Source organism: Vibrio sp. JC009 (genome assembly GCF_029016485.1).
In the GTDB taxonomy this organism is placed as follows: Bacteria; Pseudomonadota; Gammaproteobacteria; order Enterobacterales; family Vibrionaceae; genus Vibrio.
This window is the reverse complement of the sequence record NZ_CP092106.1, coordinates 2072065-2129001: the sequence shown is the minus strand read 5'-3', so window position 1 is coordinate 2129001 and position 56937 is coordinate 2072065. Positions and strand designations below refer to the sequence as shown.

General features: G+C 45.6%; 55 protein-coding genes and 1 other RNA gene (2 of these 56 cut by a window edge). 39 read left to right on the top strand and 17 right to left on the bottom strand.

What is annotated here, in order from left to right:
• The 4 genes from norR to L3Q72_RS09435 all read left to right on the top strand — a co-directional run.
• On the top strand, positions 1–1504 hold the 3' portion of the coding sequence (norR, locus tag L3Q72_RS09450) for a nitric oxide reductase transcriptional regulator NorR (protein ID WP_275129701.1). 35 nt of this gene lie to the left of the window's left edge; 1504 of the gene's 1539 nt are visible here — the last part of the coding sequence; its start codon lies beyond the left edge, outside the window; the stop codon is at positions 1502–1504.
• A 178-nt stretch (positions 1505–1682) separates the two neighbouring features.
• On the top strand, positions 1683–3344 hold the full coding sequence (hcp, locus tag L3Q72_RS09445) for a hydroxylamine reductase (protein WP_275129700.1): 1662 nt from the start codon (positions 1683–1685) through the stop codon (positions 3342–3344).
• A gap of 75 nt (positions 3345–3419) precedes the next feature.
• Positions 3420–4451: a hybrid-cluster NAD(P)-dependent oxidoreductase gene (locus L3Q72_RS09440; RefSeq protein WP_275129699.1), complete on the top strand. Its 1032-nt coding sequence runs from the start codon at positions 3420–3422 to the stop codon at positions 4449–4451.
• 684 nt (positions 4452–5135) lie between these two features.
• Positions 5136–6884 (top strand): methyl-accepting chemotaxis protein, encoded by a 1749-nt coding sequence (locus L3Q72_RS09435; protein WP_275129698.1) that lies wholly within the window; start codon positions 5136–5138, stop codon positions 6882–6884.
• 14 nt (positions 6885–6898) lie between these two features.
• On the opposite strand, the gene L3Q72_RS09430 is transcribed toward L3Q72_RS09435, so the two are convergent.
• The 3 genes from L3Q72_RS09430 to L3Q72_RS09420 are packed head-to-tail and all read right to left on the bottom strand — an operon-like array spanning position 6899 to position 9127.
• Entirely contained in the window at positions 6899–8188 is a 1290-nt protein-coding gene (locus tag L3Q72_RS09430) for a transposase (RefSeq protein WP_275129697.1), read from the bottom strand.
• A 30-nt stretch (positions 8189–8218) separates the two neighbouring features.
• On the bottom strand, positions 8219–8779 hold the full coding sequence (locus L3Q72_RS09425; protein WP_275129696.1) for an IS607 family transposase: 561 nt from the start codon (positions 8777–8779) through the stop codon (positions 8219–8221).
• 36 nt (positions 8780–8815) lie between these two features.
• Complete coding sequence (locus L3Q72_RS09420; RefSeq protein WP_275129695.1) at positions 8816–9127, bottom strand: MGMT family protein; 312 nt, start codon at positions 9125–9127, stop codon at positions 8816–8818.
• A 170-nt stretch (positions 9128–9297) separates the two neighbouring features.
• Between L3Q72_RS09420 and L3Q72_RS09415 the strand changes: the two genes are divergently transcribed.
• The 4 genes from L3Q72_RS09415 to L3Q72_RS09400 all read left to right on the top strand — a co-directional run bounded on the left by L3Q72_RS09415 (position 9298) and on the right by L3Q72_RS09400 (position 11498).
• A complete protein-coding gene (locus L3Q72_RS09415) occupies positions 9298–10047 on the top strand; it encodes a hypothetical protein (RefSeq protein ID WP_275129694.1) in 750 nt (249 codons plus the stop codon).
• A gap of 116 nt (positions 10048–10163) precedes the next feature.
• Positions 10164–10260: signal recognition particle sRNA small type (gene ffs, locus L3Q72_RS09410), an RNA gene on the top strand.
• An 82-nt stretch (positions 10261–10342) separates the two neighbouring features.
• Positions 10343–10804 (top strand): exoribonuclease R, encoded by a 462-nt coding sequence (locus L3Q72_RS09405; protein ID WP_275129693.1) that lies wholly within the window; start codon positions 10343–10345, stop codon positions 10802–10804.
• Positions 10805–10868: 64 nt separating this feature from the next.
• Complete coding sequence (locus tag L3Q72_RS09400) at positions 10869–11498, top strand: HAD family phosphatase (RefSeq protein ID WP_275129692.1); 630 nt, start codon at positions 10869–10871, stop codon at positions 11496–11498.
• 38 nt (positions 11499–11536) lie between these two features.
• Here L3Q72_RS09400 and L3Q72_RS09395 read toward each other — a convergent pair whose 3' ends face one another.
• Entirely contained in the window at positions 11537–11956 is a 420-nt protein-coding gene (locus tag L3Q72_RS09395; RefSeq protein ID WP_275129691.1) for an Lrp/AsnC family transcriptional regulator, read from the bottom strand.
• Between the two features lie 182 nt (positions 11957–12138).
• Here L3Q72_RS09395 and lysA point away from each other — a divergent pair, with 182 nt between their 5' ends.
• The 6 genes from lysA to L3Q72_RS09365 all read left to right on the top strand — a co-directional run bounded on the left by lysA (position 12139) and on the right by L3Q72_RS09365 (position 20686).
• Entirely contained in the window at positions 12139–13410 is a 1272-nt protein-coding gene (gene lysA, locus L3Q72_RS09390) for a diaminopimelate decarboxylase (RefSeq protein ID WP_275129690.1), read from the top strand.
• Between the two features lie 87 nt (positions 13411–13497).
• On the top strand, positions 13498–13965 hold the full coding sequence (locus L3Q72_RS09385) for a DUF1016 N-terminal domain-containing protein (protein WP_275129689.1): 468 nt from the start codon (positions 13498–13500) through the stop codon (positions 13963–13965).
• A 182-nt stretch (positions 13966–14147) separates the two neighbouring features.
• Positions 14148–15614: a sigma-54 dependent transcriptional regulator gene (locus tag L3Q72_RS09380; protein ID WP_275129688.1), complete on the top strand. Its 1467-nt coding sequence runs from the start codon at positions 14148–14150 to the stop codon at positions 15612–15614.
• Positions 15614–17659: an ATP-binding protein gene (locus L3Q72_RS09375; protein WP_275129687.1), complete on the top strand. Its 2046-nt coding sequence runs from the start codon at positions 15614–15616 to the stop codon at positions 17657–17659. The genes L3Q72_RS09380 and L3Q72_RS09375 overlap by 1 nt, the downstream gene beginning before the upstream one ends.
• A gap of 83 nt (positions 17660–17742) precedes the next feature.
• Positions 17743–17898 carry a DUF2986 domain-containing protein gene (locus tag L3Q72_RS09370; RefSeq protein ID WP_275129686.1) on the top strand — a complete coding sequence of 52 codons (156 nt, stop codon included), beginning with the start codon at positions 17743–17745 and terminating at the stop codon, positions 17896–17898.
• Positions 17899–18019: 121 nt separating this feature from the next.
• The gene (locus L3Q72_RS09365; protein ID WP_275129685.1) at positions 18020–20686 is read left to right on the top strand and encodes a PAS domain S-box protein; all 2667 of its coding nucleotides are present in this window, start codon (positions 18020–18022) and stop codon (positions 20684–20686) included.
• A gap of 65 nt (positions 20687–20751) precedes the next feature.
• On the opposite strand, the gene L3Q72_RS09360 is transcribed toward L3Q72_RS09365, so the two are convergent.
• Positions 20752–20892, bottom strand: a complete 141-nt coding sequence (locus L3Q72_RS09360) for a hypothetical protein (RefSeq protein WP_275129684.1) — start codon at positions 20890–20892, stop codon at positions 20752–20754.
• Between the two features lie 162 nt (positions 20893–21054).
• Positions 21055–21285, bottom strand: a complete 231-nt coding sequence (locus L3Q72_RS09355; RefSeq protein WP_275129683.1) for a hypothetical protein — start codon at positions 21283–21285, stop codon at positions 21055–21057.
• A gap of 227 nt (positions 21286–21512) precedes the next feature.
• Between L3Q72_RS09355 and L3Q72_RS09350 the strand changes: the two genes are divergently transcribed.
• Positions 21513–21689, top strand: coding sequence for a hypothetical protein (locus L3Q72_RS09350; RefSeq protein WP_275129682.1), 177 nt, complete (start codon positions 21513–21515; stop codon positions 21687–21689).
• Between the two features lie 140 nt (positions 21690–21829).
• Positions 21830–22480: an isoprenoid biosynthesis glyoxalase ElbB gene (gene elbB / locus L3Q72_RS09345; protein ID WP_275129681.1), complete on the top strand. Its 651-nt coding sequence runs from the start codon at positions 21830–21832 to the stop codon at positions 22478–22480.
• 134 nt (positions 22481–22614) lie between these two features.
• Here elbB and L3Q72_RS09340 read toward each other — a convergent pair whose 3' ends face one another.
• A complete protein-coding gene (locus L3Q72_RS09340) occupies positions 22615–22758 on the bottom strand; it encodes a hypothetical protein (protein WP_275129680.1) in 144 nt (47 codons plus the stop codon).
• 239 nt (positions 22759–22997) lie between these two features.
• On the opposite strand from L3Q72_RS09340, the gene yddG reads away from it, so the two are divergent.
• The 5 genes from yddG (at position 22998) to L3Q72_RS09315 (ending at position 29124) form a co-directional block, all read left to right on the top strand.
• The gene (gene yddG / locus L3Q72_RS09335) at positions 22998–23876 is read left to right on the top strand and encodes an aromatic amino acid DMT transporter YddG (RefSeq protein ID WP_275129679.1); all 879 of its coding nucleotides are present in this window, start codon (positions 22998–23000) and stop codon (positions 23874–23876) included.
• A gap of 134 nt (positions 23877–24010) precedes the next feature.
• A complete protein-coding gene (locus tag L3Q72_RS09330; RefSeq protein WP_275129678.1) occupies positions 24011–26011 on the top strand; it encodes an EAL domain-containing protein in 2001 nt (666 codons plus the stop codon).
• Between the two features lie 215 nt (positions 26012–26226).
• The gene (locus L3Q72_RS09325) at positions 26227–27630 is read left to right on the top strand and encodes an alkaline phosphatase (protein WP_275129677.1); all 1404 of its coding nucleotides are present in this window, start codon (positions 26227–26229) and stop codon (positions 27628–27630) included.
• A gap of 91 nt (positions 27631–27721) precedes the next feature.
• Positions 27722–28813 (top strand): YibE/F family protein, encoded by a 1092-nt coding sequence (locus L3Q72_RS09320; protein WP_275129676.1) that lies wholly within the window; start codon positions 27722–27724, stop codon positions 28811–28813.
• A gap of 101 nt (positions 28814–28914) precedes the next feature.
• Positions 28915–29124 carry a hypothetical protein gene (locus L3Q72_RS09315; protein WP_275129675.1) on the top strand — a complete coding sequence of 70 codons (210 nt, stop codon included), beginning with the start codon at positions 28915–28917 and terminating at the stop codon, positions 29122–29124.
• Positions 29125–29319: 195 nt separating this feature from the next.
• Here L3Q72_RS09315 and L3Q72_RS09310 read toward each other — a convergent pair whose 3' ends face one another.
• Positions 29320–29925 carry a TetR/AcrR family transcriptional regulator gene (locus L3Q72_RS09310; protein WP_275129674.1) on the bottom strand — a complete coding sequence of 202 codons (606 nt, stop codon included), beginning with the start codon at positions 29923–29925 and terminating at the stop codon, positions 29320–29322.
• Positions 29926–30079: 154 nt separating this feature from the next.
• Here L3Q72_RS09310 and L3Q72_RS09305 point away from each other — a divergent pair, with 154 nt between their 5' ends.
• Positions 30080–31135 (top strand): MBL fold metallo-hydrolase, encoded by a 1056-nt coding sequence (locus L3Q72_RS09305; RefSeq protein ID WP_275129673.1) that lies wholly within the window; start codon positions 30080–30082, stop codon positions 31133–31135.
• Between the two features lie 203 nt (positions 31136–31338).
• On the opposite strand, the gene L3Q72_RS09300 is transcribed toward L3Q72_RS09305, so the two are convergent.
• Complete coding sequence (locus L3Q72_RS09300; protein ID WP_275129672.1) at positions 31339–32310, bottom strand: SLAC1 anion channel family protein; 972 nt, start codon at positions 32308–32310, stop codon at positions 31339–31341.
• Positions 32311–32423: 113 nt separating this feature from the next.
• Positions 32424–33227: a transporter substrate-binding domain-containing protein gene (locus L3Q72_RS09295; protein WP_275129671.1), complete on the bottom strand. Its 804-nt coding sequence runs from the start codon at positions 33225–33227 to the stop codon at positions 32424–32426.
• 160 nt (positions 33228–33387) lie between these two features.
• Between L3Q72_RS09295 and L3Q72_RS09290 the strand changes: the two genes are divergently transcribed.
• From L3Q72_RS09290 to udp, 8 genes are all read left to right on the top strand, one after another.
• Positions 33388–33564, top strand: a complete 177-nt coding sequence (locus L3Q72_RS09290; RefSeq protein WP_275129670.1) for a hypothetical protein — start codon at positions 33388–33390, stop codon at positions 33562–33564.
• Between the two features lie 400 nt (positions 33565–33964).
• Complete coding sequence (locus L3Q72_RS09285) at positions 33965–34384, top strand: CBS domain-containing protein (RefSeq protein ID WP_275129669.1); 420 nt, start codon at positions 33965–33967, stop codon at positions 34382–34384.
• 226 nt (positions 34385–34610) lie between these two features.
• Positions 34611–36071, top strand: coding sequence for an MATE family efflux transporter (locus tag L3Q72_RS09280; protein WP_275129668.1), 1461 nt, complete (start codon positions 34611–34613; stop codon positions 36069–36071).
• Between the two features lie 175 nt (positions 36072–36246).
• Positions 36247–37665 (top strand): SLC13 family permease, encoded by a 1419-nt coding sequence (locus L3Q72_RS09275; protein ID WP_275129667.1) that lies wholly within the window; start codon positions 36247–36249, stop codon positions 37663–37665.
• Positions 37666–37668: 3 nt separating this feature from the next.
• A complete protein-coding gene (locus L3Q72_RS09270) occupies positions 37669–38994 on the top strand; it encodes an ATP-binding protein (RefSeq protein ID WP_275129666.1) in 1326 nt (441 codons plus the stop codon).
• Between the two features lies 1 nt (position 38995).
• Entirely contained in the window at positions 38996–39469 is a 474-nt protein-coding gene (locus L3Q72_RS09265; RefSeq protein WP_275129665.1) for a response regulator, read from the top strand.
• A 131-nt stretch (positions 39470–39600) separates the two neighbouring features.
• Entirely contained in the window at positions 39601–41913 is a 2313-nt protein-coding gene (locus L3Q72_RS09260; protein WP_275129664.1) for a zinc/cadmium/mercury/lead-transporting ATPase, read from the top strand.
• 235 nt (positions 41914–42148) lie between these two features.
• Positions 42149–42907: a uridine phosphorylase gene (gene udp / locus L3Q72_RS09255; RefSeq protein ID WP_275129663.1), complete on the top strand. Its 759-nt coding sequence runs from the start codon at positions 42149–42151 to the stop codon at positions 42905–42907.
• Positions 42908–43070: 163 nt separating this feature from the next.
• On the opposite strand, the gene L3Q72_RS09250 is transcribed toward udp, so the two are convergent.
• Positions 43071–44231 (bottom strand): DUF1887 family protein, encoded by a 1161-nt coding sequence (locus L3Q72_RS09250; RefSeq protein WP_275129662.1) that lies wholly within the window; start codon positions 44229–44231, stop codon positions 43071–43073.
• Positions 44232–44382: 151 nt separating this feature from the next.
• Positions 44383–46374: a methyl-accepting chemotaxis protein gene (locus L3Q72_RS09245; protein WP_275129661.1), complete on the bottom strand. Its 1992-nt coding sequence runs from the start codon at positions 46372–46374 to the stop codon at positions 44383–44385.
• 221 nt (positions 46375–46595) lie between these two features.
• Between L3Q72_RS09245 and L3Q72_RS09240 the strand changes: the two genes are divergently transcribed.
• From L3Q72_RS09240 to L3Q72_RS09210, 7 genes are all read left to right on the top strand, one after another.
• Positions 46596–46946: an HIT domain-containing protein gene (locus L3Q72_RS09240; protein WP_275129660.1), complete on the top strand. Its 351-nt coding sequence runs from the start codon at positions 46596–46598 to the stop codon at positions 46944–46946.
• A gap of 56 nt (positions 46947–47002) precedes the next feature.
• Positions 47003–48391, top strand: coding sequence for a hypothetical protein (locus tag L3Q72_RS09235; protein WP_275129659.1), 1389 nt, complete (start codon positions 47003–47005; stop codon positions 48389–48391).
• Entirely contained in the window at positions 48391–48777 is a 387-nt protein-coding gene (locus L3Q72_RS09230; protein WP_275132093.1) for a YcfL family protein, read from the top strand. Before L3Q72_RS09235 ends, L3Q72_RS09230 begins: the two co-directional genes overlap by 1 nt.
• Before the next feature lie 16 nt (positions 48778–48793).
• Complete coding sequence (lpoB, locus tag L3Q72_RS09225; protein ID WP_275129658.1) at positions 48794–49384, top strand: penicillin-binding protein activator LpoB; 591 nt, start codon at positions 48794–48796, stop codon at positions 49382–49384.
• 79 nt (positions 49385–49463) lie between these two features.
• Complete coding sequence (locus L3Q72_RS09220) at positions 49464–50318, top strand: phosphotransferase (RefSeq protein ID WP_275129657.1); 855 nt, start codon at positions 49464–49466, stop codon at positions 50316–50318.
• An 88-nt stretch (positions 50319–50406) separates the two neighbouring features.
• Complete coding sequence (ycfP, locus tag L3Q72_RS09215) at positions 50407–50949, top strand: alpha/beta hydrolase YcfP (RefSeq protein ID WP_275129656.1); 543 nt, start codon at positions 50407–50409, stop codon at positions 50947–50949.
• Positions 50950–51288: 339 nt separating this feature from the next.
• A complete protein-coding gene (locus L3Q72_RS09210) occupies positions 51289–52578 on the top strand; it encodes an NAD(P)/FAD-dependent oxidoreductase (protein ID WP_275129655.1) in 1290 nt (429 codons plus the stop codon).
• Between the two features lie 59 nt (positions 52579–52637).
• Here the strand turns inward: L3Q72_RS09210 and L3Q72_RS09205 are convergent, their stop codons facing one another.
• From L3Q72_RS09205 to L3Q72_RS09190, 4 genes are all read right to left on the bottom strand, one after another.
• Entirely contained in the window at positions 52638–53051 is a 414-nt protein-coding gene (locus L3Q72_RS09205) for a type II toxin-antitoxin system YafO family toxin (RefSeq protein ID WP_275129654.1), read from the bottom strand.
• Complete coding sequence (locus L3Q72_RS09200) at positions 53048–53341, bottom strand: hypothetical protein (protein ID WP_275129653.1); 294 nt, start codon at positions 53339–53341, stop codon at positions 53048–53050. Before L3Q72_RS09200 ends, L3Q72_RS09205 begins: the two co-directional genes overlap by 4 nt.
• Positions 53342–53504: 163 nt before the next feature.
• The gene (locus tag L3Q72_RS09195; RefSeq protein WP_275129652.1) at positions 53505–53864 is read right to left on the bottom strand and encodes an MmcQ/YjbR family DNA-binding protein; all 360 of its coding nucleotides are present in this window, start codon (positions 53862–53864) and stop codon (positions 53505–53507) included.
• Complete coding sequence (locus tag L3Q72_RS09190; RefSeq protein ID WP_275129651.1) at positions 53857–54420, bottom strand: TetR/AcrR family transcriptional regulator; 564 nt, start codon at positions 54418–54420, stop codon at positions 53857–53859. Before L3Q72_RS09190 ends, L3Q72_RS09195 begins: the two co-directional genes overlap by 8 nt.
• 131 nt (positions 54421–54551) lie before the next feature.
• Between L3Q72_RS09190 and L3Q72_RS09185 the strand changes: the two genes are divergently transcribed.
• Positions 54552–55445: a haloalkane dehalogenase gene (locus tag L3Q72_RS09185; RefSeq protein ID WP_275129650.1), complete on the top strand. Its 894-nt coding sequence runs from the start codon at positions 54552–54554 to the stop codon at positions 55443–55445.
• Between the two features lie 79 nt (positions 55446–55524).
• Here the strand turns inward: L3Q72_RS09185 and L3Q72_RS09180 are convergent, their stop codons facing one another.
• Positions 55525–56424: a LysR family transcriptional regulator gene (locus L3Q72_RS09180; RefSeq protein ID WP_275129649.1), complete on the bottom strand. Its 900-nt coding sequence runs from the start codon at positions 56422–56424 to the stop codon at positions 55525–55527.
• Positions 56425–56523: 99 nt separating this feature from the next.
• On the opposite strand from L3Q72_RS09180, the gene L3Q72_RS09175 reads away from it, so the two are divergent.
• On the top strand, positions 56524–56937 hold the start of the coding sequence (locus tag L3Q72_RS09175) for a hypothetical protein (protein ID WP_275129648.1). The gene runs 507 nt beyond the window's last position; only the first 414 of its 921 coding nucleotides appear in the window; the start codon lies at positions 56524–56526; the stop codon falls past the right edge of the window.

Sequence of the window (56937 nt, the reverse complement as noted above, 5' to 3'; positions counted from 1 at the left end):
AGCGCTCGATTTAAGCACGGATCTCTCCAAAGAGAATCACTATCAGAAGCTTATCGATTCGGTAAAACAGGTGCTTCCCTGTGATGCTACCGCTCTTTTTATTCTGGATGATGAAGGCTTTCTGATCCCGGTTGCGGTCAGCGGCCTCTCTTCGACCATTCTTGGTCAGCGGTTTTACCCGCAGAATCATCCCCGTCTTGAAGCCATAATCCGCTCAGCCAAACCTCTTCGTTTTGATGCGGACTCCGAGCTGCCCGATCCCTTTGACGGCTTGCTGGAAGGGGCGCCGGATGAAGAGATTGATGTGCATGACTGTATGGGCTGCAGCTTGTATGTGGAAGACAAGCTGGTGGGCATTCTTACTCTGGATGCGCTACAGGTAGGCGCATTTGACTGCATTGACTCCATTACGATTGAGACCTTCGCCGCACTGGCGGCAGCTACCCTAAGAAACAAAACTCTGTTTAATGCGCTTAAAGAGTCCAACCGTCATCAGGCAACCGTTAACCAGCTATTGATTGAGCAGGCCAGAGATAAAGAAGGCAAGCTGGTGGGAACCAGCCCGCAGATGAAGCATCTGCGAGAGAGCATTGCCACGGTTGCCGGCTCTAACTATGCCGTACTTATCAGCGGGGAAACTGGTTCGGGTAAAGAGCTGGTCGCCCATGAGTTGCACGATCACTCTACCCGCCGGGATCAGCCGATGGTTTATGTTAACTGTGCGGCTCTGCCTGAATCTATCGCTGAGAGTGAGCTGTTTGGGCATGTGAAGGGCGCATTTACCGGAGCCAATAATCACAGGGAAGGGAAGTTTGAACTTGCAGACAAAGGGACCATCTTCCTGGATGAAATTGGTGAGCTTCCCTTAGCCTTGCAGGCCAAACTGCTGCGTGTTATTCAACAGGGCGAAGTGCAGCGGGTGGGGGCTGACAGAAACAGCATTGTTGATGTCCGTATTATTGCAGCAACCAACCGGAATCTTGATCAGGAAGTCAGGGAAGGGAACTTCAGGGCCGACCTGTTCCACCGTCTGAATGTCTTTCCAATCTTTGTGCCTCCGCTAAGAGACAGGGAAGGCGATATTCCTGTGCTGACCGGCTACCTTCTGAACAAAATCCGCAGTCAGTTTAATATTTCTAATCTTCACCTGCATCCTGCCTGCCTGAAGTATCTGGAAAACCAGATTTGGCCGGGTAATGTCAGGGAGCTTGAGCATACACTGATGCGTGTGAGTCTGCGTGCTATTCAGCAGGGCGACCATATCATTAAACGCATTCATTTCGGCTCTGAGGCTGTTGATGCCAGCCGGGAAAACGGGAATGACTTCTTCCATATGGAGCCTAAGCCGATGCGGGAAAGTGTTGAAGAGTTTCAAAGACAGCTTATAGAGCATGCACTAAGCCAGTCCGGTGGTGTCTGGGCCCGTGCCGCAGAGTTTTTGCAGGTTGACAGAGGGAACCTGTACCGGATGGGTAAAAAATTAGGAATAGAAAACCAGAGGTGATGTGTTTTATACATCCGTGCGATGTTTATATCACATCGCTATGAAATGTGATTAATTGGAAAATTCAATAAAAACAACAAGATAGAAACTGGCACGCAATCTGCTATAGGGTCTCCGGATATAAAACGCTGTCGGCAACGAACAGACGGCACGGAAATAATTAACTGGAGTCCCAAATATGTTCTGTATTCAATGTGAACAAACAATTCAAACGCCTGTAGGCAAAGGCTGTTCATTCGCTCAAGGTATGTGTGGTAAAACGGCTGAAGTTTCTGATCTTCAGGACGTACTTGTTTATGCGCTTCAGGGCGTCTCTTTCTGGGCTGACTGCGGCCGTAAAGTGGGTGTTGTGGATGAGGAAATCGATCAGTGGGCTCCTAAAGCCTTTTTCGCAACCCTGACTAACGTTAACTTCGACCCTGAGCGTATTGTAGAATTTGCTATTCAGGCGCAGGCTTACAAGATGAAACTGGCTCAGCTGGTTAAAGCAGCAGCGGTTGTAGCAAACTACGAGCTTCCTGAGCTTTCTCCTGCAGCGCAGCTTGACCTTCCAACTGATGCTGAATCCATTCTGGCACTGGCTCCACAGGCAGCGGTAAACCGTGGTCACGATACTCAGCATGAAGATGTTATCGGTCTTCGTCTGCTGTGTCTGTACGGCCTGAAAGGCGCGGCAGCCTACCTTGAGCACGCTCGTGTGCTTTCTCAGACTGATGCAGAGGTTTACGCTGAGTACCATCAGATTATGGCATGGCTGGGTACAGACCCTGAAGACTTGCAGGAACTGCTACAGTGCTCAATGCAGATTGGTATGATGAACTATAAGATCATGGAAATGCTGGACAGAGGTGAGACAGAAACCTTTGGTCATCAGGAGCCAACTCAGGTGAACGTTAAGCCGGTTAAAGGCAAATGTATTCTTGTTTCCGGTCACGATTTCCACGATCTGGAAAAAATCCTTCAGCAGACCGAAGGCAAGGGCATCAACGTATACACCAATGGTGAAATGCTTCCGGCTCACGCTTACCCTGAGCTTAAGAAATACCCGCACCTGGTTGGTAACTACGGCAGCGCATGGCAGAACCAGCAGAAAGAGTTTGCTAACTTCCCTGGTGCTATTGTGATGACATCTAACTGTCTGCTTAACCCGAATGTGGGTCAGTATGCTGACCGTATCTTCACTTGCAGCATTGTAGGCTGGCCGGGTGTTGCGCATATCGAAGGTGATGATTTCAGCGCGGTAATCGACTGTGCTCTGGCTCAGGAAGGCTTTAAGCACGACGAAATCGAGCATATGATCACTGTTGGATTTGGCCGTAATGCACTGATGGCAGCGGCGCCTGCTGTTGTTGAGCAGGTAAAAGAGGGCAATATCAGCCACTTCTTCCTGGTTGGCGGTTGTGATGGTGACAAAGCAGAGCGTAGCTACTACACAGACTTTACTGCTCAGGCTCCAGAAGACAGCGTCATTCTGACTCTGGCGTGTGGTAAGTACCGCTTTAACAAGAACCAGTTTGGTGACATTAACGGTATCCCTCGTCTGCTTGATGTTGGCCAGTGTAACGACGCTTACTCTGCTATCCAGCTTGCTCTGGCACTTTCAAAAGAGTTTGACTGCAGCATCAACGAACTGCCTCTGACCCTTGTTCTTTCCTGGTTTGAGCAGAAAGCAATTGTTATTCTGCTAACCCTGTTTGCACTTGGCGTAAAAGGCATCTACACAGGCCCTACGGCTCCGGCATTCCTGACAGATAACCTGATTAAGATCATCCAGGACGAGTTCGATATGCGTTCTATCTCAACGGTTGAAGAAGATCTGAAAGCTATTCTGGCTGCTTAACCGCTTCGCTTAATCACCCGGCAGCTTCATCTCTGCCGGGTTTGTGTTTCTCAGGATTTGATAAAGGTAATAATTATGAATGCTTGGTTAGGTTCAGACTCAATAGAGCTTGTGTGTAAAGAGAAGTGGAGTGAAACACCAGATACGGTCAGCTTTTCTCTTGTGTCTGCAGATAAAGAAATGCAATTTGATTTTAAACCGGGTCAGTTTTGCTCGCTTGGCGTTGAACTGGGCGGTAAAACAGAATACAGAGCTTACTCTATCAGCTCGGTTCCCTCTGACAGTCAGCTTAGCTTTACGGTAAAGCGTGTTGAGGGTGGTCTGGTTTCAAATCATATTGTCGACAACCTAAAAGAAGGCGACAAAATTCAGGTGCTAAAGCCGGCCGGTCAGTTTAACAGTGTTGATTGTGAACCTACGGCTAAGGTCACCATGGTGAGTGCCGGCTGTGGTATCAGCCCGGTAATGTCTATGGTCCGCGAGTGGCTGAATAAAGGAATTAAGCTGGATATCGACTTTATTCATCAGGCCCGCAGCAAAGAAAACACCATCTACTTTGCTGAACTTGAACAGCTGGCAGATGAGTATGAAAATTTCCATCTGAAGCTGCTGCTGAAAGACAACAGTGAAACTGTGTACTCGCAGGGGCGTCTGGACAAAGAGTGGCTGGTGAACCTTTCTCCGGATATTCTGGAAAGAAGCGTTTATCTGTGCGGGCCGGTTGGCTTTATGCAGGATGGGGAGCGCTACCTTTCTGAGATCGGCTTTGATATGTCGCGTTTCTATGAAGAGAGCTTCACTCCGCTGGAGCAGTGCGCTTCAGATGAGCAGGAAGCGTCAGGTGCGGTAAAAATCGCGGTACCGGACTTCGGTATGGAGCAGGAAGCGGACGCAGGAAGTATGCTGATTGATGCTCTGGAAAGCGGTGGTCTTCCTATCATTGCAGCATGTCGCAGTGGGATCTGTGGCTCATGCCGGGTTAAAGTGAAAGAAGGTGAAGTAGAGCGAACCAGCACTGAAACCTTAACCGAAGCGGATATCGAGCAGGGCTATGCACTGGCTTGTTCATGTAAGGTGAATTCGGATGTGGAAGTCAGTCTGAACTAACGCACGCGTTAACAGACTCTTTACCTAAAATAGTAATGGCCTGATTTAACCTCTTTGTAGCTCGGACGCATTGAATCTGAGAGCTGAAAAAGAAAGTTAACTCAGGCCGTTTTTGTTTTTCCTAGGGCCAGGAACTGAAATTAACAGACATGGCATAGAAAACCAGGTTGTTATCTGCCTGATGTTTGGTGATGCAGTAAGGTGCTTATGGAGCAGCTTAATGAATGTAATCTATATGTTAAATTTAATCATAAGAAAGACAAATGAGAAAAATCATCATGGTTTGTGATGTCTGTTTGTTGGTATGTAAGGGTTGATTGGGAATTTAGGTGTCGTTTCAAAAGTGTCGTTAACACTGATTTTGAGTTGATTTGTGAAAATTGTGTGAGCCAAATGTAAACTTGTGTAACATCGATCACACCTTGGAATATTAACCATATTTTGACTATGGAAATTTGTTTCTGGCTTAAGTATAAATAGCTCACCGCCTCCGGTGAAGGAGTATTCAGGAGGCGTGGATGGAACAAATCAGAACAACTGGGAAACAAAGTTAGACTGTAAGTGAGCTGTATAGAGAATAACGATTGTAAGATTAAAGCAGAAGTTTGATGCTAAATAAGAATAAGGCTAGCCCAAAGTTCAATTGTTCGTAGTTTAATAGTTCGATGCTAACAAGGATTTGAGATGAGCTTAAAACGACTTTTGCTTACAGGTGCCTTTCTTACTTTTGGATCTCTGCTTATGGTTGGCGTGCTTATATATACAATCACGATCAAGCATGACTCTCTGTATGAGAGCCAGGTGGAGCGATACTCTTCTTATCTGCTGGCGGATGAACTCAGACAGAGTTCAGACGATCTGACCCGACTTGCCCGAACTTACGTGATGACCGGTGATGACAAGTACGAAAAAATGTACTGGGATATCCTGGCGATTCGTAATGGCGATAAGGCCAGACCGGTCAATATGGAAAGAATCTACTGGGATCTGGTTCTGAACTATGGCGATAAGCCACGTCAGGATGGTGCCACCGAATCTTTGCAGTCACTTATGCAAAAAGCCGGCTTTTCCGAGCAAGAGTTTAATAAGCTGACCGAAGCGCAGAATAACTCTGATGGCCTGGTGACCACTGAAACCATTGCGATGAATGCCGTGAAAGGTTTATACGATGACGGAAACGGTAACTATACACGTAAAGCCGAGCCGGACTGGGAGATGGCGCGCCGTATCATGCATAACGACCAGTACCATAAAGACAAAGCAAAAATCATGGCTCCGGTTAACGATTTTCTGAGCCTTCTGGATGAGCGTACTCAGGCAAAAGTATTGGTAAATAAGGAAGAGGTTTCGTTTTATCAGAACTTACTTATCACCTGCATGACTCTGACTTTCTTTGTCTTTGCTGCAGTCGCTTACTTTATCTATCTGGGAATTATGAAGCAGATTGGCGGTGAACCGAAAAAGGTGCTGGCGTCTATGGGGCGTATCGCTGACGGTGATTTGGCTTTCCACAAAGACAACAAGTGCAAACACAGGGACAGTCTTGCCAATGGCCTGTCTTCAATGAGTGCCACGCTACACGACACTATTGTTAGTGTTAAAGACGCGGCGAATGAAGTTGCTCAGGCAGCAGAAGAGCTGTCATCTATCAGCGAACAAACAAACAGTGGTATTGCGCAGCAGTTTAGCGAAGTGGAGCAAGTGGCTACGGCGATGACTCAGATGTCTTCAACTGTCGGTGAAGTTGCCAGAAATGCAGAAAACACTTCTGAGTCGGTTGATAATGCCAATGGTCAGGTAGAGAAAGTTAATGAAGTGGTGACCAACGTCATTAACAATGCCCGCGTACTATCCGAAGAGGTTAACTCTATTTCTGATGTGATTCAGGATCTTCAGGCCGAGTCAAATAACATAGGTTCAGTGCTTGGCGTGATTGGTGATATTGCTGACCAGACTAATCTTCTGGCTTTGAATGCTGCAATAGAAGCGGCCAGAGCAGGCGAGCAGGGACGTGGATTTGCGGTGGTGGCCGATGAAGTCAGAACGCTTGCCAGCAGAACCCAAACTTCAACCGCTGAGATTCAGGAGATAATCACCAGCCTGCAAAGTGGCACTGAGCGCGCAACTGTGGCTATGCAAAAAGGATTAGAGCGTGTTGCTGTTACTGTGTCTGATGTTGAATCTGCCGGTGAGAATATCAGTGAAATTGCATCTTCCGTTGCTGACATTAACAACAAGAGCCAGATGATTGCTACAGCTTCCAGCGAACAGCAATCGGTAGCAGAGGATATCGACCGTAACCTTGCCAGAATCAATCAGGTAGCTGATGAATCTGCGAAAGGTTCTACTCAAATCGCTGATGCAAGTATCAAGCTAAGAGAACTTGCGTTAGGTCTGCAGACTCAGGTTGCCAACTTCAAAACTGCAGGATAAGTAATCTGCGCACTTTACTTAAAGAAAAAAGCTCTTGTTACGCAAGAGCTTTTTTGTTTTCTGTCGTCTCTAAGATTCCGTTCTGAAATACCTACACAAACCTGATCATGGGGTTTGATGCTTTCTGACGCGTTCAACGATACTGGTTGCCCTTGCTGTCTTGCTGCAGGGACAGAGCCGTTATCTCCGGCGTCGTGAATTCCGGCTGAACGAGCCGTATATGATTCTAAATTGATGGCAGCATTGTGGTCCCGGCAGATTTCCAGGCCACACTCGCATCGATAAGCCCGGTCACTTAACGTCAGGTTCGGATTGTGTCTGCCACAGGACGAACATCGCTTACTGGAAGGATACCATCTGTCTGCCACGTTTAACCTGACCATAAAGTTCTGACATTTGTATTCAAGCTGCCTTCTAAACTCATAAAACCCCACGTCTGCAATATGTCTGGCTAACCTGCCATTGCTCAGCATACCTTTAACGTTTAAGTCCTCAATGGTGATGTCACTGAAGTTTTTCACCAGATAGCAAGTGAGTTGATGAAGTGTATTGCTACGGATATCAGCAATGCGTTTATGGAGTCTGGCGATTTTCATTCTGAGTTTTTTATAGCCATTTGAGCCTTTTACTTTTTTGGCCAACCGCCGTTGATAGCGGGCCAGTTTGCGAAGATTCTGTTGCAGTGGTTTGGGTGAAAACCAGTAACGGATTTCTCCGCGACTTAAAGTGGCCAGTGCCTTAATGCCTAAGTCCACTCCGACGTCTGCTTGGTTTTGACAGGGGAGCATTGAGACTTCGACATTAATAGAGAAGGAAACGTACCATTTGTCTGCTCTGCGGGATATCGTCATTGAGTTAATATGTCCGCCGTATTTAATTTGCTCGGCCATACGCACCCAGCCTAAATTGGGCACTTTGACAAACCGGCCCCGCACTTTTACCTGGTCTCCTCCTATATAAAAGGCATCACGGCATCGGCCTTTCTTTTTAAACTTAGGGCGGTTACGGTTTCCTTTGAAATACTCAGACCATGCCCGGCCAAGGTGGATAAAAGGTTGCTGGGAGGCGTACTTAGTAACCTCATAAACCCAGGGGTAGTCGGATTTCTTGATGGCATTGAATTCCTTCTTCAGGCTCATGCCATTCGGTTTATTATCCCGTTTACCTTCCTTAACCTGCTGATATTGCTCATTCCAGTTCGCCAGAGCCCAGTTCCAGACGAAACGAGCTGTGCCCGACGCCTTCGCCATGTAAGTCGCCTGCCGGTTATTGGTGAACAACTGAGTTTTGAAAGAAATCTGCATAGCTGAATTATGCTGGTTGCATACACAGTATCAAATAACTTTGGCCTTTTTGTTCGAGTGAGATCGCTTTCCGTAAAGTCTTGCGGAGAACACCGTCATCAGAGTGATGACATCCCTGCATAATTCTTGCTCAAAAGAAATTTCTTTCTCTTCCTTATGGATAATCACTTTTGTTCCAGACCATTGACACAATTGAAAGACAAGCTCGTGGCCAAAGCGCAGCAAACGATCCTTATGTGATAAATGCAGTTCGGACACCTGCTTTGCCAACAGCATAGCAATGAGCTTTCTCAAGCGTGGCTTCTTACAGTTCAGACCGGAGCCTAAGTCCTCTAAGACAAGATCGCAGAAGGGAGCGAGGAACTCGGCTTGCGTGATCGGGTCGGATTTCTGATCATGGCTGCTGACACGGGTATAACCCACTTTGATTTTATCCTGTTTATACAGATGATAACGTCGGTGGTTGCCTAAAGTCCGGCAATCAGATTTGAGCATGCCAGATTTATCCCATCGACGCATAGTTGGTACGGAAACCCCATAGTGTCGGGCCGCTTCACTGATACTGACTAAACTGAGGTCTATTATTTTCATAGGAATTACCTCCTATGATCAGGTTTAATCAACTATTCAGAAACTAGCAAAAGCCCACTTGTATAATTTAAGGCTGACCTTTCCGTTTGAATTGACACCAACGCCTTCGCTTTCCAGGCGCTCTTTCTGCCTGATAAATGAATCTCCCGTTAGTGAGATTTTTCCCTGACTATTGAGAACGCGATGCCAGGGCAGCATAGTATCTTCAGGCAGCTTGCCCAGCGCTTTGCCCACATGGCGTGCGTACCCCGGATATCCGGCTAAGCGGGCAATTTCACCATAGGAGGTGACCTTTCCGTAAGGGATCTGGTGAATTACGGCATATATTTGTGGCAAAAAATCTTCCATAGCGGCATACAATCATTTATTCGGCGGGCCAATTGGCCAGGGTGTGACCTGAGTTAAGCAGGTTTTAAATAACTAGTGACCTGACTCTATCTTTCATTTATTAGACTATCATATTATAAAGTTAAGGAAATGTTTCTTACAGTGTGGTTGTCTGTTAACGGAGGTGACTCATGTTGAGATCTGTAGTCCAGTTCATCATGACATTAATGCTCGTGGTGGTCTGCGCTCATGCATTAAACATGTCGGAAGGCGACATTCCTATTCTCGCCTTTATGATTCCTGTGGTCTGGATTATTCCGCAGAGCGGGCCTGCGGGAATTCTTCTTTTAGCCTCGATCTGTCTTTACGGCTTCACTTTGCCTTATCAGCCGGTTGCACTCTCAATCAGTACCTGGATTCTGATCCCGGTCCTTATGGTAGCCTTTTGTTCCAAGAGCAACCGATTTGTTCGCATATTATTGGCCTTATGTGTACTGGCAATGGAGTCCGGCATTATGCTTACTCAGGTTAACGGCAAGCTGGAAGGCAGCGCGGGAGCAACCCTTATTCAGCTTATCGCCGTTGCCATGATCTGGTACTCCACCATGAACTGGAAGCTGCCGACCAAGCATCAGCATAGCTGGTGGTCTTTGCTGTTTATCTTCCCTCTGTGGCTGGCCGGGTGGTGGGAAGCGGCATTGCTGGCAATTGGTGTCACCGGAATCATGGCTGCTACGGAATCTCTGAAAGAGATAAAATCTTTTAAATGGCACAGGTTGCTTTACTGGTCACTTCCCACCGTGGGCTTTTCCGCATTTATGATGCTACCCAACGCAGAAGTACCCTCACAAGTGCTGGCAGCCTGGCTGTTCTTATTAGGAACGGCATGGGCTACAGAGTATCTTTTATACTCAGAACCTTTGGATGAGGACAATTATTAAGCATTTAAACGCAAATCAGTGATTTTACGTGCCTGATAGCTTGCATTGAAGCGGGGGATGACAGATAATCCTTCGCACTCTCTGGTTCCAAGCCAGCGAAACAAAATCTATGGAGGCCCTGGTCCTCCCGCAACAATACTCTGTTTAATTGGTCAGGTCCGGAAGGAAGCAGCCAGGGCGGACGACTTGTGTGCCGGGATGTGGCTGGGGCTTCCACCCATTTGTCTCCCCGTAAAAATAAACCAACACCTTAAGCCTTACTGTCTCAAATTTTAACTAGCCAGAGTGATTTCTTATGCTTCGTGATTACACCTTTGAATGCCTCGTAACTATGCCTCGCCATGAGCTGGAAGAGTTTAGCGCCCGAATCATCAGCAAAATGGTGCCGGAAGACGTAATGAGTGAAATTTTTACCTTTGAGCAAGAAGAAGTAGACAGTGAAGAGCGCCTGCTATCAGCACGCTTTGATGCAATGTTGCGTATGACAGCCATTGCACTGAGTGAAGTTCAACAAGCTTTTGATGACTCAGAAAACGCAAAGCAAAATAGTGAGAGAATGACACGGTTAGTGTTATGGCACTTCTACGCAATATCATTTAACCTGGAACAGGCCATTTCCCTTGAAACTCATTGTGAGCATGTTGAGTCACTCCTTCGCAAGGCACCTGTGGATGTGTTCGGCTGGGTTAACACACTTACGGAGCTATTACACAGCTACGCCGACATAAGCGCAAAACAAAACTCAACACTAACATGATAAACCGAAGGTAAAGAGCGAAAAATTCCGCCTGGCCCTAAATATTATGTGAAAGGAGTTGTGTATGGGTTCTGCTAACATCAGGAATGTTGTTTTTGATATTGGTAATGTCGTGGTTCGTTGGGCTCCATTGGAGATTATCAGGCTTACATTTGGCGATAGTGAATCTGTTGAAGATCAAGCAAAGTCAATATTTCAGTCTGAAACCTGGTTAAGTTTGAATAAAGGGCTGATTTCTGAATATGAGGCCAAGGCTCAGTATCAGGAAACCCTTGGCTTAACTGAGTTAGAGTGTGAGCAGTTGTTTTACTATGTGAAGCAAACACAAATTCTGATATACGGCTCTGTTGATTTAATCAAACGTTGTAAATCCGCAGGTTACAGAGTCTATGCGTTAACCGACAATGTTCATGAAATCGTGTCTTATTTAAAACAGACCTACACATTTTGGCCATTGTTCGATGGTGCAACGGTTTCTGCAGAAGTTGGCTTACTGAAGCCTCAGGCTGAAATATACCAATCACTACTTTCTCAATATGATTTAAAGGCTTCAGAAACCGTGTTTATAGATGATATGCCGTACAATGTTAGGGGCGCAGAGTCAGTTGGTATTTCAGCAATTCAGTTTGCAAGTGCGTCCCAGTGTGAACAAGCTTTAACATCATTGGGAGTGCAGCTTAAAAAATCTCTGTAGACGACAAGAGGCTCACTATAAGGCGAGCCTTTTGTTCTTTATACCAACCGCTCCATCGCAGTGGATGTTACTATTTTTCCCAGGTTATCTAAGCCAGACAGTTGCTGACGTACCTGATTGAGCCGCTCCATGGAGCGGGCTTGAACAAACAGCAGAACATCGGTTGAACCACTGAGCGCATGTGCCTGACGTATTTCCGGAATTGTTTGCAGTTGTTGCATAACAGAAGTGGGCTCGAAGGGATGAAAGGTGAGTTCAAAATAGGCACAGATCGACTGCTCCTGAGATTCATGGCCCAGTTCTATCGTATATCTTCGTATTGTTCCTCTCTCTTCGAGTTTACGAATGCGTTCATTTACCGCTGTGCGGGATAAGCCAATAGCGTCTCCAATGGTGGCAACGGACTGGCGAGAGTTTTCGGTCAGTAGGTTAATAATGGCTTGATCAAACTTATCCATGGCGTTTTCGGGCAGTTGTAAAGTGTCATTCTGATGCTCATACAGGCATTTTCACTAAAATTCCGTCTTTATGACGGCAGCTTCAGTGGATCTGTCAGCAGTCAGCTCAAGTCGATTAACGTAAGCTCTTTTTCAGGGACAAACAAGAGGTTTTGTCCGCTTTAAATTGAAGGAGCTATACCGTGACACGACTAATCGAGCCAGTTTATTATCATCAGCGAGAGTTGCAAATGGAATCCTGTCAGATCCGTGCGCTTGCTGAAAAGGTGACAACACCTTTTTACTGCTATTCCACAGCCCGTTTACTGGACAATGTGCGTCGCTGCAAAGATGCTTTTGAGTCGCGGGGCATTCAGATTCACTACGCAATGAAGGCCAATAGCACCCTTCATATTCTGCAGTTGCTCGCTGAGCAGGGGCTGGGTGTCGACCTGGTTTCCGGAGGTGAGATGGAGCGAGCTTTAGCCACTGGTTTTGCCGCTCAGCGTATGATTTTATCGGGTGTGGGGAAAAGTACGGCTGAACTCAATGCAGCCATTGAAATAGGTGTGGGGCAGTTTAATGTGGAATCTGCCGAAGAGCTGGCACTGTTAGCCGAGTTGGCCGAACGGCAAAATGCTCAGGTCACTGTAGCATTGCGGGTGAACCCCGATGTAACGGTTAATACCCATAAAAATATTACTACGGGCCAAAAAGGTAATAAGTTTGGTATTGAGTTGGAGCGAGTGACAGAGCTGAGTCAGCAATACGCTGGTAATCGCCACCTGACTATCAAAGGCCTGGCGATGCACATAGGTTCGCAGCTTTGCGATGCTGAGCCTTATCGTATCGCGATTGGCAAAATGATGTCTTTGGTTGAACAGTTGGCACAAGAAGGCGTTGAAATTACCCGCCTGGATTTGGGTGGAGGTTTTGGCATTGACTACGGCCAAGGTTCTGCTCTGGACTTTGAAACCATCGCTGACGTAATCGCTACAGGAACCCGGCATTTTAAGGGCACAGTAATTGTTGAGCCCGGGCGTTCTTTGGTCGCTGATACCGGAGTTCTGGTATCGCGTATAAATTATGTGAAGAAGGCTGATCCCAAAACGTTTGTTATTCTCGATGCAGGAATGAATGACCTGATGCGTCCTGCGCTGTATCAAGCGGTTCATCCTATCGTGACCGTCGCTGAGCCAGTGGCAGATTCTACACAGGAATATGATATCGTCGGCCCTATTTGCGAAAGTACAGATACCTTTGTGCGTGATTATCCGCTAAGTGATGAATTGCAAGCGGGTGATCTAGTGGTATTCCCATACACGGGCGCTTACTGTTCGGTGATGAATTCAGCCTATAACAGCCGTACTATCATTCCTGAGATAATGGTAAATGGTGCTGAAGCCAAGATTATTCGCCAGCCGATAAGTCAGCAGGCACTGATGGCATTTGAACAAAATGTACAGGTGTTATAGTCATACCAAAAATCAGTCTAATAACCAGAAAATATCTTTTTCTATGTGATTAATAATACACAGCATTTAACCAAATAAAGTGCTGATATGACTGATAAAAAAACGCCTCAATCTAGCTTTGAAAATCAAGTGTCCGGACTTATTTATGCTATCAGGCAGCGTGCCGGGGTGGCAGAAGGTTCCGGACTAGCACAGGTTTACTGGCAAGTCGGAAGCTGTATCCGTAATGAGATAGTGAAGGGCGAACTCGCCGCGTTTGAAGAACAAATAGTTACGGTTCTTTCTGAACGGTTAACCGGCGAGTTTGGCAGTGACTGGAGTCAGGAACATTTACACTCTTGCATCAAATTTGCGCAAGTGTTTCCCCATACCGAGATTGTTAATGCGCTGTGTGATCAACTGAGCTGGGATCATCTGAAAGTTCTGATTTATGTCGATGACCCGGTAAAAAGGCAGTTTTATACCAATATGGCGATTCAGGAGCGCTGGCCAGTTTGTACTCTGGGTAAACGAATAGGTTCTGAACCTGCAGATAGCCCGGAAAAAGCGGAATAACCTTATTTGCGTATATACGTATGTTAATGATTAATAACTAAAAATTGGCCTATGCAATGTGTTGCTCAAAAAATGATAGGGTATGGCATAGTATTCTGATAGCATTGTAGATAATTAATAATAAATTTAGCCCCTCAATTTGTGGGGCTAATATAACAAATGAAAGATGTTTGCTATTTACAATGCCTAAACATACAAACACAGCTACGCAGCAAAATGAAAACTCCGTAATTAGGAAATACCAGGCGATATCCGTTCTTATCGTTGATGATGAAGAAGGAATGCAGTCTTTACTGACTAAAATTCTCGGGAAGTTCTTTGTCAACATTTCCTGTGCTTCCAGCATAGAAGAGGCAGAAGAGCTCAGATCCCGTCACTATTTCGATATCGTTATTCTCGATGTCAACCTTCCGGGACGCAGCGGAATCGAATGGAATGAACTATTCGATGACCCGAACGACAATGCCCGGGTCATTTTTATGACCGGATACGCCGATCTTGAGACGACTATTGCAGCCATTAAACTGGGTGCGTCTGACTTTATTCTTAAGCCGTTCAATATGGATCAGATGATCCAGTCTGTTACTCAATGTGCAAACAAGCTCCTGGCTGACCGCATGCACTATGCCGTGACGCGTGACTTTCAGCGCTTTGTGCCGGGAGAGATTATTGGCCAGTCAGAAAAGACCAAAAAACTGCTGGCAACCATAGAGCAGTATGCGCCTTCAATGGCAACTGTGTTGATTCAGGGCGAGTCCGGGACCGGTAAAGAACTGGTTGCGAGAGGGCTGCATGAGAAAAGCGGACGCTCGGGGCCATTTGTACCGGTCAATTGCGGTGCAATTTCTGAAGACTTACTGGAAAGTGAACTTTTCGGTCATGTAGCGAACTCAAGAAACGGATTTACCAGCGCCCGGGAAGGCATGTTCAAGGTGGCTAATTCCGGTACGCTGTTTTTAGATGCGGTGAATGAGATGCCCGATTCAGTTCAGCTCTCGCTGCTACGCGTGCTTGAAGAGCGTAAGATACGCGCGGTTGGTTCAGATCAGTCCATTAAGATTGATGTCAGAATCATTGCCGCTACCAATAAAAATCTTAAACAGGAAGTTGCAGAAGGGCGCTTTCGTAAAGATCTTTTTTACAGGCTGAATGTCTTGCAGATTGATATTGCTCCTTTGCGGGAGCGCAAAGCGGATCTGGGAGAGCTTGCTTCCTATTTCCAAAACAGCATATGTACAGAGAATGGCATTACTGCGCCGGTATGGAGTGACAAAGACTATTTCACCTTGCGTGAGTATGACTGGCCAGGCAATATTCGCGAGCTGAAAAATATGGTGGAGCGCTGCTTATTGCTTGGGAAGTCACCTTACCAATGCCGCTCAGAACTTAATCTGGATGTCGGAGCGCTGCAGAGTAAGATTCATCTTGCGTCGTCACATGACGGCTTCAGCGATCCATTTGCTGATTTCAGCACTGGCAAGTCGAATGGTTATCCCAGTGAGTGGACCCTGAAGGATGTGGAGAAGTCACATATTCAGCAGGTCTTTCATGAACATGACGGCAATAAATCCGCTGCAGCCAAGCAGTTGGGTGTATCCCGAAAGACGCTGGAGCGCAAGTTTAAAGACTGGGAAAGTCAGAGTGGCTGATGGACACAGCTAATCAAACCTCTGTAAAGTGTTCACTAAAAAAGTATTACACCTTAATTAAGACAAAGGTGCGCTATCGCCTGCTTGTTCTGACCACCGTACCTGTTCTTTTAACGATTGTTGTGCTGATAGGCATAGCCTTATATTGGGGCTTAGCGTATACGTGGAAAAATGCGTTAACGGATGTGGAAGAGAGGTTGTGGCATGCGGAGAACTTTGTAGAAACACTTAAACTGCGGCAGAGCGATCAGGTGAAGTCCATCGCAAACTCATCTGAATTGTATCGTCTGTTTCACTCTTCTGAGCCCGGTAAGAATCACCGGGAAAACGAAATAAATCGCTGGTTAGAAGACAAAGAGCAGCAAAGCAGCCTGGACTATTTAAGATGGCGCAGGGCGGACGACAGCTTCCTTAAAGAGCGGTTAGCAGAGTCAGAAAGTCAGGTGACTTTTCTGCAGGTCATGGATTCCTTCACGCTTAACTCAATTTCAACTGAGCTTCGAAGCCAGGCTCACCTGTCAGTTCTGTACTCCCAGGGTATTGAGTCCCGAGGGCTGGTGATCCGGACATTGGTACCTGTGTATATAGATGGCAAGCTTGCAGGTGGCATTGATGCAGGCACCTTAGTCAATAACAGCTGTAAGTTGGTTGATTCCATCCGGGATCATATCTACTTAATGGGTGAGGGTTATCTGGCTAAGGAAGGGACAGTCACCGTATTTTTGGATGACTTGCGTATTGCAACGAATGTTCCGGCAGAAAACCTGAACAGCAAAAACCGCGCATTAGGGACTTACGCTTCACAGGAAGTGACTGAGCGTGTAATTAAGAATGAAGAGAAGTATGTTGATAGTGCCTATGTGTATGATGACTGGTACATATCGTCATATCATGCGTTATACGACTATAAGGGTAATGTCGTGGGCATGCTTTATACCGGTTATAAAGTCTGGCCGCTGATAAATCAATATCTGAACAATCTGTTAGCAATAGCTTTGATGATTCTTGCCACTCTGGTCATTGGTGCATGGTTTGTATACCGGGAGTCGCAAGCGCTGTTTTATCCTATCGAGCGCATTTCAAATGTTGTTTCTTGTATACGAAAAGGAAAAGATAAGCGTATCGGCAATATTGGTCTGAACGATCAGCATGAGCTGAATGTGCTGGCTGAACAGTTTGACCGGATGCTGGATCTGCTGCAGGAAAGAAACCACAGAATTAAGAGTGATGCGGAATTACTGGAACAGAAGGTAGAAGAGCGCACGGAAAGTCTGGTAACGAAAACGATAGAGCTGCAGCATCATATTCAGCTACTTAACGACACCAGGGATAAGCTGGTGGTCAGTGAAAAATTGGCGGCACTGGGTAAGCTGACGGCGGGTATTGCTCACGAGATAAATAACCCGACCGCCGTGATTCTTGGAAATACCGAGCTGCTTAAGTATGAGTTCAGAGATGAACCTGAGCGGGGAAAAGAAGAGCTGGATATGATTTTAGATCAGCTCGACCGCATCAGAAAAATCACCAGAAGCCTGCTACAGTACAGTCGTAGCGATGATACCTGCAGTGAGTTGAGTCAGATGGATATCAATGCGTTGGTTAAAGAGAGCGCCATACTGGTAAAATCGGGTATTAAACCGAACAAGTTTACGATTGATACAGAGCTGAACGCGACTGAGTTTGCTGAGGTAAGCCGAAGCCAGCTCCTTCAGGTGTTGATTAACCTTCTGATGAATGCCATTCAGGCAACCGGGAGTGCGGGAAGCATAAAGGTTTCTACTGAAAACTGGGTAGATAAAGAAGCGTGTCTTGGTTGTGTTATCCGGGTTTGTGATAACGGAGCTGGCATAGCGCCTGATGATATAGCGCAGATTTTCGATCCGTTTTTTACTACCAAAAAAGAGGGTACAGGCTTAGGCCTTTCCGTATCTCAAAGCCTGCTTGAACAGGTGGGTGGAACGATTAAGGTACAATCCGAGCCGGGTAAAGGTTCTGAGTTTGCTATTTTCCTCCGCTCAAAAGCAGAATTTAGTGATGTATCTTAACCGCTATTCACGCTATTGAGCGTATTGCTAATTGTCTGTGAACTGGGTATCCTCCTCTGCGAGTTAATTAGCCTGAGCAAATTATGAACAGAAAGAAGCGAATCAATCAAATCCTGAAGAGCAAGCAAAAAAAGAAAAACGCCAAACTGCACAAGAGCAATAAGCCGAAGTACATCTCTAAAGCCGAACGTGCAAAGCTTGAAGCAGAGCAGCAGGATAATGAAACTAACCTGCCCTAATTTAGTGCCTAAAAGGTTTAAAATCAGTATCTGTTTAAAAAGTCGGGAATTTTCTTCCCGACTTTTTTTGTTTGTATCTATACTTGAGTATATCCAAACAGTTTCATTTAAAAAATAACATATGCTGACAACGTCAATAGGCAAACTGAAACTAGCGCTCTTAGTCTCCTTCCTTATTTTATGGGGAGGGATGTACGCCTATTTCAACAATAACTACAGTACAAAAAAGACGCTGCATCTGACCAAAGAAGTCTCTGTTATTACCACCATTTACAACAGTAGTATTGAATTATTCCGCCTTTCATCCAGACCTCTGGTAGAGGGGGTTATTCAGAATGAAAATGTGCTGAGAACAGTGGCGGCAGGAATCAACTCCAGTGGAGAGGAGCAGGAACAGGCTCGTCAAAAGCTGTACTCTCAGCTAAGGCCGGTTTATGAGCAATTGCGTGATCAGGGATTGGTGTTACTGCACTTTCATACGCCTGATTTAAAAAGTTTCCTCCGCTTTCATAAGCCGGATCTGCACGGAGATTCTCTGAGAGAGGTCAGACCCTCAGTAGAAATAGCAAACAGTTACAAGCGAATTGTAGAAGGGTTTGAGTTTGGCCGGATAAAGTCAGGTTACCGGAATATTTTTCCTCTGACCTATCAAAACCAGCATATTGGCAGCGTTGAGCTCAGTGTCTCCTTTGATGAAATCAGAGATAAAATGGATGAGATGGACAGCGCCAGGAGTTACCAGTTAATCATCAACCGTGATGTTGCCTTTGGAGTGCTGTTTGAGCAATGGAAAGACCAGTATCCCACCTCAATGATTAATACTGATTATGTGATAGATAAGTCTTTATCTGTGGGAAACCATGCAGCGAATGGTGCTCATAATAATGACAAGTTGCTTGTTGCGCTAAGTGAGTACCCTAAAGTTCAGACAGAAATGAAAACTAACAGGCCATTTTCTGTTGCTGTTGAGGCAGATGGCAGAGACTGGACCGTCACTTTTATACCGGTATGGGATATTAAACATCGTAAAGCAGGATACCTGGTCTCCTACGAAGAAAGTCTTTTTATGACCATGCTGGGAAAGAGTTTCCGCAATTCAGTTATCTTAGGTACTCTGTTTTTGCTGGTACTGTTTTTCGTAGCAAGGTTGCTTATTAGGTCTACAGATACGCTGATTTCCCAGAAAAACCATCTGGAAGTGATTAACGATACCATCGGCGATGGCCTCTATGTTATGGATGAACGAGGAGCAGTGACTCATGTCAATGCGACATTTACTGAAATTCTGGGGTATCGGCCGGAAGAGATAATCGGAAAAATCGGCCACGATATTTTCCATGCTCATCAGGGCGAGGAGGAAACGCAGCCTTTAAAGGAGTGCCCCATCTATAAGTCTTTGCAAAATGGCTGGATTTTTGAGGGGGAGGAGCTTTTCACACACAAGAACGGAAGCCTGGCCCTTGTGGAGATAACCAGTAAGTCATTCCGCCATATTTCAGGAAAGAAATATTCGGTATCCGCCTTCAGAGATATCACTGACAGAAAAGAGAAAGAACAGGCCATTGAGGCAGAGAAACTCAGGTTTAATTCACTTCTTGAGTCTACTCAGGATGGGTACTGGCTTATCAATGCTTATGGCGAAATATTAGATGTGAATGAATCCTACTGCCAGATGAGTGGTTATTCTGAACAGGAGTTAATAGGCAGAAAAATTGCCTTTGTTGAAATGGCACATAGCGATGAGATGATCCGCGACAATATCGCTATGGTTAAGCAACAGGGAAAAGCCAGCTTTGAGGCAAAACACAGACGCAAAAGTGGTGAAGAGTTTGACGTGGATGTTTCCGTCAGTTATGCCGACATTGAAGGTGGGCGGTTTTTTGCTTTGATTCGCGATATATCTCAGAGAAAGAAAAACTACGAAAAAATAGAGCAGCAGAAAAGAGAGCTTGAAGCGGTATTTAATTACTCTCAGTCGGGCATTGCTCTGGTTGATTTAGAGTTTAATGTTCTTGAGTTTAATGATGCCTTTTGCAAAGGGCTGGGATTCCACCGGGAAGAGCTTCTGAACATGTCACTGCTGGAGTTGCGCTTTGTCGAGGATGATGACGGTACAAGCATAGAAGATCAGATGAAGGCTCTGTTCTCTGGCGGGGCCGTTAACGATGTCACTAAAACCTGCCACCGGAAAGACGGTACGATTGTTCACACGATTCTGAGTGCGGTAATACTTCCGGATAACGAGAGAATCCTGCTGAATGTAAAAGATATTACCCTGATGAAGGAACTGGAAGAGCAGCTTCAGAAGCTGGCTGAAACTGACAGGCTTACCAATATCAGCAACCGGCAAAAGCTGGAATTTGAGCTTAAAAAGTACACTGAGCTGTCTAACCGTATGGGACTGCCACTTGGCTTAATTATGCTGGATCTGGATCACTTTAAAGCAGTAAATGATGAGTATGGGCACGATGTGGGTGATCAGGTATTAATCCTGGTTGCAGATTTGATTCAGCAGCATATCCGTGTATCAGATATTTTCGCAAGATGGGGTGGGGAAGAGTTTATGATTCTTTTGCCCGGAGTGGATGCGGAGCATGTTGATGAAGCCTCTGAAAAACTCAGAGTTTTAATTGAGCAGCAGGACTTTTCTCCGGTTGAGCAGCTAACTTCAAGTTTTGGAACAACAACTTACAAGGCAGAAGAGGATATTGCTGAGTTCTTAAAGCGGGTTGATATTGCGCTATATGAAGCAAAAAACGCGGGACGCAACAGAGTGTGCAGAAAGTAAGAAATATAAAGTGCTAAATGATAGAACCCCTGATAAACAGGGGCTTAGTTCTATACAGGGTTTTACTAGATAAGTGCAAGAACAGCAGAGATTGATACGATGATCAGACCTGAGATTCGAACCAATAGTGGTGCTTCACTAAACTCAGTGAGTTCGCGCTTGTTCCATGACTTTAGAGCTTTGTTTAAATCTTTGTTTACTGGCATATTGACCCCTTTATTGCAACTGACGACTGTCTAAACATTTCATATACATGGTATATACATTGTATTTCGAATGCAATCCCAAAGTGTATATGTATGTGTGATTTCTGTCAGAAAAGTGCAATATTACTGTCATATAACTGCAATAAAGATTTTTGTGCTGACTTAGTGCTGCATACCGACCGGGCTGACGCTGAAATTTGTCTCGTGATAGACATCCGCAAAACTTTTCTGTTTTGCTTTTTCTCTTTTCTTTACCTTTTGGGGAGTGTGGCTGCGGCTCTGTTCTTTGATTGCACTTTCATGAGCCTTTGCTGAGCGGATAAACTCGGGATCGGCTAGCGCTTTTTTTCGCAGTTCATTAATTTCATGAAGTTTTTCTGTAAGCGTTAACATAGAGACCTCCACATTCGTTACTGAAAAATCAACCAGACATCAGAGGGAATTTGATGCTGTGTTTATATACAGTATGTTCCTGAGTTTTGGTTATGTCAATAAAATACTGTTTATATAAACAGTGCTAAGTTTGAGGTGAAGCTCAAAATTGAAAGATCTGATCAGGCAAAGCGCAGATCCGGCGACTATATTTATAGTGGAGTTCTAGGTAAGTACAGGAGCGAGTAATGGAATTACGTAATAGCAAAGGTGAAACAACCAAATTGGCTGATAACCTGACTCTTAAAGAAGTGGTAGATATGGGTTTCTCTATTGATATTTGTGACAGAACCTTTGACCCAAATGAACATTGGCAAATCGAAGGTCAGGAAATGAAACAGAGAAAAGATTTTCCTGAAGATTGATACCGATAACCCTGATTTCTCAAGCCAGCTCCTGCTGGCTTGATTTATTTCGACTATGATTTAACCGAATATGCGATTTTAACCAGCAAGGATGAACAGATAATTGCTGGGATTGGTATAAATAACAAAAGGATACGGATATGCCTAAAACTGTTGCTGTTGTCCTGGCTGGGTGTGGAGTCTACGATGGCTCCGAGATTAATGAAGTGGTTCTGACTTTGTTGGCGCTGGAAGAAAGCTATCTGAAATATCAGTGCTTTGCTCCTGATATGGAGCAGGCACACGTTATCGACCATTTTAATGGTGGCGACAACGGCGAGAAACGAAATGTGTTGCATGAATCTGCTCGTATCGTCAGAGGAAATGTGAAGCCTCTGGATGAACTTGGCACAGAAGAATACTGCGCATTGATTGTTACGGGGGGATTTGGCGTGGCTAAGAATCTCTCAAGCTTTGCTTTTGATGGCAGGGAGTTTGAAGTATTGCCGTTACTGGCAGAAAAAATGAAAGCCTTCTCTGAAGCAGGTAAGCCTTCCGGATATTTATGTATCGCTCCGGTGATGCTTCCTAAAGTGTTTGACGGGATTGAATGCACGATAGGCACAGACTCAGAGACAGCAGGCGTAATCGAAGCACTTGGTGGCAGGCATATTCCGTGTCAGGTAAATGAGATAGCGTTTGACAGCAAATATAAGGTCGTTTCCACACCGGCATATATGTTGGCTGAGAATCTGATGGAAGCCAAATCAGGGATAGACGCTTTGGTTGCCGAAGTCACCTCTCTGGTATAAGTCTTGAGGTTTTAGAAAACAAACTGGCAACGTAGTTCTACGTTGCCAGTCCTTATACCAATCCCGGCAATCACTGAACAGTTAATTACTGGGGTTGGTATTACAAACGAATAGATGGTTGAAAACAGAGTGTATTATTCGTTTCCTTCTGCACCGGTTAGCAGCATAACCTCTGCTGCAATCGCTCCGGTGGAAAGTGACAGACCTGCCAATAATATAACAGCAGCGTATTTACAGGCGATAATTGATAATCCTAGCGCATTAATAGCTCGTTCCATATAATTTCCCTCTTTGCTTAAACGGTATTTGTATTTTACGCCAGGTGAAATAATAAAATGAGAAGTGAATAGGTTAATGGAAATTAACGAATTTAAATTATTAATAGTTAGAGTTCGCTCCAATTTAAATAAGGTTTTCATAGTTTGTATAATTATTTGGACTTGCTTTTATTTGTCTTGCAAATGCCTGGCATATTTATAATACTTCACTGCTAATAATATTTATGAGTGATGATTAATTGTTTACTACTTACCGATATACATTCTTCGGAGCAACTGCCATTCTGCTCTGGAGTTGTCTGGTTGCCCTTACCCGGAGTGTTGCTGAGCAACTTGGTGCGATTGGTGGCGCGGCAACCATATACACAGTTGCCTCTGTGCTGCTGTTGGTTACGCTCGGGATCCCAAAGCTAAGGCAGTTTTCTTTATCCTACATTGTTATCGGGGGCGGGTTATTCGCCTGTTATGAGGTGTTTTTCTCACTTGCCCTGGGCTTTGCCAATGACAGGCAGCAGACACTGGAGATGGCTATCATCAATTACTTATGGCCCTCACTAACGGTATTGCTTGCTGTGATAGGAAGCCCGAAGAAAGTGAGCGCCTGGATATATCCGGCGATAGCCGTGGCGTTTTTGGGTGTGATCTGGAGTATTACCGGTGACGAAGGGTTTTCACTTCCACAATTATTATCAAATATTGCATCAAATCCTGTTGCGTATTTTCTGGCATTTTCAGGCGCATTTATCTGGGCAATATATTGCAATGTGACCAGACGCCTCTCAAACGGGCAAAATGGCATTACGCTATTCTTTATATTTACCGCTGTAACATTGTGGATTCACTACGCATTTGTGGATGCCCCTCCAATGAAGTATACGGTGAAAAATGTATTTGATGTGGTATTAGCCAGTGCTTTTATGGCTGGAGGGTACGGTCTGTGGAATATCGCCATTATTGGCGGAAATATGGTTTTTCTGGCGACACTTTCCTATTTTACACCGGTTCTTTCAACATTTTTGTCCATGCTCATTCTTGGGGTCAGCTTAAGCAGTACGTTCTGGCAGGGGGTTGCCATGGTGACACTTGGCTCACTTATTTGCTGGAGGATAACTCAGTAAACCGTCTTAAGAAGCAAAATGTGATCGAGAATGTTTGTATTATTTAACATGCACATAACAATAGGGTATTCTGTTTAAGTTATACTTTCATATGTTAAAAAAGAATTCACAAATTCAGAGGATGAGTGAGTGCAATGAGGCTAGTTTTCAGGGGACATTCAGCCAGAGCATTTTCGTTCGCATCGTTACTGATTGTAATGATGGGCTTTCTTTTCTACCTTGGAAACGATCTTTTAGTAAAGCGGGTTTCACTGATAGAGGTCGCGGAAGAGATAAAAGTTGACACCTCTACGGCTCACCTGTGGTTTGAGGAAATTCTTTCCGGTGATACCAGTGAGAATATCGCCGATGTCTGGAACTATCTTGACCGGGCACAAAGTCATGCAGATGCCTTGTTGACCGGGGGAGAGGTTGACGGCAGTTCATTTTCCCGCATAGAAAGCATTACCAGCCGCCAGACAGTTGTCCAGATAAAAAATGAGCTTGCTGAATTTCGTACTATCGCAGAAATCCGCTATGCAAAAAGGCAGTCTGCTTTTGCCGGCACTTTACTGGACGAACAGTTTGATACTCAGTTTTTCCGCCTCAATGCAACCATTGACCGGCTGGAGGAAAGGATAAAACAAGAGCTGAATTCTGATATTTTCAGATTTCAGGTCATCAGCGTTTTGCTAATTTGCATATCCACTATAGGGGCTGCTTTCTTATTTCGTTTTCTTAATCGTCAGGAAGCAAACCAGGATAATCTTCTGGAATCTCTCACCAAAGCCAATAAACAGATAGAAGAGAAAAACAAAAACCTTCACTATCAGGCGCATTTTGATCTGTTAACCGGACTTCCAAACCGGGCTCTTTTGCTGGACAGGCTTGAACAAGCCAGACTGCATGCCGAGAGGGCAGAGCATAAACTGGCCGTTCTGTTTATCGACCTGGACCATTTTAAGGAAGTGAATGACCGCTTTGGTCATCATACCGGTGATACCTTGCTGAAAATGGTCGCTAAGCGGATTCAGAATACCATCCGTGCAACAGACACAGCAGCCCGCATCAGTGGTGACGAGTTTATGGTGGTGCTCGAAGGCATGGTGGACTCGGTTTCGTCGGTCAGGGTGACGAATAAGATTGCTGAAACCCTGATAGAAAGCCTGTCGAATACCTATCAGATTGATGATAAATCGGTGCATGTATCAGCCAGTATCGGCATCGCCATATACCCAGACGATACACGGTGCGAGGAAGAGCTGGTCAGGTTTGCTGATAATGCGATGTATTATGCGAAGTCCAGGGGCAAAAATAACTATCAGTTTTACTCTAAAGAGCTGAACCAGCGCTCGATGGAGCAGGCCGATTTAGAGGGTGATTTAAGAGTCGCCATAGATAATGATCAGTTCGTACTGCACTATCAGCCTCGCTGGACCTTTGCTTCCGGTGAAGTGTCAGGCATAGAAGCCCTGGTTCGCTGGAACCACCCTGAAAAGGGCTTACTGTATCCGGCTGACTTTATTCCTACAGCTGAATATCTGGGGCTGATACATGAAATAGATCTTCTGGTGACTCAGAAGGTGCTGAACCAGCAAAAAATCTGGCATGAGAAGCAGATTAAATCTGTCGTGGTTTCAGTCAATATTTCACCTTACAGCTTTAAACAGAAGTCGTTCCTTCAGAGTCTGTGCTCAGTGATCAGCGACTCAGATGTCGGAGCGCGGGATCTTGAGATTGAAATAAAAGAGCAGGTACTGACGGAAGATAAGTATTTCCACAACGCTTTTTCCCGCTTTAAAAAGCTTGGCCTTAGACTTTCTCTGGATGATTTCGGTACAGACAGTATCTCGCTGAAGCATCTGAAGAGCTACCCGTTTAACACGCTGAAGATAGATAAAAGCTATACCTCTGATCAAATGAGAAGCAAAACCACAGCCATTTTGCTGGAGAACATAGTAAAAATTGCCGGTGAGTTGGGAATTGAAGTGGTAGCAGAGGGCATTGAAACCATGGAGCAGAAAGACAGATTGCGCGCGATGGGGTGTAAAGTCGGACAGGGTTACATGCTGGCTGAGCCCATGGAGGTTTCCGTACTGGAGTCGTATTTTGCTAAGGGGAAGAAAGGCAATATCATTGAATTTAAGCGTAGCTGAAGGAGGCGATTGCTTATTTCTAACTCAAACTGTGTATTGATAAATATAAATTTGTGCTGTTTGTTTCAATTGTTTGACCTTTATGTGTTATTTTGAGCTTATTTGATTTGAATCAAGAGTAAAAATAAGTACAACAAAAATTAAAACTGATCTAAATATAAATGTAATAATTCAGATTTATAAATTCCCTCGCTTTTTAATTTTCAGGGAATGTTATGTCTAAATTTAATAAGGCACTTATTGCAACTTCTATTATGCTAAGTGCAGCAGCTAATGCGTCAGAAACGCCAAAATATGTTCTATACATGATTGGTGACGGCATGAGCTCTGCTCAGCGTCAGATCGCAGAATACTATGTTCAGGGTGAGAAGAATGATCCTGACTACCACCTGGCAATCAACTCTCTGCCTGTAACCGGTATCATCACAACTCAGTCTTCAGACTCTCTGATCACTGACTCTGCAGCAGCAGGTACTGCTCTTGCAACCGGTGTGAAAACTGACAACGGCGTTATCTCCATGACTCCGGACGGCAAAAAGCTTGCGACACTTCTTGAAGGTGCTGAGAAGAATGGCTGGGCGACGGGTCTGGTTTCTACTACTCGTCTGACTCACGCCACTCCGGCTGTATTTGCTGCGAAGAATGAAAACCGTGGCAACGAGAACGAAATCGCGGCAGACTTTGTTGATTCAGGCGTTGATTTTTTCGCTGGCGGTGGTTTCCGCAACTTCATCACTGGTGAAGGTTCTAAGCGCAAAGACGACCGCAACCTGGTTAAAGAGTTTGAAGCGGATGGCTACAAAACTTTCATCGGTAAAGATTCAACTTCTTCTTTTATGAAGATGTCTCCTAAGGCCGGTGACAAAGTATTCGCTGCATTTACTAAGTCTCACATGCCTTACGAAGTTGACCGTATCAACGCAAACATTAATGTTCCTTCTCTTGCGGATATGACAGATAAAGCCATCGAGCTTCTGGCTAAAGACAAAGACGGTTTCTTCCTGATGGTTGAAGGCGGCCGTATTGACCACGCTGGTCACGCTAACGATATCGCGGGTAACATCCACGACACTATCGCGTTCGATAACGCGGTTAAGTCTGCGCTTGATTTCTACAACAAGCACCCTAAAGAGACTCTGGTCGTTGTTGTTGGCGACCACGAAACCGGTGGTATGGGTCTTGGTCTTGGTAAGCAGTACTTTATGAACCTTGACCGTGTAGCGAACTACAAAGAGTCTATCGATGATGGTCTTGAGCACGTTTATAAGAAAAAGCTAAACAAAGATCGCGCGGCATTCTACAACCACATTGCTGACAAGTTTGCCCTTACTGACCTGACTGCAGAAGAAAAAGCAAGCATCGAAAAAGCAATGGACTTTGTTGACGCCGGTCAGAAAGACACGAAGAAAGTTTGGGGTGGTTACGATCCTGTCGCAATGGCTGTTGCTCACGTAACTTCTAAGCGCGCTGGTGTTTACTGGACTTCTTACGCTCACACAGCAATTCAACTGCCTGTTTCTGCAACGGGTGTTGCTTCTGCTGACTTTGGCGGTTTCAGTGACAACACAGACGTTGCTAAGAAACTGGCTAAGCTGATGGACGTTAAAATTGGTGAGTAATTTTTACTTATCTGATTAGCACCACAGGCAGGGGCGGGCTCGCTTCTGCCTTTTCTATTTTTCCAGACAACTTATTTCAGGAACAGATCTTATGCGCGGGCTATCTCTTTTGTTAGCAACCCTTCTGGCTGCCATTGTTTATAATTTTGTTTTTGCCTCCGGTGGTAATAATCCGGTTCGTCACCACATTGCAAAAGTGACTTCGGTAAATAATGAAAGAGTCACCATTATCGGAACCGGCAAGCTTGGTGATCAAAAGCTGATGGCGGAGATAGATGGCAGAGAAGTGGCGCTAACCAATCTGCTTACCGGCGCTATGGAATACGATGAGTTCTATGAGGTGGGCGATACGATTGTTGTGGCTGAAAACAGCGGGCGCTATCACGCTGTAGCGCTATTCCGTTTACCAGTGTTGTTAGGTCTGGTGCTTCTGTTTGCTGTTGGCCTGCTGGCGTATGCCCGTAAGGTGGGTTTTTATGCACTGCTTTCATTTATGGGCTCTGTCGCCATTATTTTCGGTATTCTGATCCCGGGGCTGTTAGCCGGTTTTTCACCTATCCTGATAACCGGTATTACGGTTTTTGTTCTCAGCAGCATGATAATTCTTTCAGTGGCCGGCTGGACAACGAAGGGCAAAGCCGCCCTTGCCGGGACCACAGTAGGCCTGCTGGTTACGACCTTTTTATGCGTCATGGTTGGCCGATTGCTCCACCTTGATGGTATGACTCAGCCACTGGCTCAGCCGCTGCTGTTTGAAAATGGTCTGAAGCTGGATATGGTCGGGATTTTGTATGCTGCAATTCTGGTAGGCGCCAGTGGCGCGGCGATGGATGTGGCAATGGAAATGGCGGCCACCATGGAAGAAGTGAAATTAAACAGCCCGGAGATCAGCCGGACAAACCTGCTAAGATCCGGCCTTCGGGTGGGTAATGCGGTTATTGGCACCATGACAACCACTCTGCTTCTTGCTTATGCCGGTGGCTTTTTAACGCTCCTGATGCTTTTTGCCACCAGAGGCAACGACCTTATGCAGATACTAAATATGAAGTTAGTGGCCTCTGAGATCTGCCGTACTCTGATTGGTAGCTTAGCTTTGATTATCGTGGCTCCGGTTACGGCCTGGATTGCCAGCTATATGCTTGAGAACGGAGCGCAAAACTCACTTTCAGAAGCGGAAGTTTAATTTTATGAACATCTGATGAATCTTTTGTTTTTGTATATACAAAGTGAGTCTTTGATATATTATATGTATATACGACTATTGGGGCGGTTCAGAAGGTGAGAATGCAAGTAACAAATTCAGACGGGAATCCGGTTGGCACCTTTGATGGTGAAACCGTAAAGGGCTTAGATGGACAGAAGCTCTTTCAGGTTAAGAGCAATCAGATCTATACAACAGAGTTCCCTTCACGATTGGTTGGAGAGCTTGACCATGACGTAGCCCTGGATATCTGGGGAAATTTCATGTTCAACGTTTCTGATGACAAACTATAGAGGTAGTACTTTGCACAAGTATTATACCAATCCCAGCAATTATCTGTTCATCCTTGCTTGTTAAAATCGCTAATAGCTGCGTTAAAATTTTTGTAATTAGATCCACTAGTTACTGCAAATTTTGCCTTGCTCTTAGCGATTTTTCCTGCGCAATCACTGAACAGCTAATTACTGGTATTGGTATTACTTCTGAGTTTATTTTTGGTAATAACTTAAAAACATTGCTGCACTCTCATTTGCCAGTCTTTGCAGATTTTCTTCTTCCGGCTTACATCCCATATCTAAAAGCAAAGGCCAGAAACAAGCGCCCTTAAGCATATGATGCAACTGATCGTTGGCAAATTCAAAGTCCATAGGCTTTAACTTTCCATCGGCAACCGCCGCTTCCAGCCATCGATAGAGCGCCGTCTCCCGAGCCGAGTATTTGACCATCTCTTTTTTAAGCGCGTCCGGGTTATAGAAAAAGTGACCGAATGCCACCCGGGAAAGTTCAATGTTCTCACTGGATGAAATAAGCTGTGCCTCAATAAGCAGTAACTGACTAAGTTGCTCATGCAGCGGTTTTTCTGCGCTGTATTTTACGTCAATCTGCATTATGGCCTTTCGCCATAGTTCATTGATTATGTGCATAACAAGCGCTTCTTTGGTTTCAAAATGGTTGTAAACCGTTCTTTTTGAAACCTGAGCTTTCTCTGAGATGGCATCCATGCTTGTGCCTTGCACGCCAGATTCAATAAAGGCCAGCTTCGCCGCTTCGACTATTGCTTCGCGTTTTAGCTCGCTTCGTGTCTTCTTAACCATGTGAGTAAATTACCGTAAAAATAAAAAGTGCCCTTATTTTACACTTTATAGTTTACTTTTCCAAATTCATTAGTAAACTACACAGTGTAGATTGATTCGAGAGAACGAAATGAAAGTCTTTACCCGGCGACGAGCCTTAGTAGGAGTGTTACTTATGTCAACTGCTATCATTACCAACTGCACTATGGATAAAGGAGCAGAGCAGGATAAAGGGAAGTTTGTAAATACAGAAATGCGTTATTCACCATCCCTTGCCAATATCTGGGACATTATTAAGGCGCAGATTGAGTTAAAGCGCGAAGCCGCTAAACCCAATAGCGCGATTCCTGTGCAAGAGCTCAGCAGAGCAGAGCTGGAAGCAAGTAGTGAGGATGCGGTTTACCGTCTGGGTCACTCGACAATTCTGATGCGTCTGGACGGTGAATTTATCATGACAGACCCTGTGTTCAGCGACAGAGCTTCTCCGGTGCAGTGGGCCGGACCAAAGCGCTTTCATCAGGCTCCTATCAGCATTGATGAACTACCGGATATTAAGGTGGTGATTATCAGTCATGACCACTATGACCACCTCGATAAGGCTGCAGTGAAAAAGCTGGCTCCGAAGGTAGAAAAGTTTATTACTCCGCTAAAAGTAGGTGACTATCTGATTAAGTGGGGAGTTGAGCCATCAAAGGTGGTGCAGCTTGATTGGTGGCAGGAGACTCAGGTTGATGAGTTTAAGATAGCTGCGACACCAGCTCAGCACTTTTCAGGGCGCAGCCTGTTTGACCGGGATGAAACCCTCTGGGCGAGCTGGGTTATTCAGAGTAAAGCTTCCAGGCTGTTCTTCAGCGGAGATGGCGGCTATTTTAACGGATTCAAAGAGATTGGTGAGCGTTATGGTCCCTTTGACCTGACGATGATTGAGACCGGTGCCTACAATGAACTCTGGGCTGATATCCATATGATGCCGGAACACAGCATGCAGGCGCATCTGGATTTAAAAGGTAAGGTTATGATGCCAATCCATAACGGTACTTTCGATCTGGCAATGCATGAATGGTATGAACCTTTTGAAAGAATTGCCGATATTGCTGAGGCTGACAACGTGCAGTTAGTGGCTCCGGTGTTTGGTGAAGCCGTATCAGTTCATGAGCCGCGCAGGTATTACGCCTGGTGGCGGGATGTTGAAGAGAAATTCAGCTCTGAAAAGCTGGTTCTGGAGCAGTAGCAGGTTGTAGAGTGGTAGTCGGCTTCCACTCCCTCGTCATTCCCATGAAAATGGGAATCTGATTACAGCGCGTTGTAAAGCAGAGGTTTCTTGTTCACTCTACAACACTCAGAAAGTAGATCCCGGATAATTGCTTTGCAATTTCCGGGATGACGCGGAGGGCGCTTGTATGCCTGCGTATTTCCGGGAGTGTTGAATTTCATCTATTCAGGCAAACAAATCTCCTTCCTGATTATCGCCTTAACCGTCCTCACGACCAGCCAGGTCAGAATCACTGTCACCAGTATCAGAAATACGCCCGAAAGCACATTGAAAAACGCCGAAGGAACAAAACCTTTCATTTTTGCTGTCGCGATAGTAATAGCGGCCATAGGAAATGAATAAGCCCATGATGAAATAAAGAACGGTACTTTCATAAATCTGCCGGCATTGGAGATCAGCAGAATACTGAGAAACAGTGCGATGTAGTAAAGCAGGCGGGCAAAAGTATCCAGCTCTCCGGTCAGGTTAGTGTAAGAAACAAAACCAACTGAGGGTGGCGCCAGCAGGATAAACAGCATGGGCGTCATTCTCGCCGGGAGTGGCTCATGGAAAAACAGCCGGTACATCACTATCGTCAGCAGAATAACCCAGAAAACAATACCGATACTGAAACAGAACCAGCTGATTTCTGTATAGCCAAGGTGCGAGCCGGTAATCGGTACTATGATGTTGCCCACAACCGGGATAAACCAGCTCGGGTTTGCATGCGCCAGGGTGTAATGCGTATGGTGAATCCAGCTGCTCATTACATAAACGGTAAGGCTTACCTGAACAATTGCGCCAACAAACCATAGTGCGTAGGACCATGCCGGGCTGGAATCCCACACAGCAGACAGCAATAAAAGGCTGATAGAAAAAGCGGGAAAGAAGTTCAGCCGGATTGGGTGCCTGGTTTCGCTAATTACCGCTTTGGGGTGTTTTACTACTTTAAGAAAATAGATCCCGCAGATAATGACCATAGCCAGCGAAGCTAATGTGCCAAATAGCAGATAAAGCCCGGGTGCAAAGCTGCTACCGGCGGATTTCCAGGCCAGCGTCAGTCCGCTCAGCCCCATAACCACGGCGAAAAAAGAGATTGGAAAGTGGATTAAGCGCGGCTGGTCTGCACTAAGTTCCTGTTCTTGTGTGCTCATATGTCTTCACTTCCTGTAGATGATAATTATTGGCTAATGCCAAAAACATGGAGACTATAACGCTAAATCCTATATTAGTAAAATCTTAATTAATGTATAAGCCGTTTTTGGGCTTATTTGCTACGCAGTGGAAGGGAGTAAAAACCATTCTCAAGCCTGGAGTATAGTTTGCTATATAACCCGTTAGCGCGGATTTTCTTTAGGCCCTGATTAAACAGTTTAATATACTCCTGGTTTTCAGGCTTCTGTTTAGAGAGTATCAAGTGATACTGGCGGGTTTCGATGACGGTTGGTGAATAGGTGAAGCTTAACGCTTCTGTGACAGAGAAACTTTTAGTCAGGTAATAGAAGCCTACATGTTTTACCAGAGGAGCAGCATCAATTTTCTGGTGATAAACCCGCTTTAACAGGGCATCGTAATTGCCTCCTCTTTCCAGTGTAATAATGCCTCGTTTTATCGCTTCATCGAAAATTGGATATGCAGTGTGCGCAGTACCGCCAATCTTAAGTCCCTTCAGGTCATTAACATTTTCCCATTGAATCCCTTTCTCCTTTAAGAAAAACAGAACTTCATCATCGATAATAACAGGATCGCTATAGTAAAAATCCTGTTCTCTTTCCGGTGTTTTTACCCAGACAACCGTGCCATTCCATTTCCCGCCATAAATATCCTCTCCTTTGAGCGCGTAATTATAGGAGCGCTTCCATGGATAATAGCCGTACTTAACCTTCACTCCCACTGCTGCAAAAGCCTCTGAAACGATGTGTGCGGCAAATCCACCATGCTTAAGGCTGGATGAGAGGTATGGTGGCCACTCTCCACTAGTGATATTTATTGTCTTCCCTTCCTTAGCTGAAAGGAAAGAAGAGAATAAAACCGGGATAAGCAGCAAAAAAAGGCATAGTGGATTTCGCATAACTGTGTCTGTGTTGAGCCTTGTATTACTCTGAATTATAGAAAATTTTCCACCTCAAGACATGGCGGAATCTCCAGATTGCTACACGGCGCATATTGCTGCGCATTTTTTGTTCTAATCTATACTTATATTATTAAGCATCTGAAGAGGGGGCTTAGTGATGGACTTTATGGAAAAACTGCGCTTGCGCGGAAAAGCCGAAGAGGATCGTTTCTTTGCTGAGCTGGATAAGCAGCTTATTGAAGCCATGCATGAAAAACAAAAACTTGAAGAAGAAAAGAGCCGGATTGAAACTGATTCGTTGCCGGGGCAGGGCTATCAGAGTAAAGATAAATAGAGTGCGGATTTGGCGAAGTATACAGGGCTAATCAGAATAAATTAGCCCCTATCTCAGGAAGACTACTTCTTAGCGTGGTCTTTCCAGTAACGGTGTCTGCAGCGCTGTAGCTGCAATTTTCTTGTTTTTTTCATTTTCAGTTCACTTTTTATATTTTTGGTCATTTAGGTACCTGATTGAATATCACGCACAGATTTGTTCAAGGCAAGTATTTTTCATCCAAAAAGTGAATAAAATCACATTACAAGCCTGTCGATAACTTAATCAATTTTGCCGCTAAGTGCTTATTATTTATTCCTATCAATAAAATTGGTAATTCCGATTTAGCAAAATCAAGAATTTAGACGACACTTATAGAGTGTAAGAATCAAAGCCATTGAGTAGCGTTAAGGGGAAAAAAATGGACTCGATAAAGGTTAAAGATTTTATGGATCCGCAGGCGGTAAGCTTTACAGCGGAAATGTCGCTTACGGCAGCATTAGATAAAGTACTAAAATCCGGACATCCTGGTGGCCCGGTTGTGAATGATAAGAAGCAGGTAATTGGTTTTATTTCTGAGCAGGATCTGCTGGATAAGCTGGTTAAGGTCAGTTACTACTGCCAGGATACACACATTGTCAGCGATCTTATGTACAAAGAGGTATTAACCGTATCTCCGGAGACAGGCATCATTGAACTGGCTGAAATGATGAAGGTTGGTAAGCCAAAAGTGTATCCTGTTGTTGGTGAAGATAATAAATTAGTTGGTATAATAACCAGACGTGATGTTCTAAATGCTGTGGGCCAGAGTTTGGACAAGTGTTTCAAACACCCGGTGTAAAACAATCTGGAGAAAGGCGCTCGATGTGCTTTATATTGCAGACAAACTTATATGACGTCATCCCCGCGAAGGCGGGGATCTACTTTCTGCGCGCTGTAAGATAAAAATTTAACGACTAATTCTACAACACGCTGAGAGTAGATTCCTGTCTGCACAGGAATGACCCTGAATTGAGTTTCGTCAATAAACGGAGGCGCATAGTGCGCCTTTTCTTTTGGAGAAAATAATGGCAGACAATTCTGCAAAGTTTGTTGAAGGTTCAACAATGAAGCATATCCTGGTGATGACAGGATCGGCGTCTATTGGTTTGATGGCGCTGTTTGTTGTTGACCTGGTAGACATGCTGTTTATCAGTATGCTTGGTCAGGTTGAACTGGCTGCAGCGGTTGGCTTTGCCGGAACGCTTATCTTTTTCTCCACTTCCGTCTCCATTGGCAGCTCCATTGCTATGGGAGCTCTGGTTTCCAGAGCCCTGGGCGCGCAGAAACGCGACTATGCCAGAGAGATTGCTGCCAGCACTCTGAGCGTCGCGTTTTTTATCAGCCTGCTGGTGACATTTGTGATGTACCTGCATATTCCTGAACTGCTTTCAGCAATCGGGGCGGAAGGTTATGCCGCAGAAAGGGCTGAAGCCTATTTAAGAATTTTGCTTCCAAGTAGCCCGGTTATTGCCATGGGTATGGCTGCCGGTGCCGGGTTGCGTGCTGTGGGTGATGCAAAACGTTCTATGTGGGCTACGCTGTTTGGCGGGATTGTGAATGCGATTTTAGACCCTATCTTTATTTTCGGGTTTGGCTGGAATGTTGAAGGGGCTGCTCTGGCCTCAGTTTGCGCACGGTTTACCGTACTTATTTTCTCTCTGGTTCCGCTTATCAGAATTCATAAGCTGGTGGCGATGCCGGAGTTTGCAACTATCAGACGGGATATCCGGGCTATTGTCAGTATTGCGGTTCCGGCGATTATCACCAACACAGCGACACCAATTGGTAACGCAATTGTGACCACAAGCATTGCCCAGTACGGCGAAGACTATGTCGCCGGTTTTTCGGTTATTGGCCGGATTATGCCGGTAGCTTTTGCTGCAATCTTTGCTCTGTCCGGAGCTGTGGGGCCGATTATCGGTCAGAACTATGGCGCTGAAAAATACGACAGAGTAAAACAGACGCTGAATAACGCGCTGCTTTTTGTCAGCCTCTACTGTATTTCTGTCTCGGTTATTTTGTTCCTGCTTCAGCAGCCGATTATTGCAGGATTCAGCCTTACCGGCGATGCTGCCATTATTCTGTCAGCATTCTGTACTTATGTAGCCGTTACCTTTGTCTTTAACGGCTCCCTGTTTGTTGCCAATGCTTCCTTTAATAACCTTGGCAAGCCTCTTTACTCAACTATGCTTAACCTTGGAAAAGCGACACTGGGTACTTTGCCGTTTGTCTACCTTGGTTCAGAGCTGTCCGGTGCCGTGGGCGTAATTTACGGTCAGGCAGCGGGAAGTGTGTTATTTGGCATTTTAGGCTATCTGGTATTGCGTAAGCATATTTCGGACTTAGTCCAGCACGCAGAAATTGAGCTGGAAGAGGAAGATCCGGCCACCACTTCTGTCAATATGACACCATTTTGCTCATCGGATTGTGTATCGGCAGAGGAGCTTCCGGTGAAAGAGGCTGAGCAGGGTTTGGAGCAGAAATAGCCAATTTTGTAACATGATGAAAATCATAGAAAATGTACTTTTCCTATCGGGTTCCCGGAAATTTGATCTGCTCCCGATACAAGGACAAATAAATAGAAACATAATAGTTACAGACAATCCGGCTCAGGTCAGCCGGTTTTATTTTTAGGATCAGGACAGGGAATAAACCAATATCATGCGTCAGTACATCAAATATATAATCCCGTTACTCATACCATTCATTATTTTGATTTTGCCGCAATCGGCTTTTCCCTTTGAGGGAATAACGGTTATTCAGCAGAGGGTGATTGCAATATTCCTGCTGGCGGCACTGTGCTGGGTATTTGAGCCTATTCCTATTTATGCCACCTCGGTGGTTATTATTGTGCTTGAACTTCTTCTGCTCTCTAATAAAGGCATTATCTTTTTCCGCTCAGGGGCCGGGGAGCCGCTGTTTGGCGATCTGCTTAGCTACAAAGATATTATGGCGACCTTTGCCAGCCCTATCATCATGCTGTTCTTAGGTGGCTTCTTCCTGGCGATGGCCGCAACCAAGTACCGGCTTGATGTCAACCTTGCCAGGGTGTTGCTAAAGCCTTTTGGTAAAGACCCTAAGTTTGTCATGCTTGGCCTGATGCTGATTACCGGTATTTTCTCTATGTTTATGTCCAATACCGCGACAACGGCCATGATGCTTTCTATTCTTACGCCGGTAATTGCGGTATTTGGTCCTAAAGATCCGGGCAGGGTGGCTTTTGCTTTATGTATTCCGGTCGCTGCCAATATTGGTGGTATCGGTACTCCAATCGGTACTCCGCCGAATGCTATCGCTCTGAAATATCTGGTGGGTGATAGTCTGATCACCTTTGGTGAATGGATGGCATTTGGTGTTCCTTTTGTAGTGATTATGATGGCGCTGGCCTGGTTCCTGATAAATGCGCTTTATAAAGCCGATCAGCAGAGCATTGAGCTGAACATTAAGGGCAAGTTCCTGAAAACGCCTAAAGCCATTACCGTTTATATTACCTTTGGTATTACCATCCTTCTGTGGCTGATGGGCTCTGCTCACGGTATGAACTCTTACACTGTGGCACTGATTCCTGTGGCGATTTTCTCCATCACCGGCATTATCAACAAGGAAGACCTGAAGAAAATTTCCTGGGATGTGCTCTGGCTGGTTTCCGGTGGTATTGCTCTGGGGCTTGCACTGGATAAAACAGGCCTGGCGAAGCTGGTGGTAAACAGCATTCCGTTTGATGCCTTCTCTCCTTATGTGGTGCTGTTTGGTGCAGCCTTCCTTTGTCTGCTTATGGCAAACTTTATGTCGCACACGGCAACGGCAAACCTGTTAATGCCGATTATGGCTGCGCTTGGCGCGTCCATGACTTCTCTGGCACCACTGGGCGGGGAGATGACTCTGATTCTTGTGGTTACATTCGCAGCATCTTTGGGTATGTCTTTGCCAATCAGTACACCGCCGAACGCGCTTGCTCATGCCACCGGTAATGTGCAAAGCAGCCAGATGGCCCGGGTCGGGGTGATTCTTGGTGTGGTTGGTGTGCTGGGCAGCTTCCTGCTTGTCTGGATTCTGAACATGGTGGGTTTTATAGGTTAACTTATGGACCAGGATAAGCTGGACAGGCTGATTAACCATTACTTCGTTGAAACAGGACGAACGATGGAAGTCGCGGAAGATAAGCCGCTACTGACTCAGGGCGTAGCGAACGAGCGCCTGTATTATGTACTTAGCGGCAGCTTTGAAGGCTTTTTTACCGATGATGAAGGCATGCGCTCCACCAAAATCTTTACCGCTAAAGAAGGGGCGTTTATCGGGGTATACAGTTTCTTTTCTGAAAAGACGCTCTCATCTTCATCGGTTATTGCAAAAGAAAAGTCCGTTGTCGCCTGGATTGATAAAGAGACTTTGCCAATAGAGCCGGAGTACTACGGTAATCTTACCGAGCAGTTTGCACCGGTAATTATACTTGAGCTGTCCAACCGACAGATGCGAACAGTTCGTGAGGCCATCGCAAAAGAAGAGGCACTGCAAAAGCTCTATACGGCGGAGCAGATGACCACGCTTGGGCAGCTTGCCGCTGGTATTGCCCATGAGCTGAATAATGCAATTGGTGTGGTAAGCAGCAAAACCGAGCGACTGCAACTGGTGATCTCCCAGCTCATTCAGGAGCTGCATCCGGAAGCGATGGCGTTTCTGGAAGAGGGGTTAAATCATGGTCAGGTTGCCAGTTCGTCCGAGGTCCGCAGGCGGGCTAAGGAACTGGAATCAGTGCATAAGCTCCCCAGAGAGACAGCAAAGTCGCTGGCCAGAGCCGTTCCTGAAGGAGAGCTTTCGCCACTGTGGCTAAATGATGTTGAAGAGGCCATCCGGTTTTGGGGAGTGGGCCGGGATTTAAGAGATATGCGCTTAGCGGCTAAGCATTCTGTTGGTATTGTCAGATCCGTGAAGCAATTGGGCCGGACAGATATAGATACCGAAGAGTGGCTGGATGTGAATGAGTCGATAAACAAAGCGATTTCATTGCTTCAGAGTGATTTACGCCGCGTATCTGTGCATCTGAGTCCGGCCTCTTTGCCGCCGTTTAAGGGCTCCTCTACCGAGTTGGTTCAGGTATGGGCCAATATTATGAAAAACGCCTGTGACGCGATGGAGAGGACACCTTCTCCAGAGATAGATATCTCTACGCGGCACACAAATAACCGAATTCTAATCACGATAACCAACAATGGCCCAGAGATAGATGAGGCGACCAGAAGAAAGATTTTTCAGCCCAATTTTACCACTAAGAAGGGCGGGCTTTCATTTGGTCTGGGGCTTGGGCTATCGATAGTGAAACGAATAATTAGTGGATATGGTGGCAGCATTGCGGTGAAAAGCAGTGCAGAAAAGACCATTTTCCGAATCAAATTGCCAGTCGAGGAATAATATGGATAAGTTAAACCTGATTTGTGTGGATGATCAGAGAGAAGTTCTGAGTGCTGTTTTGCAGGATCTGGAGCCGCTTAGCAGCTGGGTGAATATTGAAGATTGTGAATCAGCCGATGAAGCTTTAGAGCTGATGGATGACTTTGATGCCGAGGGAGAGTTTGTTGCTCTGGTTATTTCCGACCATGTTATGCCGGGCAAAACGGGCGTTGAACTGCTGACAGAGATTTCTCAGGACAACCGATTTGATGTGACGAAAAAGATTCTTCTGACCGGGCAGGCAACACATCACGACACTATAACGGCTATCAATCTGGCGCGCATAGAAAGCTATTTTGAAAAGCCCTGGTCTGCTGAACAACTGGTTGCAAGAGTCCGCACCTTAATTACAGAGTATATTTTTGATAAGGGACTGGATTACACCGCCTACCAGAATGAACTGGATCAGACTGTGGTTCTGCAAAGGCTCCGTTAAGCTTAAATTTGCAGTCAGCAAGCGCCTCGCTGTAGCGGGGCGTTTTTGTGACTAATTCTTATTTACCTCTTGACCAAAAGTCCGGTATTGGAGTTAAAATAGGTTAAGGTTAATCAACAAAGGTAAATGATATGTGTACTACTCATAGCTCTTGTCATTCAAAGATAAGCGTACATAAAATTTCAGGCTCCTGCGGATGCAGCAGCGCTCCTAAAATCACTAAGCTTACCGCAGATACAACACAGTCCATCTCCTGCTGTGAATCTACAAAAGAATCATGTTGCAGCACGACGGATGATCCCGGTGCTGAGGACCCAGACCCCGCCCCCTTATCTTCAGAAACACACACCTCTCCCGGCTTATATAAGCAAAGCTGGAAAGTCGAAGGGATGGATTGCCCATCCTGTGCAAAAAAAATTGAAACCGCCGTCAACAAAATAGATGGTGTCCATCAGGTAAAAGTCCTTTTTGCTACAGAAAAACTGGTAGTAGATTTTGACAGCCAGCCTATAGCCGAAGCCATTGAGCGAACGATTATTGAAACGGGCTTTTCACTGGCGAAAGAAGAAAAAGAACTCGCTTCGGCAACAAAAATTACTCCAGCGCAACTGTTGCGGCAGAACTATCCCGTTGTTCTGCTGGCGGCGGGTATGGGATTAGCAGCGGCGGCCGAGCCCCTATTCCCTCAACTCAGTCATTTCTCATTTATTGCCATTTGTCTTTCAGGGCTGTTGCCAATCCTGAAAAAGGCGTATCAGCTGGCAAAATCGGGAACGCCTTTTTCCATCGAAACACTGATGAGTGTCGCAGCCATAGGGGCTCTGTATCTTGGTGAATCTGCAGAAGCGGCGATGGTATTGCTGCTGTTTTTACTTGGGGAGAAGCTGGAGGCATTTGCCTCATCCAGAGCAAGGAGCGGGGTAAAAGCGCTGATGCAACTGCTCCCGGAAATGGCAACGAAAATTGTTGCTGGCGAAAGAGTAGAAGTTTCAGCCAGTGCCATTATCCCTGGCGATATTATTGAGATCAGGGCTGGGGATCGTCTGCCTGCTGACGGCATTATTCAGACCCCGGCAAGCTTTGATGAGAGCGCCCTGACCGGAGAGTCTGTCCCGGTAGAAAAACAGGCCGGAGAACAGGTGATGGCGGGCTCTGTGGTGGTTGATAAGCTGACCCGGATCACAGTGACATCTGAGCAGGGAGAAAATGCGGTGGACCGTATTCTTCACCTGATTGAGGATGCTGAGTCCCATAAAGCACCAATAGAGCGATTTTTAGACCGGTTCAGCCGATGGTATACGCCGGCAATGATGCTGGTTTCCCTTCTGGTTATTGTGACGCCGCCACTGCTTTTTGCTCAGCCATGGGAAACCTGGTTATACCGCGGACTGGCGCTGCTTCTTATCGCTTGTCCGTGCGCTCTGGTTATTTCCACCCCGGCGGCCATTACGTCCGGTCTGGCTGCTGCGGCAAGGAAAGGTATTCTGATCAAGGGCGGGGCAGTGCTGGAACAACTGGGAAGCGTTCAGGCTATCGCTTTTGATAAAACGGGTACTCTGACCAAAGGCAAACCGAGAGTCACAGATGTGATTACGCTAAACGGTGTCAGCGAAGAGCAATTGCTGATAAGCGCCGCATCTATTGAAACCGGCTCTTCCCATCCTCTGGCTCTGGCGATTCTGAATAAAGCCTTTGAAGAAAAGCTGACCGTACCGGAGGCTGAGCAGAGAGAGCATTTAGCCGGAGCAGGAGTGCAAGGGTGTCTGGACGGAAGTCATTACCTGATAGTGGCTCCGGGGAAACTGCCCGAACCTGAGAAGGCTGAAATCGAAGAGCATATCTTTTCGCTGGAGTCTGAAGGCAAAACACTGGCCGTTGTGGTGAGAGATGATAAATGCATCGGCATTATTGCCTTTCGTGATGAGCTGCGTGAAGAAGCCAGGGCAACGGTTTCTGAGCTTAAATCTCAGGGCATTGATTGCGTTATGCTCACAGGAGATAACCAAAGAAGCGCCGCTGTGATCGGCAGCCAGATTGGGATTGATTATGCTGCCGGTCTGCTGCCGGAGGATAAAGTCTCTCATATCAGGCAACTGGCAACGGAGAAAAACGTGGCTATGGTCGGTGACGGTATTAACGATGCTCCGGCAATGAAATCGGCTTCAGTGGGCATCGCCATGGGAAGTGGCACCGATATTGCGCTTGAAACGGCCGACGCAGCGCTGTCTCATAACCGTCTGGACGAAGTGGCGACCATGGTACGCCTGTCCAGAGCTACACTGGCCAATATCCGACAGAATGTTGCTCTGGCGTTAGGTCTGAAGGGGATTTTCTTAGTGACCAGTATCCTCGGTATCACCGGCCTTTGGGTAGCGGTTCTGGCGGACAGCGGAGCCACGGTGCTGGTGACACTGAACGCCTTAAGACTTTTAAGAGCCAGATAGCGGTGTCATTTCAGGTATCCGGGGTGAACTTCCGGATACCTGCTATGCTTGTTCAAAAGCGCAATTACTAATCTAAATTCACTTAAAAGTGTGATGCAAACCGATTAATTCTGTAATGTGTCATTTTGTAACATTATGTATTGTGAATGCGATCACTATAATTCCGGATATGTTCAGCTACAGTTTCTCTGTATCCCACAACCACTACTGGCATTGCCAACAAAAGGAGTCAAATATGTCTCAACCAGTTTTCCATCTGGGTATTACCGAAGCCGATTTAAATGGTGCAACTGTAGCAATTATCCCAGGTGATCCGGATCGTGTGCCAAAGATCGCAAACGAGATGGAAAATCCTGTTCAGCTTGCACGTCATCGTGAATACAACGTTTACCGTGCTGAACTGGATGGTAAGTCAGTAGTTATCTGTTCAACCGGTATCGGTGGCCCTTCAACGTCTATCGCCGTAGAAGAGCTGGCGCAGTGCGGTGTTCGTACATTCCTGCGTGTTGGTACTACAGGTGCAATTCAGCCGCATGTGAATGTAGGCGATATGATTGTTTCTACAGGCTCTGTACGTCTGGACGGTGCAAGCCTTCACTTCGCTCCAATGGAATTCCCGGCAGTTGCAGATTTTGAAGTAGCAACAGCAATGAAAGCAGCAGTAGAAGAGACTGGCGCAACGGTACATATGGGCGTGACAGCTTCAAGTGATACCTTCTACCCGGGCCAGGAGCGTTACGACACCTTCTCCGGCCGCGTTGTGAAGCGTTTCCAGGGCTCAATGCAAGAGTGGCAGGACATGGGTGTGCTGAACTTCGAAATGGAATCCGCAACCCTTCTGACTATGTGCGCAAGCTCAGGCCTGAAAGCGGGTTGTGTGGCGGGTGTTATCATCAACCGTACGCAGAAAGAGATCCCAGATCATTCGACGCTGAAAGAGACTGAGGCTCGTTCGATTAAGGTTGTGGTTGAGGCTGCTCGTAAGATGTTGTAATTTTGGGCTATGGGCTATGGGCTATGGGCTATGGGGCTCTTGGTCCTGGAAAGTAGCATGATCTATAGTTATAAAAAAGCTCTGCAGTAGTGCAGAGCTTTTTGTGTTCGTATTCCCAGGGCCCAGCAGGAAGCGAAGCGACCGCCCCCATAGCCCCATAGGCCTATAACCCCTCATGCCCCCCAGCCGCATCAAACCATGCATGCAAATGTTCCTTAAGCTGCTTTAGCTCATCCGGCCCGATAAGCGCCAGGCCCAGATCTTCTGCGCGGGTAATATCGTTGTGGCGAAGAGGGCGGAAGCTGACCAGCATAGCTCTTGCCTGAAGACCGCCCAGCAGGTCTCTTAGTGATTCCAGTTTGTATAGTGTGTCATCGCCGTCGTCGCGCATGCCTTTGGTCTTACATTCGATGATATGCAGCTTGTTATTGACCACGGATGCCACATCCAGCTCGTTTCTGACTTCGCGCTCGCCAAGCTGGCGGTAGACCTGAACATTCAGGGAGTGGTCCTGAATGGTCGGCAGCTCATCCTGGATCTGTTTTACTGTGCTGTGAACCAGAGTTTCCAGCCATTCGCCGTTGGAGAAGCGTCGGGCATCTTCGCTTTTAAAGGTCAGAATGCCGTTTTCATAGTCTGCCAGTTCAGTGTCTACCAGGTCTGTCAGCAGCATATTCAGCTCACGGTAGCCCTGTTGCTTTTCTGTCAGTGCCACATCCAGTTTTTGCTCTTTACGACAGGTGGTGGCCAGATAGTTTAGCGTGGCAAGGCCCGGACCTAATTCAAGTGCGTTGCCTGCCCACTTCTGCCCTAGCTTATAGAGCTTCAGGTTAAGCTGCTCCGGGATTTCCTGTTCATTAAATTCAGCTCTGGCACCAAAGATGGTGAGGTAATCTGAAATGGTAATTTTGTCGGCGACCTGAATATCAGGCAGGTTTTCCGGGTAGAGCCAGCAGATCTTGTCGCTGTTAGGTTCTACCACAAATATTTCCCAACTGTTTCTGCGGAACATCTCGTAAACGGTAAGCAGCCTGTGCCGAAGTCCGCAACTGGCATTCAGCTTGATGGAATCGCCGCGCTGAAGTAGATCCTGCTCCAGCTTCTGGATAGATTCGCGAATAAGGACGGTGTCTACGATGGAAGGGATCTCAAAAAACTCAGCTTTGATGTCTCTCTGGGCAAGCACCTGCTTAAGGCGCTCATACATACCGAACTGACTTTCGTCGCCGATAAAGATGATGTGCTCGCATATCGCGCGGTGATCCAGCAGCGGTGTGACAAGTCGTATTGGGTCTTGATCTATGATACCAACCTGAATGGCCATATTGGTCCTCGTTATTAGAAGTGATGGCCTGCTGAAAATGGGTAAAAAAAGGTGTCGCCGGCCTACATATTAGAGATATGGTATTTACCATATAAAAAACAAGGCCAAATTGTAATAATCTGCCCTTGTTTTTTATCAAAGTAATGTCAATTTACAGTTTAAATTGATGAACTAAGTCAGACTGCTCCTTCGCCAGGCCTGTCAGGTCACTGTTTACCGCTGTAATTTCAGACATCTTTTCATGGCTGTCTTCCGCAATATGATTAATGTCTTCCAGGCTTCTTGCTATGTCGGAGGTGGTTTTAGTCTGCTCCGCCGCAGCCTGAGAAATGTGGGTGCTCAACTGGCTTATCTCCAGGATCAGAGCCTGAATCTCTTCCATGGCGCTGTTGGCCTGAGAAGCCTGCGAAACAGACTGTTCCATATCCTGCATGCAGCTTTCAATAACATCACCGGCAGAGCGGGAGCTGGATTGAAGGTTACTGATCATATTTTCAATTTCTGAAGTCGATTCTGATGTGCGCTGAGCCAGAACCCGTACTTCATCAGCAACAACGGCAAAACCTCGCCCTTGTTCGCCTGCACGGGCGGCTTCAATGGCGGCATTCAGTGCCAGAAGGTTGGTCTGCTCGGCAATATTCTGAATCACATCCAGAATTGTACCGATCTCAGCACTCATTTTTTGCACGTCAGAGACCGCATCCACAGATTCATTTAACCGGGCTTCCAACTGGTTAATGGTGGTGATGTTGTCACTCATAATCTGGCGGCCGGACTCTGAAGCGTTTTCGACTAGCTGAACTTTTTCTGAGGAGTTCTGCGCGCTCTGAGCCACTTCTACAACGGAATGCTCCATCTCTGTCATTGCCGTAGCTACATTGGCTGTTTGTTCTCTCTGATGGCTTAGCTGGCTTTGCGCGGACTCAGAGGTTTCCTGATTGGTATTGGCTGCACAAGTCAGGTTATCGGAAGCGGCATTCAGCTTTTGAAGAATGCTGTGCAGGTTTTCTGCCAGCGTATTGATGTGGCCACTTACCCGTGAAAACTCGTTGTTATACCGGATTTCAATGCGTTGAGTGATATCACCTTCAGCCAGGCTCTCAAGGGACTTAAGGATGCGGGTCAGTGGTTCTCTTACACTGTGTGCAACATGGTATCCGATGGCAACAGCGATAAGTACCACGGCGATACCTATGATAATCGCATTACGTAAACCGTTGTCGTAGATTTCCCCGGCTTCTTCTAATGACTTATTCAGATCCTGTGTCGCAAGCTGATTAAAACTATCCAGCATTTCCATTGCGCTATCAACCTTGCGGGTAAGGTTGGCAATATTTTGATAGAGCTTTTGTTGTGATACAAGGAAGGTGTAGTGCTGGTCCAGAACACCACCGGGTTTGCCTATGTCCTGAGTAAATTGTTCCACGGAATCTGAAAATTCAGCTTTGATTTCCGGAGACTGAGTTGCCAGGCCATTGAAAGCGTAATTGAGATGAGTGACCGCCTTTTTGTTTACTGCAACTGCTTTTTTTACCAGCTCTGTATCTGCGCTGGCAAGCGCATCCACGGTAACGTCAGAGGCCACCTCCAGTTTGGAGAAATAGCTTTTAGCCATCAGTTTTACAGAGATGCTTTTTTGTTTGGCTACACGCTCTTTCATTCCCACGGTAAGCTCGACATTTAGGCGCTGAAATGCTCTGGTGGACTGAGAGACTTTTTCTTCAGCAGCAAACATACTGCTGAAATTGCCCATGGCTTCTTCTGCTTCTGTAAAATAGCTCTCTTCGAGCTGCCTTAGGTCGGCCATTTTATTTTGCGCACCGGCATAGATCTGGCTCGCTTTTTCAAGCTCTGCCAGGGTTGTGTTAAAGGTTTGTCTCGATTTTACAAACTCTTCACGTATCTGTTTCATTCTTTCCTGATCATCGGAAGTCAGATAATCTTTGAAGAGCTTATCAGAAGATAACAGCTGAACACTGGTCTTATTAGACAATGAAACAAAAGGCAGAGAGCTCTCTGATACCGCACCAAACTTAGCGTATATGCTGTTCATCCCATTTATCATCAGGGCAATGGTGGCAACAAACATAATTACTATTAATGAAAAACCAGCGTACATTCGCCGGATAACTGAGCCTTTCATTAAATCTCTCCATATCAAAAAGGGAAGGTAACAGGAAGTAATTTACTCCCAAAAAATTGATAAAATTGTAACATATTTGATACTCGAAGCGCGTTATGCATAACTTGACTAAGTGCTCAGTTTTGATTTTTTGTGCGCCCGGTAAGTCGTTGTATTGTGATTTATATACGCATGGCGCATACTAAAAAACAAATCAGGGATTCTTAGTATTGGAGTTAGAAATGGCAGAAGAAACCATATTCAGTAAGATTATTCGTAAGGAAATTCCGGCTGATGTTTTGTATCAGGACGATTTAGTTACGGCATTCAGAGACATTAACCCGAGAGCGCCGAGTCATATTCTTATCGTTCCGAATAAACTTATTCCGACAACCAATGATCTTGAAGCCGATGATGAGCTTGCAATGGGACGTCTGTTCACTGTGGCTAAAAAGCTGGCGAAAGAAGAAGGCATCGATGAGAACGGTTACCGTCTAATCGTAAACTGCAACTCGCATGGCGGTCAGGAAGTTTACCATATCCATATGCACCTGCTTGGTGGTAAGCCTCTGGGGCCACTTATTCTGGGTTAATCTAAAGCACTCAGGACAGATTGTTCTGGGTGCCCTTCTTTTATTTGAGGTATGCGGTGAAGAATATTACGCGCTTAGCCTTTATTTCTCTGAGTACTGCTGTTATTTCTGCCTGTGCGAACATGTCCGCAGGCAATATGTTCAGTCACTACAGCGCACAGAACAATGCGGTTTATTCTGCGGTTCAGTCCGGTCAGTATCAGGAAGCAGAAGAGTTGCTTCCCGACTCCACGGCCGGTGATATTCTGGATAATATGGAAAAGGGAAGGGTAACCTTTCTGAATCAGGCCTATCCAAGCAGTCTGGATTATTTTGAGCAGAGTGAAATTGCTGTGCGGGAGCAACAGGATCAGGCTGTGGTTTCCGTGTCTGAATCATTAAACAGCGTTGGTGCTCTGGCGGTTAACGATAACCTGCAGTCTTACTCTCCGGCAGACTACGAATTAGGTTTTTTGCATCTGTATCTGGGCCTGAACTACCTTCAGAGTAACTCGCTGGAAGGGGCGCTGGTGGAGGTAAGAAAAGCCAATCAGGTTCAGGAAAGAGCAAAACAGAAGCGTCAGGATGAATTGGATTCTGCTGAGCAGGAGATGAAATCCAACGGTATGAGTGCCAGCCTGGGCTCTGTTCTTTCTCAGTATCCGGATGCAGGAAAGACGCTTCAGGCAACCCAGAACGGTTATCTTTTCTATCTTTCTGCGCTTTTATATGAAACGGCAAATGAACTAAACGACGCTTATATTGACTATAAAAGAGCGCTGGCGGTTCTTCCGCAAAACCGTCAGGTTGCCGAAGGTGCTATCAGAGTGGCGAAGAAACTGGGGATGAGCCAGGATCTTGCCAAACTCAGAGGTCAGTATCAGGAACCGGCGGCTTTATCGGCTGATGAGGCTCAGATTATCGTTATCGATGAGCAGGGAACGGTATTTGCGAGAGATGGCTGGCAGCAGTCACTGCCGATATACGGACACAAAGGGACCGCATTTTACACATTAGCTTTGCCCTATTATCCGAATCAGGTGACGGAAAGGTATAACAGCCTGAAATTAGATGACAAAACGCTGTCAGAATCTAAACTTGTAGATGTGAACCTGATGGCCAGACAGGATTTGACTGAGCGTATGCCGGCAATGGTGATGCGGCAGGCTCTGAGGCTGGTGATGAAAGAGCAGATAAGGCGAGAGGCCACTAACGGTGATGAGCTGGGAAATCTGCTCTTTAATGTGTGGAACATTTTAACTGAGCAACCGGATACCCGCAGCTGGCAGACGTTGCCTGCAGAGGTTTACAGTAGTTCAATGGTTGTACCGGCAGGTGAGCACCAGCTGGACATAAACGGAAGACTCTACGATATTTCAGTAAAAGGCGGGCGCACTGCTTTGGTCTGGATTTCGCGACAAGGGGAAGGTGCCACAGTTTGGCATAAGCAATTGGGGACATTATGATGAAAAATATAATGATGGCGTTAGTGGCTGTATTGGCGATCGCAGGTTGTACTAAAAACACAGCCGGTTTAAGAGTGGAAGGGGATACTCAGAATGTCCTGTTTGGTGACAATGTTCTGGGTGGCCGCCTGATTATCGATAATATCGCAACCACAGATGTTGATGGACACGCCCGTGGTGTCGTTACATTAACAAGCCAGTACAAAGGCGATCAGAATATCCAGTACCGTTATTACTGGTATGACAATGATGGTCTTGAGGTGAATTCAAAGCTTGCAGCCTGGAAACAGACTTTGGTTAGAGGCTTTGAGACAGTGACGATCTCTGAGGTGTCTGTGAACCCAAATGGTAAGCAGTTCCGTGTTCAAATTCGTCAAGCAGATTAATTGAGGAATCCAAATAATGAAAAAAAGTATTATTGCGTTACTAGGCCTGGCTGTGATCCTGGGTGGTTGTTCCAATAGAGTAAGTTACGGTGATGCGCAGGCAGTAGAAACAACGACAATTGACTTTGGTTCAAGTGATCTGCAGAAAATTGCGGTTGATATGGTTGATAGCATGCTGATGTCCGGCTCTGTGGCGGTCATCACCAGAGACAGCCGCCCAATCGTTTTTGTTGAGCGCATTAAGAACAAAACCAGTGAGCATATCGACACCGAATCCATTACCGACTCAGTCAGTACTAAAATGCTGAACTCAGGTAAATTCCGTTTTGTGGATATGGGTCGTGTGGAATCTGTGCGTAAGCAGCTGAAGTTCCAGAACAACGATGAGCTGGCGGATCAGAGCAACGCTATTCAGTTCGGTAAGATGGTCGGCGCTCAGTATATGCTTTACGGTAACCTGTCCAGTATTGTTAAGCAGGCAGGCAGCGATAAAGACGTATACTATAAAATGACGATGCGCCTTATGGATCTGCAAAGCGGCCTGATTGAGTGGGCTGACGAAACAGAAATCCGTAAGCAGGAGTCAAAAAGCCTGATCGGTTTTTAATCCGTTTGCACCCATTCCGAAGCCAGGGCCAACCGGCTCTGGCTGCTAACCGGGAGCGATTTTTCAGAGAGGTATTTCAATGGCAAAAATGACATGGAATGAAGCCACTTCTCTTGATGAATCTCTCGCTTCTCTGGAAACCTATTTCCGTTCCCCCCCTAAAATGGCAGAACTGCTTTCCGGCGGCCTTACCAACCGTTGCTGGAAAGTGACTTCAACTCAGGGGGAGAGTTTTGTCTGGCGTCCCGTTTCTGCAGCTTCACACGCGTTTGGCATATCCAGAATGAAAGAGCACAGACTGCTTGAGTCGCTTGAGGAGTGCCACCTGGCCCCGGATGCCGCTTATCTTAATCATGCGGGATTGCTGGTTGAGTGGATAGAGGAGGACGATCCGGACAGCAGTTTTCCTGTCGGGGAAATTGAACTGGTCAGCACGCTGGCAAGAATTCATTCCGTGGATATTCACAGCAAACCGATCCCGCTCTTCTCTTACACCGCAAAAGTGGACGGCTACTGGCATCAGCTAAAAAGCAAGCCGGTGGAAAAAGAGTTTGAAGAGATTTACCTCTCCTATCGTGAGCAGCCCATTATCGAGCCGGTTGAGCCGACGCTTTGCCATATGGATCTGGGTATCTATAACCTGATTATGACCAGCAAAGGCATAAGGGTCATTGACTGGGAATACGCCGGAGTTGCTGACCCGAGAATGGATCTGGCGATGACCATCGATATTTCAGAAATTGATATGCCACGTGCGGTGGAGAACTACTGCAAGATCAGACGAATCGAAGATACGGGGGCCTGGCTTGTGGGAATAAACCAGTGGATGCCGAGAAACCGTATGATGGCCATGCTCTGGTACCTTATCGGGCACCAGATCTGGCAGGATGAGCGCTACCTGGAAGAGGCCCACAGGATAAAACTTAAGTTTTAAACAATAAAATGTTTCAAACTTGTTGATTCGTGGTAAATTTAGTGAAGAAGTTCAAACGATAAGTGCCGACAAGGAGTGGGGAGGTACCATGATTATATATTTACACGGCTTTGACTCAACAAGCCCTGGTAACCACGAAAAGGTTCTGCAGCTTCAGTTTATCGATGATGATGTAAGGTTTATCAACTACAGCACCCTTCATCCTAAGCATGATATGCAACACTTGTTAAAAGAAGTACATAAAGTTATTGAGCAGTCCGGTGATCCAAACCCGATTATTTGCGGTGTTGGGCTTGGCGGTTACTGGTCTGAGAGGGTCGGCTTTTTGTGCGGGATCAAGCAGGTGATATTCAATCCAAATCTGCACCCTGAGCAGAATATGCAGGGAAAAATTGACCGCCCTGAAGAGTATGAAGATATTGCCACTAAATGTGTTTCTGAATTCAGAAGAAAGAACAGCGGCAAATGTCTGGTTGTGCTTTCTAGCAACAATGAAGTTCATGACACTAAGGCTCTGGCCGGTGAGCTGGAAGACTATTATGAAATCATCTGGGATGAGACTCAGACGCATAAGTTTAAGAAAATCTCCCAGCACCTTCAGAGAATGAAGGCGTTTAAGGACGCTGAATAACCTTCCTGTTATTTCAAACAATTACCCCTGATTTCCTCGTTCCCACGCTCTGCGTGGGAACGCATACCTGACTAAAAACTTCCACCAACAGCACATCTTTTAAGAGTTTCTAAATAACTAAAAATTGATTTACATCAAAATTTTCTTGCTCGAAATAAATCCGTGTATATAATGCGGATTATTACTTTTATTGATTTATATCAAAAAAAGTTGAGGCAAATAAAGTCAGCAAAATCAAGAGGTGCATAAGCACCCGGTATAGCTAAGTAAATCAAAAATTCTCATGGCTGGGGTAAAACCGGGCCAGATATAGGTTTAGTCTTCTTAAGGAGTATTGTTATGACTCGCATTGTTGTAGTAGGTGGTGGTGCCGGTGGTCTGGAGTTGGCGACAAAGCTAGGCCGCAAATTGGGCCGTAAAGGCAAAGCGGAAATCACCCTGATTGACCGTAAGGCCAGCCATTTGTGGAAGCCATTGCTGCATGAAGTGGCAACGGGTTCCTTGGATGAAGGTGTCGATGCGCTTAGCTATCGCGCGCATGCCAAGAATCACGGCTTTAGATTCCGCTTAGGATCCCTTGAAAACATCGACCGCGAAGGGAAATTTATTACCCTAAGCGCAGCATACGATGAAAAAGGCGAGCAGGTGATGCCAACCAGACAGTTCCCCTACGATATTCTGGTGATGGCAATCGGCTCTACTTCCAACGATTTTAATACTTCCGGGGTGCGTGAAAACTGCATCTTCCTTGATAGTCCAGAACAGGCACGTCGCTTCCGGGAAGAGATGAACAACGAATTCTTCAAGCTTCACTGGAAGGATTACAATGGAACGGTAGATATTGCGATTGTCGGAGCTGGTGCAACCGGTGTTGAGCTTAGCGCAGAGCTTCATAACGCGATTAAAGAACTCCAAGCTTATGGGTTTGATGACTTAGATTCGAGTAAGCTGAATGTGAACCTGATTGAAGCCGGGGAGCGTATATTGCCGGCTCTTCCTCCTCGTATTTCGTCTTCTGCACATAGTGAGTTAACCAGGCTGGGTGTGAATGTACGTACTACGACCATGGTAACAAAAGCAGAGTCTGATGGTCTGACTACAAAGGATGGGGAAAAGATCCCCGCACAAATCATGGTCTGGGCCGCTGGGATCAAGGCTCCTGATTTTATTAAAGATATTGCTGGCCTTGAGACAAACCGTATTAATCAACTGGTTGTAAAAGATACCCTGCAGACAACCCGGGATGACGATATTTTTGTCATCGGTGATCTGGCTCAGTGCACACAGCCTGATGGTTCTTTTGTTCCGCCACGTGCTCAGGCAGCACACCAGATGGCAGATCAGGCGTTTAGTAATATCATCGCAAAGCTGAATAATAAATCGTTGAAAGCCTATATCTACAAGGACCATGGCTCTCTGGTTTCACTAAGTAACTTTTCAACTGTTGGTAGCCTGATGGGCAATTTGACCAAGGGTTCAATGATGGTTGAAGGGCGTATTGCTCGCATGGTGTATATTTCGTTATACAGAATGCATCAGATGGCATTGCATGGAGTGGTCAAAACAGCATTGATGATGTTGGTGGGAAGAATTAACAGAGTTCTTAGGCCAAACTTAAAATTGCACTGATTACGGTTTAGAACCGGAGCAAGCAAGCTCCGGTTTCAGAGGCTTGTTAGTCTGCCTTATTAAAACTGTTGTCTAAACTTCTCAGCAATTAAGCCTAAATTGTGCATGATAGTTCTGTTTCTAGCCTGCTCATGCGCATTAGGAGCAAGAATTGCAATTAAAAGAAAGCAGTTAGGATCTTCCCATCCTTGGCAATACACTAGATGCTTATCACTGGTCTGATAAAATTGAATTTTGCTCAAGAATGGGGCATCGTTGGCTGATAAATGGATATGTTTAACTTCTTCTGATTTCAATATCGGTAGTGTATCAGGATGATCATAGGCTTCGTCTCGACCAAAAATATCTGGCTTTTGACCAGTTTCCTTATACACCCTAAAGTCCTTTGTCAGTCCTTCAAGTTCGTCTTTAGTCAAGGCATCTATTAAAATTTTATGCTTGAAAACTCTAACTTTTAATAGCTTATCACTCACTCTTGGAACTCACCTAAATCGTTCTCATCAAGCTCCGCTAATGCTTGAGCATTAAGATGTGCAATAACATCTAAGCGTGCGCTCATTGGCCTAAATGAAGAAATTGAGTCAGTACCTTTGCCCTCTAAAGCTTTCATAAGCCCTTCAAAAAAGGTCGCGCTCATCATATAACCAGCTGGTTCATTGTTCGACAATACCACTACTGGCTCTCCCGACAAGCAATCCTTGAAATGTTTTCTAGCTTCACTCGATGACACAGCTTTTTCTGCATAGATGGTACTTGTTTTCATGATACATACCTAAGTACTTAATTATGTACTTCTTAGTGTATATCAGAGTGGCTATTTTGTACAAGATAACATGATTGTATTGGAAAAATTCTGCATAAAGTAAATATTACATCGCTGTACGGAGATGGAAGCTCTTGTCCAAAAGCTTGCACGGTCGGTACTGTTAAACCAGACCTAATCTTAATTGCTCTTTTTTACTGAGGGTGCTTGATACGATGCGGTAGGATTCACCTATGTAGTACTTTAAATCCTCGTCCAGGCTCCCGTCAGTTTCTATCTGCTGAATCCACTTCATACCTCGATTTGCAAAGTATGGTGCAGGTCGATAACCACTGTATTCTTTTAAAAAAGCATAGTTCCTGTCGGAGACTTTGAAGGTGTATGCAAGGTCTCCATTTTTTAATGTAAAACCAATAGCAAAAACTTTCTTCCCAACTTTCCAGACGTCAGAGTTTCCCCACTGCACAACGTGATGAGTCGCCTTTAATGACCCGCAAAATTGATTAAATTCTTGTTTATTCATTAGTTAAGCTATCTAAAGTCACTCTATGCAACACACTAACGACCGTTTCATAATCTACGGGTATCGAAGAGGCCGTTACCGAATAGCCCTCAGTTGTAGATAGAAATATAGCAACCGCGTTTGTTAAGTCCGACTCACTCTTTGCTAAAGGACTGAGTTTCTCAGAAACGACCGAAAAGTAGCTTTGGTAGTAGCCATCCAGATACTCTTTTATTGCTTGGTTTCTCGTTGATATTGCCCAGTATTCTCGAAAGATTCGGCACATCTCAGAGATTTCCAGTCCATGCTGGAGAAAAGCTCGTACGAAATCCGTTAACTCATCTTCACTTTTAACTTCAGACATTTCCTGCATCTCCGTCAAGCACTTTGCAAAATAGCGATCAGCAACCGCAATGAGCAAATCGTTTTTAGTCTTAAAGTAGTACTGCACGTTACTCAAGGACATTTCAGATAAGTTGGCGACTTTACGCATCGTAACACCGTAATCACCTTCCGTTTTCAGCAGCTCAAGAGCGACATCTAGAATTTTTTCCGTCTTAGCAATTTTCTTTGACATAAGTTTCTCGTTAAAACAGTGACTTAAAAGTAGCCAATGAAAAATATTAATTTTGATTGTTGACATTGTAGGTCATGAGACCTAAAGTTTCAATCACTAGGTCATGCGACCAACTTTTAAAGGAGCGACGAATGAACAACGTGTTACGTACACCAGATAGCCAGTTTGAAGACTTACAAGATTATCCTTTCGCACCGAATTACATTTCAGATTTAACGGGTTACGAGAGAACCCGTGGTCATTATCTAGATGAAGGAAATAAAGACTCAGAAGAAGTGTTCCTTTTACTTCATGGCGAGCCAACCTGGAGTTACTTATATCGAAAAATGATCCCTATCTTCGCTAAGACAGGTGCTCGCGTGATAGCACCGGATCTACTGGGTTTCGGCAAATCAGACAAACCAACGGCCGAAGAGACTTATACCTTTGAGTTTCACCGAAACTACCTCATTGGTCTGATCAAGCATCTTGACCTTAACAATGTCACTTTGGTGGTACAGGACTGGGGAGGACTATTAGGTCTTACACTTCCTCAGGAAATGCCTGAGCGATTCAAAAGGTTATTGATTATGAATACGGGTTTATTGTTAGAGCCTGTTGATTTTCCGGCATTTAACGACTGGAAAAACGACATTCTGAAAAATGATGAGCTTGAACTTGATAAGTTTATGAAGAAATACGCACCAAACATCAACGAGCAAGAAGCTCGCGCTTATGCGGCCCCTTTCCCAGATGCAAGTTATCAGGCGGGTGTTCGCAAGATGCCTAAGATGGTAGCAAACCCAGAACAAACCTGTAGGGATATCTCGTCGAAAGCAATCCCATTCTGGAGTACTCAATGGGAAGGTGAGTCATTTATGGCAATAGGCATGAAAGACGGCATGTTGGGTCCGGCTGTAATGAACAATATGCAATCTCTTATTAAAAACTGTCCTCAACCTATGGAAATTAATGAAGCAGGTCACTTTGTACAAGAGTTTGGTGAAGAAGTCGCGATTGCTGCACTTAAACACTTTGGTATGTGAAACACTTATATCCCTGGAAGAAGGTAAATAAAACATGAAAGCTTTAAGCAGGTATGATTTTTTAATCTATGTTTTGTTATTACTGAGAAAAATCCATATCGGATAAATAGTCTATCAATGCTCTGACACTTTGCGGGATGTAGTCTCGAGAAGAGAAGTATAGATATACAGGGATAGAAGGTCCCCAGTATTTCTTCAGAACAGGAACCACGGTTTCAGCTTTCAGCTCACTTCTTATCATCCATTCGCCTAAGCCAACGATTCCCCAGTGAGCACATAACATGCCTTTGGCGGCAATAAAACTATCTACTGTTACCTTACCCTGTGGCGTGAATATAAGTTCCTGGTCGTCATCATAGAGGTTAACACTGCGTATTTTCCCTCGCTCTATTGAGCGAATAGGCAGACATTGGTGGCGCGTCAGATCGGCTGGCGCTGTTGGTAATCCGTTTTTCTCCACATACTGAGCTGAGGCATACAGACCAATTTTGCTGGAAAAGAGGCGTCGGGCGATCAACCGGGAGTCCTGGTTGATATAGGTACCAATACCAAGATCGAAGCCGTTTGCCACTAAATCCACACTGGCATCACTAAAATGAAGATCAAATTCGACGTTAGGGTTTAGCTCAGAAAATGCCATTAAATGGGGCAATATGACATCGACACCAAGAGATGTTCCGGGCAGGTTGATCTTAACAATGCCAGAAAGCTCGTTGTTCACTTCCTGACTGGAAGCAATAGCGGAGAATATCCCTTCTACAGCGGGCTGCAGATCAGTGAGTAACGTTTGTCCTACAGAGGTAAGGCTTAACGAGTGTGAAGAGCGATGGAACAATTTAAGTTTCCACTGATCTTCCAGTTTGTTGATGGCTTTGCTCACGGCCGGAGTGGATATCCCCAGGTTTCTTGCCGCAGCAGAAAAGCTTTGCTCTTTGGCAACCTCAATAAATATGGGTAGCTGGCTTGGAAGTGATTTCATAAACTTTAAGTTAACTTTGGTGTTATTTATGGTTTATAGATGGTTAATAAAACTTAGACTACTATTCTCCGCAACACAACAAGAGAGCGAGAGAATTTTATGTTTAAGCATACATTAACCACGTTAGCACTATCTGTATCTGTTTTCGCAAATGTATCGGCATCCGAAGCGCAGTTTATTGAAAAACCGGTTGAGTCAGTCATTTCACTACCTGCCGGTCACTTTTTTGAAAACCTGACCTTCCAAAATAAGGAAGAGCTGGTTGCGACCGATTATACCGGGATGTCGCTGTACAAGTATCATGAAGATGGTCAGGCGACACTCTGGTCTAAAGTAGACGGTCACCCTGTTTCTATCCGTTTCGATGAGAAGGGAGAAGGTCTGCTATCGGTACATGAAACGTCCATACTAGAAGGCAAAGGCTTTCTCAACAGTATGGCACTGTACAAGGTTAATAAAACTGGCGAGCTGACCAGACTACTGGGTATTGAGTCGCCAGCTTTCTTAAATGGT

What these genes read in the sequence shown, in the direction of transcription:
- L3Q72_RS09295 (WP_275129671.1), bottom strand. Translation starts at nt 33,227, where the DNA reads ATGCGAAATCCACTATGCCTTTTTTTGCTGCTTATCCCGGTTTTATTC.
- ycfP (WP_275129656.1), top strand. Translation starts at nt 50,407, where the DNA reads ATGATTATATATTTACACGGCTTTGACTCAACAAGCCCTGGTAACCAC.
- L3Q72_RS09425 (WP_275129696.1), bottom strand. Translation starts at nt 8,779, where the DNA reads ATGAAAATAATAGACCTCAGTTTAGTCAGTATCAGTGAAGCGGCCCGA.
- L3Q72_RS09200 (WP_275129653.1), bottom strand. Translation starts at nt 53,341, where the DNA reads ATGAAAACAAGTACCATCTATGCAGAAAAAGCTGTGTCATCGAGTGAA.
- lpoB (WP_275129658.1), top strand. Translation starts at nt 48,794, where the DNA reads ATGAAAAAAAGTATTATTGCGTTACTAGGCCTGGCTGTGATCCTGGGT.
- L3Q72_RS09190 (WP_275129651.1), bottom strand. Translation starts at nt 54,420, where the DNA reads ATGTCAAAGAAAATTGCTAAGACGGAAAAAATTCTAGATGTCGCTCTT.
- L3Q72_RS09420 (WP_275129695.1), bottom strand. Translation starts at nt 9,127, where the DNA reads ATGGAAGATTTTTTGCCACAAATATATGCCGTAATTCACCAGATCCCT.
- L3Q72_RS09375 (WP_275129687.1), top strand. Translation starts at nt 15,614, where the DNA reads ATGGACACAGCTAATCAAACCTCTGTAAAGTGTTCACTAAAAAAGTAT.
- L3Q72_RS09370 (WP_275129686.1), top strand. Translation starts at nt 17,743, where the DNA reads ATGAACAGAAAGAAGCGAATCAATCAAATCCTGAAGAGCAAGCAAAAA.
- L3Q72_RS09220 (WP_275129657.1), top strand. Translation starts at nt 49,464, where the DNA reads ATGGCAAAAATGACATGGAATGAAGCCACTTCTCTTGATGAATCTCTC.
- L3Q72_RS09310 (WP_275129674.1), bottom strand. Translation starts at nt 29,925, where the DNA reads ATGGTTAAGAAGACACGAAGCGAGCTAAAACGCGAAGCAATAGTCGAA.
- L3Q72_RS09415 (WP_275129694.1), top strand. Translation starts at nt 9,298, where the DNA reads ATGTTGAGATCTGTAGTCCAGTTCATCATGACATTAATGCTCGTGGTG.
- L3Q72_RS09230 (WP_275132093.1), top strand. Translation starts at nt 48,391, where the DNA reads ATGAAAAATATAATGATGGCGTTAGTGGCTGTATTGGCGATCGCAGGT.
- L3Q72_RS09380 (WP_275129688.1), top strand. Translation starts at nt 14,148, where the DNA reads ATGCCTAAACATACAAACACAGCTACGCAGCAAAATGAAAACTCCGTA.
- L3Q72_RS09365 (WP_275129685.1), top strand. Translation starts at nt 18,020, where the DNA reads ATGCTGACAACGTCAATAGGCAAACTGAAACTAGCGCTCTTAGTCTCC.
- L3Q72_RS09360 (WP_275129684.1), bottom strand. Translation starts at nt 20,892, where the DNA reads ATGCCAGTAAACAAAGATTTAAACAAAGCTCTAAAGTCATGGAACAAG.
- L3Q72_RS09260 (WP_275129664.1), top strand. Translation starts at nt 39,601, where the DNA reads ATGTGTACTACTCATAGCTCTTGTCATTCAAAGATAAGCGTACATAAA.
- udp (WP_275129663.1), top strand. Translation starts at nt 42,149, where the DNA reads ATGTCTCAACCAGTTTTCCATCTGGGTATTACCGAAGCCGATTTAAAT.
- L3Q72_RS09280 (WP_275129668.1), top strand. Translation starts at nt 34,611, where the DNA reads ATGGCAGACAATTCTGCAAAGTTTGTTGAAGGTTCAACAATGAAGCAT.
- L3Q72_RS09210 (WP_275129655.1), top strand. Translation starts at nt 51,289, where the DNA reads ATGACTCGCATTGTTGTAGTAGGTGGTGGTGCCGGTGGTCTGGAGTTG.
- L3Q72_RS09265 (WP_275129665.1), top strand. Translation starts at nt 38,996, where the DNA reads ATGGATAAGTTAAACCTGATTTGTGTGGATGATCAGAGAGAAGTTCTG.
- L3Q72_RS09350 (WP_275129682.1), top strand. Translation starts at nt 21,513, where the DNA reads ATGGAATTACGTAATAGCAAAGGTGAAACAACCAAATTGGCTGATAAC.
- elbB (WP_275129681.1), top strand. Translation starts at nt 21,830, where the DNA reads ATGCCTAAAACTGTTGCTGTTGTCCTGGCTGGGTGTGGAGTCTACGAT.
- L3Q72_RS09270 (WP_275129666.1), top strand. Translation starts at nt 37,669, where the DNA reads ATGGACCAGGATAAGCTGGACAGGCTGATTAACCATTACTTCGTTGAA.
- L3Q72_RS09395 (WP_275129691.1), bottom strand. Translation starts at nt 11,956, where the DNA reads ATGGATAAGTTTGATCAAGCCATTATTAACCTACTGACCGAAAACTCT.
- L3Q72_RS09400 (WP_275129692.1), top strand. Translation starts at nt 10,869, where the DNA reads ATGGGTTCTGCTAACATCAGGAATGTTGTTTTTGATATTGGTAATGTC.
- L3Q72_RS09340 (WP_275129680.1), bottom strand. Translation starts at nt 22,758, where the DNA reads ATGGAACGAGCTATTAATGCGCTAGGATTATCAATTATCGCCTGTAAA.
- L3Q72_RS09320 (WP_275129676.1), top strand. Translation starts at nt 27,722, where the DNA reads ATGCGCGGGCTATCTCTTTTGTTAGCAACCCTTCTGGCTGCCATTGTT.
- L3Q72_RS09325 (WP_275129677.1), top strand. Translation starts at nt 26,227, where the DNA reads ATGTCTAAATTTAATAAGGCACTTATTGCAACTTCTATTATGCTAAGT.
- L3Q72_RS09180 (WP_275129649.1), bottom strand. Translation starts at nt 56,424, where the DNA reads ATGAAATCACTTCCAAGCCAGCTACCCATATTTATTGAGGTTGCCAAA.
- L3Q72_RS09315 (WP_275129675.1), top strand. Translation starts at nt 28,915, where the DNA reads ATGCAAGTAACAAATTCAGACGGGAATCCGGTTGGCACCTTTGATGGT.
- L3Q72_RS09385 (WP_275129689.1), top strand. Translation starts at nt 13,498, where the DNA reads ATGACTGATAAAAAAACGCCTCAATCTAGCTTTGAAAATCAAGTGTCC.
- L3Q72_RS09305 (WP_275129673.1), top strand. Translation starts at nt 30,080, where the DNA reads ATGTCAACTGCTATCATTACCAACTGCACTATGGATAAAGGAGCAGAG.
- L3Q72_RS09330 (WP_275129678.1), top strand. Translation starts at nt 24,011, where the DNA reads ATGAGGCTAGTTTTCAGGGGACATTCAGCCAGAGCATTTTCGTTCGCA.
- L3Q72_RS09285 (WP_275129669.1), top strand. Translation starts at nt 33,965, where the DNA reads ATGGACTCGATAAAGGTTAAAGATTTTATGGATCCGCAGGCGGTAAGC.
- L3Q72_RS09435 (WP_275129698.1), top strand. Translation starts at nt 5,136, where the DNA reads ATGAGCTTAAAACGACTTTTGCTTACAGGTGCCTTTCTTACTTTTGGA.
- L3Q72_RS09405 (WP_275129693.1), top strand. Translation starts at nt 10,343, where the DNA reads ATGCTTCGTGATTACACCTTTGAATGCCTCGTAACTATGCCTCGCCAT.
- L3Q72_RS09430 (WP_275129697.1), bottom strand. Translation starts at nt 8,188, where the DNA reads ATGCAGATTTCTTTCAAAACTCAGTTGTTCACCAATAACCGGCAGGCG.
- L3Q72_RS09290 (WP_275129670.1), top strand. Translation starts at nt 33,388, where the DNA reads ATGGACTTTATGGAAAAACTGCGCTTGCGCGGAAAAGCCGAAGAGGAT.
- L3Q72_RS09300 (WP_275129672.1), bottom strand. Translation starts at nt 32,310, where the DNA reads ATGAGCACACAAGAACAGGAACTTAGTGCAGACCAGCCGCGCTTAATC.
- L3Q72_RS09245 (WP_275129661.1), bottom strand. Translation starts at nt 46,374, where the DNA reads ATGAAAGGCTCAGTTATCCGGCGAATGTACGCTGGTTTTTCATTAATA.
- L3Q72_RS09355 (WP_275129683.1), bottom strand. Translation starts at nt 21,285, where the DNA reads ATGTTAACGCTTACAGAAAAACTTCATGAAATTAATGAACTGCGAAAA.
- L3Q72_RS09195 (WP_275129652.1), bottom strand. Translation starts at nt 53,864, where the DNA reads ATGAATAAACAAGAATTTAATCAATTTTGCGGGTCATTAAAGGCGACT.
- L3Q72_RS09250 (WP_275129662.1), bottom strand. Translation starts at nt 44,231, where the DNA reads ATGGCCATTCAGGTTGGTATCATAGATCAAGACCCAATACGACTTGTC.
- L3Q72_RS09275 (WP_275129667.1), top strand. Translation starts at nt 36,247, where the DNA reads ATGCGTCAGTACATCAAATATATAATCCCGTTACTCATACCATTCATT.
- L3Q72_RS09185 (WP_275129650.1), top strand. Translation starts at nt 54,552, where the DNA reads ATGAACAACGTGTTACGTACACCAGATAGCCAGTTTGAAGACTTACAA.
- hcp (WP_275129700.1), top strand. Translation starts at nt 1,683, where the DNA reads ATGTTCTGTATTCAATGTGAACAAACAATTCAAACGCCTGTAGGCAAA.
- L3Q72_RS09240 (WP_275129660.1), top strand. Translation starts at nt 46,596, where the DNA reads ATGGCAGAAGAAACCATATTCAGTAAGATTATTCGTAAGGAAATTCCG.
- L3Q72_RS09440 (WP_275129699.1), top strand. Translation starts at nt 3,420, where the DNA reads ATGAATGCTTGGTTAGGTTCAGACTCAATAGAGCTTGTGTGTAAAGAG.